This is a genomic window from Micavibrio sp. TMED2 (assembly GCA_002168225.1).
In the GTDB taxonomy this organism is placed as follows: domain Bacteria; phylum Pseudomonadota; class Alphaproteobacteria; order TMED2; family TMED2; genus TMED2.
The window spans coordinates 455,708-513,378 of record NHBH01000001.1 but is presented as its reverse complement, the minus strand read 5'-3'; the positions used below and the strand labels follow the sequence as shown (position 1 = coordinate 513,378).

Genomic DNA, 57,671 nt, shown 5'->3' with positions numbered 1-57,671 from the left:
CCAAATGTTCAATCGCTTCCTGTAATTTGTATAAACACACTACGTCATGTTGACTTTGTCTCAACACTTTATGTCACATCTGCCGCCAAATGACTGATTTTCAAGCAACCCAGCCCCCCTCACAGATCGCACCATCCGTCGCTATCATTATCCCGGCCCGTTATGGCTCATCCCGTTTTCCCGGCAAGCCGATGGCACCGATTGCTGGTGTGCCGATGCTGGAGCGGGTCTGGCGCATCGCCCGTGCCGTGCCCCATGTGGGTCAGGTGATCGTGGCAACCGATGACCAGCGGATTGTCGATCTGGTCACCGGTTTCGGCGGCTATGCGGTGATGACCCCCGAGAGCTGCCGCAATGGCACCGAACGGTCGCTGGCCGCCATCAACCAGATGGCTGACAAGCCGGATATTATTCTGAACCTTCAGGGGGATGCCGTGCTGACCCCGCCCTGGATTCTGGAAGCGCTGGTCAATGCCATGCTGGCCAATCCCGATCTGCCCATGGCCACCCCGGCCACCCGCATGAGCGCGGCGCAGGTCGATGATCTCGTCGCATCGAAAGCCGACGGACAGGTCGGCGGTACCACCGTCACCTTCGATTATACCGGTCGCGCGCTGTATTTCTCGAAACGGGTGATCCCGTTCATCCGGGGTACGCATGATGCACCGCCGGTTTACCGCCATATCGGCCTCTATGCCTATCGCCAGGCGACCCTTGAGCGCCTGTGTCAGTTGCAGCCCGGCCCGCTGGAGACCGTGGAACAGCTGGAACAGCTCCGGGCGCTGGAAAACGGTATTCCGATACAGGTGGTCACCGTGGATTATCGCGGTCGCACCCACTGGTCGGTGGATGCGCCCGATGACGTAACCATGGTTGAGAAACTGATCGCCGAGGAAGGCGAACTGGTTGAAACCACTTGATAGATAAACCGAAAAGCATGGGAGATACCCCGAGATGAACCTGCTGCTTGCCCGTCACGGCAATACATTCGGCCCGGATGACACACCAGTCTGGGTCGGTGCCGATCAGGACCTGCCATTGGTGCCAAAAGGCCGCGAACAGGCCGAGGCCGTGGGACAGGCACTGGCCAGTGCCGGGATCACTCCCGCCGCCATCGTCGCCGGCCCCCTGAAACGCACGGCAGAACATGCCACCATTATCCGCGACATTGCCGGTGGCGGCGAGATCAGCATCGACCACCGCCTGCGCGAGATCGATTACGGCAGCTGGGGCGGCAAGACCACCGAACAGATTGTCGAAACCCATGGCGAAGCGGCGGTTACCGCCTGGAACGAGCGTGGCCAATGGCCGGATCGCGCCGACTGGCAACCCGACCTCAGCACCCTGCGCCGCGACCTGAAACTGCTGGTCAATGACCTGCAGGCGCAGCATGGCGCAGATGACACGGTGTTGCTGGTCTCATCCAACGGTATTCTGCGGTTTTTCCTCGATCTGGTGCCCGGTGCCTTTGCTCTGCGCGCGCGAGATCAGTCGCTCAAGACCGCAACCGGGGCACTGTCCTGCATTCAGCGACAGGGCGGGCTGTATCAGGTCCTGTTCTGGAACAAGCGACCGGATGACATTGATTTGTCAGTACTAAATCAGCAAACCGCCGAGACACCCGCCTAGCTCGCCACGCCTACGGCAAGTTTTTGGTCGCAACCACCAGCCTCAGTTGCTACATAGTCGCGCCATATTCCATTCCTTTCATGAACAAAAGAGAGTCCAGTCATGGAAAATGCTGGTGAAACAATGCAAACCGCCATTGATCAGGCCATTACCCTGATCACCGAATACGGCCTCGATGTGGTCGGTGCCATCGTCATTCTGGTCCTTGGCCTTATCGTCTCAGGCTGGGTCAGCCGCGCTGTCCGCAGCGGCCTCAGCCGGGTCAAGAGCGTCGACAGCATGCTGCGCGGTTTCTTCGCCAGCATGGCAAAATATTTCGTCATCGCCATCACGCTGATCGCGGTACTTGAGCGCTTCGGCGTTGAGACGACCAGCTTCGTTGCCGTCCTCGGTGCTGCCGGCCTCGCCATCGGTCTCGCCCTGCAGGGCACCCTGTCGAATGTGGCCGCCGGCGTGATGCTGCTGCTGTTCCGCCCGTTCAAAGTTGGCGATTACGTCGAAGTAGCTGGCCTGTCAGGTACGGTTGCAGACGTTTCCCTGTTCACCACCGAACTGACCACCCCGGATAATGTCCAGATTGTCACCCCTAACTCCGACATCTGGGGCACCGCCATCAAGAACTTCTCACACCATGCAACCCGCCGGGTTCAACTGATCGTCGGCATCGGCTATGGTGACGACATGGACAAGGCAATCGAGGTGATCAAGGGCGTCATCAGCGCCGAAGAGCGCATCCATGCTGAACCGGCCCCATTCGTTGCGGTCTCCAATCTCGGTGACAGCTCAGTCGATATCACCATTCGGGTCTGGTGTGATGCCGCCAATTTCTGGCCACTGAGCTTCACCCTGCCGAAAGCGGTCAAGGAAGCCTTCGATAAGAACGATATCTCGATCCCGTTCCCACAACGCGATGTGCATATGTATCAGGTCGCAGCATCATAAGGCCGACAGGTTTGAAAGTTACGGAAAGCCGGGGTATCAAGCATATTCCGGCTTTTTTGCTGCTTGTTTTCACCGCCATGGCACCCCACACTAAATCCTGTAATGACCCCTGATATCATCTTCATGTGGGTGCCGCTGATCACCTTCGGCATCTTTGCGCTCCGCTACAGCAAAATGCGGGTCATGCAGCTTGCCGCCTGGTATGCCGGGCTGGCGATTGCGGTACTGGTCTGGCACAGCCTTGAGCTGCCATTTGCCGTGACCGGATCGGTCATTCTCTGGATCGTCTACGGTTTTGTTACCCCGCGCCTGAACGGCATTGCCTATCAGGCCGTGATCAAACGCGACTATGATACAGCACAGCGTTACGAGAACTGGCTCGGCATTCTGATCCCGGTGCCGGAAATGCGCACCCACAGGGCCCTGTCCACGGCCTTTGCCATGATCCAGCAGGGCAATGTGGCAGAAGGGCTGGCGCTGCTCGACAGCATCGCCGCAACTGACGGCAAAAGTGCCGCCATCGCCCGGTCGCAGGCCGCACTGATGCGCAGCGATTATCAGCAGGTGGCGGATATTGCCGGATCGGCGGCGGGCGAGAAGAACCCTAGCATCCGGCTGCTCGGCATCCGGGCGCTGGCCGAGCTTGGCCGCCTCGATGATGCTATCGAGGCCTATCGTCAGGAAGAACCAAAGTTCCGCGCCATGACCAGCGTACCGGAGCAGGCCCTGACCAAGGCCAGCCTCTATACCCATGCTGGCGATACGGCGGCGGTGCTCAACCTGATCAACGGCCCGCTCGGCAGCTTTCCGGCCGCGGAGCAGGAATTGCTCATGGCCCGCGCGCAATATTTTGCCAGCGGCGACTGGGAGAATTTCAGCGCCGCCCTGCATCGCCTTAAGGACAAGACCGGCGGTGCCATGCTCCATCGGATCGAGCACTGGCTGCAGCGCGGCCCACAGCCACGGCCATCCCTTGGCCCCGAGGGCCGGGAGAAGCTCGACCAGCTGACCCGTGAACAGAGCGATACCCGCGCCTATTTCCGGCACAAAGTCGACAAGCCGCGCGTAGCCATCGGCCTGATCGTGATCAACCTGATCGTGTTTCTGCTGACCACCGGCATGCATGGCACCTTCGCCTTCTATGGCCACGAAACCGCGATCCACCAGCTGTTTGCCGATTATGTCGATGCGAACAGCGACTGGTGGCAGTATTTCACCAATCTCGGCCCGCTCGGCATCTTCATCTGGCCCTATACCGCCGAGCAGGGCGAATGGTGGCGACTGCTCTCGGCGACCTTCCTGCACTACAATTACCTGCATGTGGGCTTCAACATGCTGGCCCTGACATGGTTCGGGATCGGCATCGAGCGCCGGGTCGGTCACTGGCGGTTCCTGACCATTTACCTGTTGAGCGGCATCGGCTCGATGGTGGCCGCCCTGATCAATTATCAGTTCGGTGACCAGTCACAACCGGTGCTGGCATTGGGCGCTTCCGGTTCGATCTTCGGCGTGCTGGGTGCGGTGCTGGCGCTGGCGATCCTGACATATCGCCGGACCCGGCTGTTTCAGGCCCGGCAGGACATCAACGGCATACTGATCATCCTGCTGATCCAGACCGGTTTTGACTGGATGTATCTCGATGGCTCATCGCCGCTGCATATCTCGGGTCTGGTCAGCGGCTTTATCATCACCCTGATCATCGCCCCACGCAGTGCCACAATGCCCAGCATCGGCGGCAAACCGGCAGAGAATGTCATTCAATCAGACGTGCAGCCATCAGACAGTCATTGAGCGCCGCCTCGGCATTGATGACCGCCTGACGGTCGCCCAACCGTCGGTCGAGCACCAGCCCGATAAAGGCGTTGATCGCCCCGACCACATGGATGCTCTCGTCACTGACCGCCAAACCCCCATGGTCGCGGTAACTGGCCAGCAATGTCTCATCAAGCCAGCCCAATGTGCGCCAATGGGCGAAATCGACCGCTGGCAGGTCCCAGCCGTTTTCGGCAAAATCCACCAGACCGATCCCGCCGCCGGGCAAGCGGATGACGTTGCTCGGATTAACATCGCCATGGGCCCAGACCGGTTGCGGGCAATCGAGCAATAACTGGCGGTAACGCTCACGCAGCCGCTTTGCGCGTATCCGCTCCATTTCCGGCAGATCGTCCATGATGGCCCCGAATATCCAGTCCCGGCGGCTCAGGCTAACCAGATCATCACCGACCGGGGCCTGATCGCGATGCCGGTCGCTCAACCGGTGAAATATTGCCAGCGCCGCACCCAGTTGCCGCGCCAGCACTTCACGACCAGCGTTATCAAGCGCCGCATGGGCATCTGAACTGAACACCTGTCCCTCGATACAGCCCATGCGCAGCCAGCAGGCGAAATTGTCATCGGCACCCTGCCGCATCTCCGGCACCGGGCCGTGGCCGAGATAAAGCGGCAGCGCCAGCTGCGGATCGCGATAACCGGTAAAACCGGCAAGCGCCTGTGCCTCGCGCTCGATCAGATCACGGCCATCGCCGATACCGCCATCGGCACGGGCGAGTTTCAGCACTGCCTGATCGTCAAGCCGGAAAGTACGGCCCCACAGCCCCTCACCCAAAGGCTGGCCATAATGTCCCGCCAGACACGCCGCGATAGTGGTTTTCGGATCAAATATCGACACGGGCCAATCGGTCAGTAAATAGTGAACGGGCGAGACACCCCAGCCAGACGCCGGACCATCGGTACATCATGACTAGCGCGCCCCTGCCGGAAGCGAAAGCCGAACAACGCAACCTTGCCAAATATCTGTTTCTGGCACTGCAGGTCGTTGTCTCCCTCGGCCTGTTGATATGGGTCCTGAGCGGTGTTGATTTCACCAATGTGCTGGCCGCCCTGCACGGGGCGAATTACTGGCTGCTGGCACTCGCGGTGCTGATCCTGCCGGTGCATGTTGTGGCCAATGCCTGGCGCTGGCAGTATGTCTGGCCCACCGATCCTGCCTGGCCCGAACAGCAGAAACCGGGCATTGGCACCCTGACCCAGCTGATCTTTATCGGCCTGTTCTTCAACCAGATACTGCCACCGCCGGTCGGCGGCGACGCGGTCCGCACCATCGGTGCCAAACGTCTCGGCCTCGGTTATACCGCCGGGGCGCTCAGCGTGTTTATCGAGCGGGTCTGGGGGCTGATTACGGTGACCCTGTTCATCCTGCCGACCCTGCCATTCCTGCTGGCTGACCTGTTACCGAACGGGATTACCCCAACCGGACTGGCCATCGGCCTGCTGCTGGTTGCCCTTGTCGGTCTGGTTGTCGGTTTCAAACTGCTGCTCTGGCTCTGTCAGCATCTCGAGGGCCGCTTGCAGAAGGAATTGCCGATCAATCTGATCCGGCAGTTGCGCACCACAACGCTGGAGCCGAAATCCGCCCTCTGGCTGCTGCTGCTGTCCATGCTCGGCCAGTTGCCACCACTGCTATCGATCATGCTGATTGGTATTGCCCTGCCTGGCGATATAGGTGCTGGCACTGCCCTGCTCGTGGCACCACTGGCCCTGTTCGCGACGGTCGTACCGATCTCGTTCGCCGGTTGGGGCCTGCGGGAAGGCGTCATGGTCACCGCCCTTGCCAGTCAGGGCATCAACAGCGCGCAGGCACTCGCACTGTCGCTGGCTTTCGGTGTCGGCCTGTTGCTGATCTCGCTGCCCGGCGCGGTACTGTTCCGCCTCAAGCGACGTGAAAACGGCTGATTTCGGCCACTGCCGCCAAATTCTGCCTGAATCCTGAAAAAACTTCATGGTTTCCAACCGGCCATTAAGAGTTCGGTAGGGGCTTCCGTAGCAGCATGTCAGCACTATGGAAGCGAACACATACAAACATCCCAACACCAGCAGGCTCAGCGGCGGGCAGGACCCGTTCAAGAGCTCCTTTGCCGAATGTGTTTATGACTACCAGGCCTGGGTCAACGGCCACTGGAAGGTCATAGCGAGCTTTGACAGTGAAGAACTCGCCATCGGTCAGGCCCAGAAGGACCTGATGGAGGATCACCAGCACCGGGTACGGGTGCTGAAAATCTGGCCCAACCAGCGGGACACCATCCAGCCACGGGTGATCTTCAACCGCGAGTCCGAAGACCCCAACAGCCTTTATGAGAGCGGTCTCGGCTGCCCACCATTCAGCCCACCGATCTGTCACGACCCCCATGACCTTTATGAGCCATCGGCGCGGCTGACCCTGAACCGGCTGTTCCGGGATTACTGTGAGCGCAACCAGCTGCTGGTTGGCCAGATTCTGCACAGCTCCCTGCATATGAACCGCCTGCTCAAGCAAAGCCGGTTGATCGGTCAGGCCATCAACCGGACGGCCAAGCTGCAGGCCAAGAGCGGTGAACTGCTCAAGCGTCGGCGCCAGACGATCATGAAGATGGTCCAGTCACTGCCGGAAATCGTCGAGGCCCTGCCCCATCGTATCCGGCAGTCGGAAGCCGATGATACGCTGGACAACCTGATCCGCACCCTGAGCGACAGCAGCGAGCTGCCCGCCACCGAGCTCGCCAACCAGAAACGCATGCTGGGTGCCGCCGTTTATGCCGCCGGGTTGAGCCGGGAGAGCGTACACAAGCAATTTTGCTGGGCCATGGAGCTGCTGGAGCAGAACCGGCATCCGCTGCTCAACCAGCAACTCGACCTGTTCCTCGCTGATCTCTGTTACGCCACCGAACTGCCTCATGACATGATCGGTCTGGCTGGCAATCTGGGTGAGGTGCTGATCCGTTTGCTGCGGCTGGCGGAAGGCATCGACATGAATGAGGGCAACAAGCCACCGACCAAGGATCAGGAAACCAATATCGCCATCGCACGGCTGCAGAATGCTCTGAAATACCGGATATTACCGGTAACGCGACAGCATCTGGTCGATTGCGTCAGCGATGCCCTTGAATACAGCGGTGCCCTCGAAGCCCGCGACCAGAACCTTGATGACCAGCTCTACCGGATGATTGTCGAGACCGCCGGGCGCTGCTATCGCCTGCTGGCCGAACCGGATTTCATCCTCGCCCTGACCCGCAGGTTCTGCCGTCACAGCGACATTTCCGCGAACGACACCATGGGTGCTATCCGCCATGTAGGGGCAATTCTACAGCAACCCGGACTGGGACTGATATACTGGACAACACTGTACAAGCTCTATGACGATCAGGAGATTCGACGCTATCTGATCAGCAGCATCCGGCAGACGCTGGAACAGAGCATCGACATGATGGTGCTGTTACCCGGCAATATGGGGCACCATGCCCGGGTTGCCCGTATGTCCCTCGCCTATCACTCTATTGCCCGGATGGCGATTGCCCCGGAATGGCGGCGCGGCACCCTGCAGCTGATCGACGAGGCCCTGCTGCTCTATCTGGAGGAACAGGACTTCCTGAAGGAAAAGCCGGGCGATCCTGACAGCTTCCGCGATCAGGCCTTCCGTATGGTCGATTTTGTCCAGTCAGGACTGTTGCCCGACGGTCAGGCACTGCAACGCCTCAGGGTTCGGATCAGCCGGATGATCAAACGTGAAGGGTTCGACAAGATTTTCGTGCGCGGGATCAAGGATCGGACTATGGCCGAGGCTGCGACACGTGCCTTCCAGAACCGGTTGCGCGATGCCGGGTTCAAATGATGCCGTGACCTGACAAACTCTTTGTCACATCAACCACTTGTCGTATTCGCAAAGCGATGCCACCTTAATAGGTGTTAGGATGGCGCAACAACGCCGTCGCAGTTTTTGATGTAGGCTATATGACCGGACTGCTTGCTGATTTTGAAAGCCACCACCAGCAGGTTGGCGATGTGAAGCTGCATTATCGCAAGGGCGGCACCGGCCCGCCGCTGGTCCTGCTCCACGGCTATCCGCAAACCCATCTGATGTGGCACGAGATTGCGCCCTATCTGGCCGCCGATTTCACGGTCTATCTGCCTGACCTCCGCGGCTATGGCGACAGCAGTAAACCGGCGGGCGGGCCACTCCATAATGACCCCAATCACCGTCGCTATTCCAAGCGCCAGATGGCAACAGACATTATTGGGCTGATGACCGCGCTGGAGATCAACACCTTCAACCTCGTCGGCCATGATCGTGGTGCCCGGGTCGCCCATCGCCTGTGCCTCGATCACGGCAATCGGGTCAACCGCGTGGCCTTCCTCGATATTGTGCCGACCCATGCGATCTTTCAGCAGACTGACCAGTCCATCGCCATGCGCTTCTATCACTGGTTCTTCCTGATCCAGCCGGAGCCGTTCCCGGAGACCATCATCGGGCGTGATCCCGGCTGGTGGCTGCGCTCGAAACTGGCCGCATGGTCAATGAATTTTGAAGCCTTCAACCCGGCCGCCATTGAAGAATACGAACGCTGTTTCGCCGATCCCGAGGCAATCCACGCCTCTTGCGAGGATTACCGGGCCGGGGCGACCGCCGATATGATCGACGATACCGTGGATTTCGGCAAAAATCTGGTGACCAATCCGGCACTGGTGCTGTGGGGCAGGGGTTTCCTCGGTCAGCGCTTCGATGTCATGAATATCTGGCAGCAATACGCCACGGATATTCGCGGTCACGAACTGAATTGTGGGCATTTCCTGCCGGAAGAGGCACCGACCGATACGCTACTGGCGCTACGGGCGTTTCTTACCAACCAGTCCCTTTGATCGCCTGACGCGCCGAACCGGTTGCGGGCTGGATCATGCCGGCCTGATAATCGAGTACACCGGGGGTAAATTCGAGGCCTAGCAGCCGTTTACGATCAACCGGGCCGGGCAGGTTCAACCCGTGCATGATATCGCCCACAAAACCGAACTGCCGGTAATACGGCTCGTCACCGACCAGAACCACCGCCGGATAACCGAGCGCACGGGCGCGCATCAGACCGTGGTTGATCAGACGGCGACCATAGCCGAGGCCGCGCAGCACCGGTGAGACGGAGATCGGGCCGAGCAGGGCCACTTCGGTCTGATCGGGCAGAATGGCAGGCCAGAAGCGTAAGGAAGCCACGAGATTGCCCGCTTCATCCTCGATCACAAAACCGAGCTGACGGATCTGGTCAATGCCATCGCGGAACCGGTAAGCGGTCTTGGCAAAACGACCGGGACCGAAGGAAAGATCGGTCAATGCCTCAATCGCGGCATCATGTTCGGGACGTTCTGAAATGACTTCAAGCAAGCTAACCATAGGCTGGGAGCCTAGCAGGCTTCCATGACAGACAAACGACAATTTTCAAACAAACCGTGCATGGCAAGTTTTCAGTATTCGCATGTGTCGTCAGGGTCATATGAGCACTTCACAGACCAACACCGTTGCCCATAGGCAACAATAGTGGCAAATGCGCCACAACATATGCCTACCCCTTAATTTACGCTGGAAACCGCCCCCATTCTGGCCATAGTTGCGGGGAATATAGTGCTGATGGCTGACATTTAGTGTATAGCCATGCACGTATAATTTGACGCGGCGTCAGTTGCCCAGACCGGATGCAGCGTTAGTTAAAGTTCGGAATGATCATCTCGGTCGCACCCACATGCGGTCTTCATTCAGTCCGTACCAGGACCCAACTACTTTTAATCGGGGAAGAACATGCACTTCAAAAATTTCATCGGGGCCATTGCAGCCCTTGCTCTGCTGGGTGGCTGTGCTGCCGCTACCAGTATCAATGACGTTGAGAAACTGAACGACACCGCAGCTGTCGGCAGTGAATTCACACGCGCTCTGGCAACCGAGTATCGCGAACTCGCCAATTTCGAGCAGTTCGAAATGTACGATTACCGCGATGCCAAATACCACGCTGACAAGGGCCTGATGGCTGCTCAGGGTGAAGTCGTTCTTCCGACCGAAATGAGCGAGCGTGATATCGACGACGCCCATGTAGGTGAGCTGCAGGTTGCCCGTGGCCGCCTGATGTCTGCTTTCAACAAAGACGCCCGCAACCTGTTCCCGAACGAGGCTGCCGTTGCCCAGACCCGCTTTGACTGCTGGATGGAGCAACAGGAAGAAGGCTTCCAGCTCGACCACATCCGCGCTTGCCGCGAAGAGTTCCGCGCTGCCATTGCTGCTCTTGAAGGCAAAATGAATGCGCAGCCGGTTGCCGCTGAAGGTGCCGAGCGCTTCATCGTCTTCTTCGGTTTCGACAGCGTTGAAATTCCTGCCAGTGCCGCCAGCATTCTCGCCAATGCCGCCCGCACCATCGAAGGCAAGGACGGCGCAGTTGTCGACATCGTCGGTCACGCTGATACCTCTGGTGATGCAACCTACAACCAGGGCCTGTCCGAGCGTCGCGCAGCTGCCGTTCAACAAGCTCTGAGCGGTCGCGGTATCGCCATCGACAAGATGACCACCTCCGGCCGTGGTGAGCGCGCGCTGCTCATCGAAACCGCTGACGGTGTCCGCGAGCCATCAAACCGCCGCGCAGAAATCATCCTGCGCTAAGCGGTCACCGGACCGGTAAGGTCCGGTCGATGACAGCACCAAGCTTTTGTGAAAGGCCGACATTATGTCGGCCTTTTGCTATTTCAGGATTGATCAGACCGGGAAAATTCCCGTAAAGACCCTTTATGAGCAATTACTCCGCTACCACGCGCGACATCACGGTTCTGGTCGAACCGGAATTTCTGGAAGACCGGTCCTCGCCGATCGAGAACCACTTCGTCTGGGCCTATCACATCCGTATCGAGAATAACGGCAGTGACCGGGTACAGCTGCGCACCCGCTATTGGCGCATTACCGATGCCAATGGCCATGAACAGGAAGTACGCGGCCCCGGTGTTGTCGGCGAGGAACCGATCCTCGATCCGGGCGAGAGCTATGAGTACAGCTCCGGCTGTCCGCTGAGTACGCCGAGCGGCATCATGGCCGGGTCATTCGGCATGGAGAAAGCGGATGGCGAACAGTTCGATGTGGCCGTACCCGCCTTCTCCCTCGACAGTCCGCATCAGGCGGTCAGGCTGAACTAGCCGTTGGTCGAAGCTGGATTTTTGCCTCTCCTTCTGTCAAAACCCTGTTACATGACAGGATAGTTGCTGTTTTTGCTGTATAAAGCGCAGCGGAAAAATTGATCCAAGTGCTCGCAGACCCAAGTATATACAGTCAACAAATCAACCATGGCTTATCTTGCAGAACAGAGATACGGCGCATCATGAACCAGCCACTGACCGACAAACCGGTTGCCCATCTGGGTGACAAGACCCACGCCGAACTCGGCAAGGCATCAAAACCCAGCCGTGCCGAGGCCGAAGAGGCCGTGCGCACCCTGCTGCTCTGGGCGGGCGAGAACCCGGACCGTGAAGGGCTGGTTGATACCCCGTCACGGGTGGTCAAGGCCTATCAGGAGCTGTTTCAGGGCTATGAGCAGGACCCGATCAGCGTACTGGAGACCACTTTCGATGAGGCGGGCGGCTATGACGAGGTGATTGCCCTGACCAATATCGAATTCACCTCTCATTGCGAACACCACATGCTGCCGGTTATCGGTCGCGCCCATATTGCCTATCTGCCGAACAAGCAGATCATCGGCCTGTCCAAGCTCGCCCGTCTGGTCGATATCTATGCCAACCGCCTGCAGATTCAGGAACGGATGACCGCACAGATCGCCGATACCCTGCAGGAAGTGCTGAAACCACGTGGTGTCGCCGTGGTGATCGAGGCCCATCACCAGTGCATGTCCATGCGTGGGATCAAGAAGTCGGGCGGTATGATGAAAACCAGCCGTCTGCTCGGTGCCTTCCGCGATATGCCGGAAACCCGCCGCGAGTTCATGGCGCTGATCGACAAGGCTGGCGCATGCGGCTAGGCACCGCATACCCGAAACAATCCCGGTTTTTGCGGTTGCCGATGCAATCAATGCTGGACACCGCCGCCGGTTTGGCGTTGGTTCAGCAACGATTTTTCCGGTCCCGACCGATCAACCCGATGCTGTCCCCGTAGATGCTGCCCCGTGTTTGACCTTCGTCTCGTCCTCTACATCGTTGGTATTATGGTAGTAACGCTGGGCGGCACCATGCTGTTGCCGGCACTGGTCGACCTTGTGCTGGGCAATCAGGACTGGCAGGTCTTCACCATCTCCGCCACCGTGACGGTATTTATCGGCGGCTCACTGATGCTGACCAACCGTACCTCGAATGGCGGGCAATGGCGGGCACGGGAAGCGGTCCTGATGACCAACCTCGCCTGGCTGATGCTGTCCATATTCGGCGCACTGCCACTGCATCTCTCCGAACTCGATCTCAGCTATACCGACGCCTTCTTCGAGGCGGTGTCCGGACTGACCACCACCGGTTCCACGGTCATGGTCGGGCTCGATGACGCACCACCGGGCATCCTGCTCTGGCGCTCGATCCTGCAATGGCTGGGCGGCATCGGTATCATCGTCATGGCGATCTCGGTCCTGCCCATGCTGGCCATCGGCGGGATGCAGCTGTTCCAGATGGAAGCCTTCGAGAGTGACAAGGTACTGCCGCGCACCGCCCAGCTCGCCTCCTCGATCGGCCTGCTCTATATTGCCCTGACCCTGCTCTGCATCATTTGTTACGGCCTCGCCGGGATGGGCACATTCGATGCGGTGACCCATGCCCTGACCACCATCTCGACCGGCGGGTTTGCCACATCCGACAACTCCATGGGCATCTTTGACAGCGCCATCATCGATGCCATCACCATCACCTTCATGATCCTCGGCTGCCTGCCTTTTGTGCTGATGATAGTCGCCATTCGCGGCGGCTGGATGAAGCTGATCATGGATCGTCAGGTCCAATGGTTCATCGGCATCCTGTTCAGCGCCATCGGCACCATGACCCTCTATACCTGGGTCTATGTCTACCAGGATCTGGGCAAGGCGCTGCGCTACTCCGCCTTCAATGTCACCTCGGTCATGACCGGTACCGGTTATGCCTCGGCGGATTACGGCACATGGGGCGCATTTCCGCTGACCGTGTTCTTCTTCCTGATGTTTATCGGTGGCTGTGCCGGATCGACCACCTGTGCGATCAAGGTGTTCCGGTTCCAGATCCTCTATGCGGTTACCAAGACCCAGCTGCAGAAATTGCTGCAACCCCACGGCGTCTTTATTCCCTACTACAACCGCCGCCCGGTTCCCGAGGACGTGCCGCTCGCCGTCATGAGCTTCTTTGCCATGTTCGGCCTCAGCTTTGGCATCCTCGCCATTGCCCTCGGCCTGATGGGTCTCGACTTCCTGACGGCGATTTCCGGGGCAGCCACGGCAATTTCCAATGTCGGCCCCGGCCTCGGCAATATCATTGGCCCGGCCGGCAACTTCAAACCGCTGCCGGACGCCGCCAAATGGGTGCTGTCATTCGGCATGCTGCTGGGACGCCTCGAGCTGTTCACCGTACTGGTGCTGCTGCTGCCGCAATTCTGGCGCCGTTAAGCGCCACCGCTAGCGTGAGATCAGGGCACCGAGATTGCGCTGAAGCTGGCTGACGAACTCGCGGTCCAGATCATTGATCGTGCGCTCAACCAGATCGAACAAGGCCCGGTCGCGCTGATCCAGCGTGCTCTGGTCATCGAGCACCAGACGCCCCTCGGCGCGCGCTTCTGCAAAACCGTTGATATCCCAATAGGGCGAGACCGCATCAAGGCGCACGGCGAAATTCGCCACATATTCAAATGTCGGCTGGGACATGGTGAAGGGGCCGAGCTTCTTCGCCGCCTCAAGCTGACGCTCGACTATGCTGGCATTATGGATCACCAGCAGTGCCTCGCCATTATTGGCCGCAGGCTCGATCCGCCGCCGTGCCCAGTCCTGCAGGGCGATATAGGGCGGCTGGGCCAGCTTGTGCTCCACATTCGGCGGAAAGAATTTCGGCTGATAATTGTTCCGCACCTCAAGCCGCGCCACATCAAAGCGGATCGGCTGGAACTGCTGGAACGTCATGCGCGGCACATCGAGCGGCGGCGGCGATGAGGTACAGGCGGAGATAAACGGCAGGGCACTCAGACCCAGACCACCAAGCAGGAGTGTACGGCGCGATGTCATGCCAGACCCTTGTTCAGTCATTTTATTGTTCTCGGTTTTTCATAACTTCAGGGACACCAACGCTATAAACGGTGCTGCAAAATTCGCAAGTCACCTCGAGCGCATTATCAACCGCCATATCCTCGATCGCCTCGGTCGGCAGACCGTTGAGCATGTTCATGATGCGCTCGCGGCTGCAGCGACAGTCACGGGAAACACCGTGACGCTCGAACACCCGCACACCATCCTCGTTGAACAGGCGATACAACAGATCATTGGCCGGGAGTGCCGGATCGACCATCTCATGGGTGGTCAGTGACCCGAGCATGACCATGGCCCGCCGCCAGCCGTCTTCTTCGTCATTGCCCAGACGCTTGTTGATGATCTGCTCCTGGTCCTCGGGCATGCGCTGGAGCATCAACCCACCGGCGCGCCAATGGCCGTCATGCTGCTCCACCTTGATCGAGACACCGGTATCGAGCTGCTCCGACTGCTTGAAGTAATTGACCACGCAATCGGCCATATTGCTGCCGGTCAGCTCGACAATGCCCTGATACCGCTCGGTATGGGCACCCTGGTCGACGGTAAAGGCCAGATAGCCACCGCCAAGGATGGTGGAGAGGCCCGCCTGATGGGAAGGCCGGTCGATACCGGCGAGATCGCCGAGATCTTCCTGCACCGCCGCCAGCTTTTCCTCATCGAATTTGGCATAACCACGGATCGCCCCGCTGCTGGTCATATCGATGACCACCATGGAGATCGGCCCGTCACTGCGGGTCTGGAGCGTGAAGATGCCGTCATATTTTAGCGCGGAGGCGAGGATCACCGTCAGGGTCAGGGCCTCAGCCAGCAGATCGGCGACCACAACCGGATAGTCGTGGCGGCTCAGAATGTCGTCAACAACATCATCCATACGCACGAGGCGACCGCGCAAATTGGTCGCCTCGAGCTGGAATGGCTGGATGATATCGGTATCGCGGTCAAAGGATGCCTGTAACCGCTCAGAACTGGGATGTGATTCCATCGTGTATATCAACAGCGTCAGATAGATCGGATTGAAACTGATAACAGCCTATCAGGCATCACCGAGAATGCACCAGTGCAAGATGCCTTTCTGTGCGTGCAACCGGTTTTCGGCTTCGTCAAAGACCACTGAATGTCGCCCCTCGATTACCGCATCGGTGACTTCCTCACCGCGGTGTGCGGGCAGGCAATGCATGAACAGCGCATTATCATCCGCCTTGGCCATCAGAGCCTCATCCACTTGAAATGGCGCGAAAATCTTGTGGCGCGGGATGCCGTCATTCTCCTGATGCATCGAGGTCCAGGTATCGGTGATGACGCAATCCGCCCCCGCAACCGCCACTGCCGCATCATGACCGAAGCTGACCTTGCCACCGCTGGCGGCCTTGTCCTGCTCCATGGCGAGCCAATCGAGCAGCCAGGGTGCGGGCGGCAATTCCGCCGGGTGGGCAATGCGAAACTCGAAGCCGAGTCTGATGGCTGCCTCGGCAATGCTGGCGGCCACATTATTGGCATCGCCGACCCAGGCCAGCACCTTGCCGGCAATCGGTCCGCGATGCTCCTCGAAGGTCATGATATCGGCGATAATCTGGCAGGGATGGGTGTCATCGGTCAGGCCGTTGATCACCGGCACCGTGGCATGGGCTGCCAACTCATGCATCTTGGCCGCCGCATCGGTGCGCAGCATGATCGCATCCACATAGCGGGACAGCACCCGCGCGGTGTCAGGGATGGTCTCGCCGCGCCCCAGCTGCATGTCATGGGGTGATAGGGTAACCGCATGGCCGCCCATCTGGGACATACCCACATCAAAAGATACGCGAGTTCTGGTCGATGGCTTCTCGAAAATCAGGCCGAGGCTGCGCCCGGCGAGGCTGGTGCTTTGCTTGCCGGATTTCAGGTCGCGCTTATAGGCAACGGCCAGATCGAGGATGCGGCGCAGTTGGGCACCGGTCAGATCCTTGAGGTCGAGAAAATGCCGTCCGGTCATCTGTGTTGCTTGTGCGGTCATTGGCCCATTCCTTCCGTCACCATGGCGGCGAATACCGCATCCAGCGCGGCAATGGCTTCATCGATATGCTGTTGTTCAATAATCAGCGGCGGCAGCAGACGCACGGTATTATCGCTGGCCGGTACCGTCAGCAGGTTATGCTCACGCAAACGGGCCACAACATCGCCCGCTGCCACAGCGTCAACAAGGCGCAAGCCAAGCATCAGCCCCATGCCGCGCACTTGCTGCACCAGACCCGGATAGCGCGATTGCAGCGCCACCAGCGCCGCACCCAGCGCCTTGCCCTGCTGTTCCACATGCGACAGGAAGCCGGGCTCCAGAATGACGTCGAGCACGGCATTGCCGATGGCGGTGGCCAGCGGGTTGCCGCCATAGGTGGAGCCATGGGTGCCCGCCACCATCCCGGCAGCGGCCTTGGCCGTTGCCATACAGGCACCGAGCGGGAAACCACCGCCAATACCCTTGGCAACACTCATCACGTCCGGGGTGATCCCGGCCCATTCATGGGCAAACAGCTTGCCGGTGCGGCCCATGCCACATTGAATTTCATCGAGATAGAGCAGCAAGCCGTTTTGGTCACAGAGCGCCCGGACCGCGCGCAGGAACTCGGCATCAACCGCGCGGATACCGCCCTCGCCCTGGATCGGCTCCAGATGAATGGCAGCGGTCCGCGGCCCGATTGCCGCCTCGATCGCCGCCAGATCACCGAACGGCACCACGTCAAAGCCATCGAGTAGTGGCCCGAAGCCGCCGATCATCTTCGGCTGACGGGTGGCAGAGATACCACCCAGCGTCCGGCCATGAAACGCACCGTCGAGGCAGATGATCCGATAGCGATCAGGCTGACCGATATGATCGAAATACTTGCGGATCAGCTTGACCCCGCATTCCCATGCCTCGGCACCGGAATTGGTGAAGAACATGGTGTCGGCAAAACTGTGCTCCACCAGCCGTGCCGCCAGTCGCTCCGCTTCCGGCACCCGGTACAGATTGGAGATATGCCAGAGCTTACCGCCCTGATCCTGCAGGGTTTCGACCAGATGCGGATGGCTGTGGCCAAGGGCATTGACGGCAATACCGGCGGCAAAATCGAGATAGCGGTGGCCATCACCGCTGAACAGGTAAACCCCCTCGCCATGGCTGAATGACAGGTTGGCGCGGGCATAGGTGGGCATGACGGGTGGGATCGCAGGGGAGATCATGGTGTCATTCGCGGTGTTCGATTGACCGGCATCGGCCGGGGCTTGCGATACAGAGGACTGGATGCTCATCGGTAAATACTACTTTCTGATACAGGAACGAATACCGGTTTTGTTGGTTCGCGCGATCGTTCGACTGAAAAAACAAAACAGCCGGTTCAGGTTTGCTGACCGGCTGTCGGATCAAATGGAAAATCTGGTATCAGGATCGTCGTCGTCGCAGTGCAACGGCACAGCGCAATCCAGCCAGCCCCAAACCCAAGGCAGCCACAGCCATACGTCGGCGTCGATTGCGGTGTCTGGTCAGGATGCCCATGATGGCCTTGATACCTGTTTATAATCTAGAAATGGCACCAGCGTTTCCAGATGCGGTAACGCTGTCTGATTTGACAATCGCCCCTAGGAGGTCAGCTTGTCAATCAATTCCACCATGATTTCGGGTGCCTTGTCGTTGTCGATCTGACAGGTACCCGCCGCTTCATGGCCGCCGCCGCCATATTCGAGCATCAGCTTGCCGACATTGACCTTGCTGTCGCGATTGATGATCGACTTGCCAACGGCAAAGACCGTGTTCTGTTTCTGGCGACCCCACATCACATGCATGGACATATCGCAGTCAGGGAACAGGGCGTAGATCATGAACCGGTTGCCAGCATAGAGGATATCCTCCTCCCGCAGATCGAGCACGATCAGGTTGTCATATTTCTCGGAACAGGCATGGACCTGATTGATATATGGCTCCACATGCTCCTCATAGAGGGCGACACGCTCGGCCACATCGGGCAGTGCCAGAATGTCGTTTACGTCCTTGTACTCGCGGCAGATGTCCACGAGGTTCAGCATCAGCTGGTAGTTGGAAACACTGAAATTGCGGAACCGGCCGAGGCCCGTGCGGGCATCCATGATAAAGCTGAGCAGCACCCAGCCCTGCGGGTCGAGGATTTCCTCCTCGGTGAACTGGGCGCTGTCCGCCTTGTCCACCGCCAGCATCATGTCGTCGGAGATATTCCGGAACCGGGTGCGACCACCGTAATATTCATAGACCACCCGCGCCGCGCTGTCGGCATGGGGATCGAGGATGTGGTTGTTCCGGTCCTCGTTACGGTAGAACTCGCTCAGATGGTGATCGAAGCAGAGATGCACACCTTCCTGATAGGGCAGGTTGCAAGTGATGTCGTGGCGGGTAACCGGGATCTTGCCGTCCTGCATGTCCTTGGGGTGCACGAACAGCACCTCCTCGATCATATCCATTTCACGGAGCAGGACCGCACAGACCAGACCGTCAAAATCGCTTCGGGTGATCAGGCGGAATTTCTGCTGGCTCATGATCCGGCCATCAGGGGCCTTGCCAGCGGGATTTTTGGCGGACAGGTCGGACATGTTCGGCGTTATCCCCTTAACTTGTTGGTCTGCGTTTCTCAGACCCTTGAATGACAGACCGGTATCGCCAAGTGCCGCGCGCTACAGGTTCCCACAACGGGTTGCGGGCTGCCATGTTTTTGCCGCAATTAAGGTAACCTGTTTTGCAGCGCTTGCGAAGACCAAGACGCTCGAAATAGCGCATTATTTGCCGTGAAGACACAATATCATCGTGGTTTGCGGGTGGTAATGATGATGCCTGTGACAATCAGAACAGCCCCGACGGCGTGATACCAGCGCAGCGGCTCGGCAAACAGCAGCACGGCAAAGATCGTGCCGATCACCGGCATCAGGTGGAAATAGAGCGAGGCCCGGTTCGCACCGATCAGCTCAATCCCCCGGTTATAGCAGAGATAGGCGGCAAAGGACGGGAAGATGCCAACATAGGCGAGCGCCACCGCTGTCTTCGCCGTGATCTGGACCTGTGCCACATAGAGGTGTTCCCAGATATAGACCGGCACCAGAAACAGCATACCGACCGTAAAGGTGGCGAACAGCATGGTCATCGGATGCACCACCGGCTTGAGGCGCAGACAGACCGAATAGATGGCATAGCTGATCATGGCAAACACGATCAGCAGATCGCCATTATTGACGGCAAGACCGGTCAGGACGGAAATATCGCCACCGCTGATAATGGTCACCGCCCCGGTCAGGGCGAGCACAATCGAGGCCAGCTGCACTCTGGTAACCCGGTCCCGGAAAAACAGGAAGGAAAAGGCCGGGATCAGCAGTGGCAGCGTGGCGTTGAGCAGGAACAGGTTGACCGCCGAGGTGAAATACTGGCTCCAGTAGATCAGCGTGTTGAACATGGTAATGCCGAAAAACGACATGATCAGCACCACCCGCCATTTCTGCTTCAGGGCAGGCCAGTCGCGTTTCAGATGGGGCCAGGCAAAGGGCAGGATCAGGCACAGCGCAATGATCCAGCGCCAGAACGCCAGCGCCACCGGCGGCAACTCATCGCTGAGCGCCACCCATTTGCCGAGCACACCATTGCCGGCCCAGAAGGTCATGGTCAGGATCAGCAGCAACGGTGCGTTGTCGAAGATACGCAGCGCCGCCGGAACGGTGCTGTCCGATGCGCCCTGCGGTTCGGCACTCATGGTCGCAGCCTGTACCCGGTCTGCAGCATGCGGATCGCCAGCGCGAGCAGTGCGGCATTGGTCACCACGCCGACAACCAGCCCGATCATGATGTCACCATCGGCATGGCCGATGAACCCGGCCCGGAAGCCGTCAATCATGTAGAAGAACGGATTGAGATGCGCCATGAACAGCCAGTTCTCCGGCAGCCGCTCAACGGAATAGAAGGTGCCGGACAGAAAGGTCAGCGGCGTGACGACAAAATTCGTTACGGCAGCGATATGATCGAACTTTTCCGACCAGATACCGCCGACGACCCCGAGGGTTGAGAGCAGCATCGAGCCGCTGATCGCATGGAACAGGATCAGCCCGGGACTATGCACCGGGATATCGACGAACATCACCAGCACCAGCCACGTGAAGAAACCGACTACAATTCCGCGGGTAACCCCACCCAGCACCCAGCCGAGGGCCAATTCGACGGAATTGAGCGGTGGTAGGAGGATATCAACGATATTGCCCTGAACCTTGGCAATCACCACCGAGGAGGAGGTATTGGCGAAGGCGTTCTGGGTGATCACCATCATGATCAAGCCGGGGGCGAGGAATGCCAGATAGGGCACATCACCGACCGACCGGCTGCCCGCATCAAGGGCGAGAGCAAATACCATATAGAACAGCAGGGTGGTGATGATCGGTGCCAGAATGGTCTGGGAATAGACCTTGATGAACCGCTTTACCTCTTTGTTGTAAAGGGTCCAGAAACCGATCCAGTTGACCCGACCGAGCGGACGCGGGGCAAGGCTGCCCAGCTCAACGCCGCTGCCTTGACCGAGGGTGCTGTCTTGAGTGGTGGTATCAGGCGACAAATTCTGTGCCGCATCATCAGGCGCCATCATAAAAAATCCGGTATTTGCAAATCTTTGGGGAAGAATAAGTCTTCTCATATTGAGTTGCGTCCCCGCTTTCGCAACCCCTGACGCCGCTAAATACAGATTGCGACACTGAATTGCAAAGCCCTGACGCCGCGCCGCTACGCTGCACAGAGGCCACATCACCCGACAGAAAAGCTGAAATTACCGGCGTTTGATCATCCGGGAATTGAACTGTCATGCGTTTGAGCGCACGATATTTTGCATGGACACGCCCGTTCCGACAGATAAACCCGCAGCAACCGGTGCCGAGGGCATGACCCGGCGCACATGCCTGACCTGTGCCGGTGCCATGGGTGCTGCCGCCCTGCTGCCGGGCATGGCACAGGCACAGGAACTGGCCGCAAACATTGCTCCACCGCAATCTGCAGTACCGACCCAAGGCTATGTGCACCCATGGCTTGGGGACAGCATCGTTGAGGCGGTTTCCTCGGGTCACCCACCGGATCGGGTTGAGCTGACACCGCGCGGACTGACCGCCGGTCTGTGCGGCGCGATCCAGCATTACCGCGCCATTGTCGAGGCCGGAGGCTGGCCGGTCATTCCCGAGCCGGGCGAGATGCTTGAGCGCGACACGCGCAATGACGCCGTCTATGTATTGCGCCGCCGTCTGCGCATGACCGGCGACATCGCCAGCGTCGAGGACAACGGCTCCGATCACTACACACAAGCGGTCATGGACGCCGTGGCGCGGTTTCAGGCCCGGCACGGGCTGGAAGCGGACGGCGTGGTTGGCCCGGCCACCTTGCGGGAACTCAATGTCCCGGCCAATATCCGGCTGGCGACACTGGTCATCAATATCGAGCGCACCCGCCAATGGGCCGATGATTACGGCGACCGCTTTATCGCTGTGAATATTGCCGCCAGCCGCCTGCACCTGATCGACAAGGGCAAGACGGTTTTCGATACACGGGTCATTGTCGGGCGGATCGACCGCACCACGCCGATCATCCATTCCAAGATCACCCGCATCGATTACAACCCGCACTGGTATGCCCCCGACAGCATCGGTCGCCGCGACCTGCTGCCCGCGATCCAGACCGACCCGGATTATTTCTGGCAGAACGGCATCCGCGTATTCTCCGACTTCAGCAGCAGCGGCACCGAAATTCAGCCGGAAGAAATCGACTGGTACCAGTTCGATGGTCAGGAAAACCTGCCCTACAAATTCCGTCAGGACCCCGGCCCATGGAATGTGCTCGGCCCGGTCCGGTTCGTGTTCGAGAACAGCCATTCGGTCTATCTGCATGGCACCTCGAACGAGGCGCTGTTCGAACAGGCCAACCGCACCTTCAGCTCCGGCTGTGTCCGGGTTGATGGCGCACTCGACATTTCCGCCTATCTGGCACAGGAACAGGAAGGCTGGGACGTGGAGCGGGTGCAATCGCTGGTCGAGCATTACAAGAGCCGCAGCGTCAAGCTCGACAACCCGATCCCGGTACACCTGATCTATCGCACGGCATGGGTCGATCCCGATGGCACTGTGCAATTCAGGCATGACGTTTATGACTGGGATGCCGTGCTGGACATTACATGGGGTCATGTGGCAAGTGTGCCTTGTGTTTACGGCACGCGCGAAACCGCGAGCCAGCACGTTGTGACCGCCAGCCATACCGGCCAGGGCGGCTGACGGCAGCAAACCGATAACCACCTGATAAACTGTCATAAAACCGGACAATACTGCCCATGTATTTCCGTGCCAGGCCGCAGAGACGCTCTATGCAATCGCCCGAAAGCAATCGCTGATGATTAGTGATCTGCGCGCCCTGATGCTGTCGATCGCCCCGCTGCTCCTGACCATGATGCTGATCACGGTCGGGCACAGTCTGGTCGGTACCGGCACGGCAATCCGCCTCGACCTCGATGGCTTCTCACCCAATGTCATCGGTCTGGTCGGTGCCGCCTATGCGGTCGGCTTCATGGCTGGAACGCTGGTCGTGCCACGCATGATCGGTCGGGTCGGCCATATCCGGGTCTTTGCCGCCTTTGCCTCACTGCTGATGATCAGCGTACTGGTGCAGAGCATCTATGTCGGCCCCATCGGCTGGGCTTTCCTGCGCATGGTCGCCGGGTTCTCGATCGCTGGCGTGTTTATCATGACCGAAGGCTGGATCAACGAGAGCACCAGCAATGCGGTACGCGGGCAAGTGCTCAGTATCTATATCAGCGTGAACTATTTCGGCATTACCATGGGGCAGGGGCTGATTGCCGCGATTGACCCGGCCGATGCCCTGTTGTTCATCGTTGCCGCCATCCTGATCAGCGTCTCGGTCGTGCCGCTGACACTGGCCAATGTGCAGGCCCCGGCACCGGTTGAAACCGCGCGGTTCCCGATCCGCAAGCTGTTCCGGATTTCACCGCTCGGTTTCTGTGCGGTGTTTTCCAGCGGTGTTCTGAACTCGCTGCTGTCGAACTTCCTGCCGATCCTCGGACGTGAGGTAGAGCCGGACAATACCTTCATCGCAACGATAATGCTCTCCTTTATCCTGAGCGGCTTCCTGTTCCAGATGCCAGCCGGTCGCCTCTCGGACAAGATCGACCGTCGCTATGTCATTATCGGCAGTGCCTCATTGCTGGCTATAGCCTCCTTGGCCGCCCTGCTGATGTCGGTCGACACGCAAGGCAAGCTGCTATGCATCATCCTGCTGATCGGCGCACTGGTGCCGATTTTCTATTCGGTCGGTATTGCCCATACTTCAGACTTCATTGACTTCAATGACATGGTCGCGGCGAGTGCTGGATTGCTGATGATCTATGGTATCGGCACAGTTATCGGCCCGATTATCGGCGGTCAGTTGCTCAACCTGATCGGCACCGGACCGGGCATTTTTGTCGTGGTCTTGCTGATCGGCATCGCGCTCGGCGGCTTCGGTCTGTACCGGAGCATCGTCGGCGATACAGTGCATGAGGATGACAAGGCCGACTTCCAGATCATGCGCCCGACCACCACGCTGGCCTTCACCTTCGATCCGCGGGTTGAGGAAGACCAGTATGACCTCGATCTCGGCGATGCTGCCGGTGTCTATCTGACCGCCAGTGCCGCCGGGCTGGAATCACCGGCCTATCTCGACGACTCGCTTACCGGCGAGGTGATCGGGCCAATGGAAACCGACACCACAACTGCCGTCAAATAGCGGTTAAAGGTCGGGATAGCGACCCCGGCGCATCACTGCCATCGGTCGCTGACCCCGGATTTGGCGGGTTCTGATATTCCCCCTTGAAGTATCGTTCCGGGAGCGGAAGGATTATCGGGAAGCATATGCGCCCCCTTAACCGACTGCACAGATCATGTCACCCGCCCCGCACCCATTGCCAAACGCCCTTAACGCCCTCACCTGCGACCTGCCATTCCGTCAGGCCACCAATGGTGATGAAACCAGAATTCATTTCTTCACCGATGAAGCCGCCTTCGAGAGCTGGATCACGGACCAGCCGGACAGCCTGAAGAACTGGGTCAACACCCATAAATTCCAGATCGCGCCGAACCATGCGCTGATCGTCCCGGCCAGCGATGGCACGCCGGAATGCGTGCTCGCCGCCTATATCGGTATGCCCACCCTCTATTCCAGCGCCTATCTGGCCCGGAAGCTGCCCGCCGGTGACTATCGCCTCGCCGATATGGATGGCGCGCGGATCGATGCCATGACGGCCACCGACATCGCTATTGCCTGGGGTCTCGCCAGCTACAACTTCGATGCGTTGAAGAGCGAGAAGGAACCGGCTGAAACCTTCCTGTCGCTACCGGATAATGTGGATGCCGAAGCGATCACCAATCAGATCCGCGCGGTCTGGCTGACCCGCGATCTGGTCAATTTGCCGACCAACCACATGGGCCCGGCCGATCTCGCCGCCGCCGCCAGCGGTCTTGCCGAACAGTTCGATGCCGCGATTACCGTCACCGACGATCAGGCCGTAGTTGCCGCCGAGTACCCGGCGATCTATGCCGTCGGCAAGGGCAGTGAGAACAACCCGCGCCTCATCGATATGAGCTGGGGCAAGGAAGACGCGCCGAAGATCACCCTCGTCGGCAAGGGCGTCTGTTTCGATACCGGCGGTCTCGACCTGAAGCCGAGCAGCGCCATGCTGAACATGAAGAAGGATATGGGCGGCAGTGCACAGGCGCTGGGCCTTGCCTATCTGATCATGGCCAATGAATTGCCGGTACGGCTGCGTGTGCTGATCCCGGCGGTCGAGAACTCGGTTTCCGGGCGCGCCTTCCGGCCCAAGGACATCATCCAGACCCGCGCCGGGCTGTCGGTCGAGATCGGCAATACCGATGCCGAGGGTCGGCTGGTGCTCGCCGATGCCCTCGATGTGGCGGACAAGGAAAATCCCGAACTGCTGGTCGATTTCGCCACCCTGACCGGGGCTGCACGGGTTGCCCTTGGCCCCGATCTGCCCGCGATGATGACCAATGACGATACCCTTGCCGATGCGCTCGCGACCAGTGGCCTCGCCTGCGGTGATCCGGTCTGGCGTCTGCCACTCTGGGAGCCCTATGCTAGCGGTCTCGACAGCAAGATCGCCGATACCAGCAACGTGACCACTGGTGGTTTTGCCGGTTCGATCACCGCCGGGCTGTTCCTGCAGAAATTTGTGCCCAACACCCTTGCCTGGGTGCATTTCGACGTCTTCGCCTGGAACCCGGCAAGCAAGCCCGGCAAACCGGAAGGCGGTGAGGCGCAGGCCATGCGCGCTGTCTTCCATTATCTCGACCAGCGTTACGGAGAGACGGGAACATGAGTGAAACGGTAAGCCTGTCCGGTACCGGCATGAGCATGGCCCAGCGGCTTGAGCCGCTGGAGCTGTGGCGGCGGGTGCATCAGGAGATCGTCCGATCGGACGCCCCGGACCTGACAATCCGGCAATATTCGATCCTGCTGACGATCTATATGAGCGATCCGCCCCATACCGTGCGCGGGCTTGCCACCAGCCTCGATATCTCCAAACCCGCCGTGGTACGTGCCCTCGACACACTGTCCGGCCTCGGCTTCATCAAGCGCAAGGTCGATCCCGATGACCGGCGCTCGGTACTGATCCAGCGCACGGTGCCCGGTTCTGTATTCCTCAGCGAATTCGCCGATCTGATGCAGCGGGTCAACTGGGACTATGCCGCCGAGCGGGGCGATCCATTCCGACGGAGCGGGTAACCCCATGGCTCTCGCCCCGCACCTGAATGCCTACCGCGACGACCTTGCCGATATTGCCCTGAAGGACAAGGTCAAGGCTGATCGTTACGCATCCGGCACAACCTATTTCGTCCAGACAGCCACCGCCCCGATGCAGCAGAAACCCGGCACCGGCAGCCGCTGGGGCAGCGAGCTGATCCATGGTGAGCGGGTTAGCGTGTTCGAGATCGCCGACGGCTTTGCCTGGTGCCAGAATATGGCCGACCGCTATGTCGGCTATGTCCCGGCAAGCTGCCTGACACCGGAGAAGGCAGGAGAACAACAGCCGGGGCACAAGGTCACCGCGATCCGGGCGCCACTGTTTCCGGAAGGCGATCTGAAAACCCCGATCATCGGCTATCGCAGCTTCGGCAGCACGCTTGACCTGACCGGGGCAGAGAAGAACCGGTTTGTCGAGACCACCACCGGCGCATGGATATACAGCCGCCATGTCGCCCCGGTCGATACCCGCGTTGCGGATTATGTCGAGACCGCGCGGCGGTTTCTGGAACTGCCCTATATCTGGGGTGGGCGGAGTTGTGACGGGCTTGACTGCTCGGCACTGGTTCAGCTTGCGCTCAACCTCGCCGGGATCGCTGATTGCCCGCGCGATACGCCGGACCAGAAGGCAGGACTGGGGGCAGCCCTGCCGCCGGATACGGCCCGCAAACGCGGCGATCTCGCCTTCTTTCCCGGCCATATCGGCATCATGCTCGACGAGACCCTGATGATCCATGCCAATGCCACCCATATGGCGGTGACCATCAACCCGGCGGATGACGTTGCCCAATGGACGCTGAAGAGCGATGGTGCCGGTATTACCGGGATCAACCGGCTGGATTGACAAAACTGGCACCTGAAACACCAATGCCGGTTCTCATTAGCGACGACAGGGGTTATAGTCTTACCCGACCATGTAATCGACTCACGGAATTCCCGGTTGTCAGATATCGAAAACCTGGCCAGAACGGCGAAAATCACCAAACCGGATACCAATAAAGGCATCGGCAAGGGTGGCGGCAGCCTGCATCTGGAGACTCCGCCCGAGCATCTGCTCGCCGATGAGTATTACAGCATCATCTTTCACAGCGCACCGACACCATGGTGCATGAACATGCCTGACGGCACGCTGATCCGTGCCAATCAGGCATGGGCCGATTTCATCGGCTATGACATTGAGGAACTGGGCACGATCCACTGGCGTCAGATCACCCATCCCGACGATGTGGAAGCTGACAGCGCGATGGTGCAAGACATCCTCGACGGCAAGACCTCGGTCGGCCATCTGGAGAAACGCTATTTCCGGAAAGACGGGCGCATGGTCTGGGGCATGCTGAAAACCCATCTGATCCGCGATGATGACGGTGTACCGGTCTATTTCATCTCCCAGATCATCGATATCACCGATATGAAGGAAGCGCAGGAAGCGCTGCAGGAGGCCCGTGACGAACAGGCCCGGCAGGCCGATCGCCTCGCGATCCTCAATACCGAACTGGAAGCGGCCAAGCTTGCCGCCGAGGCAGCCAACCTCAACAAATCCGAGTTTCTGGCCCAGATGAGCCACGAGCTGCGTACGCCACTGAACAGCATTGTGGGCTTCAACGAACTGATCCGGGAAGAAATGCACGGCCCGCTCGGCGCAGAAATTTACAAGGAATATGCCGGCTATATCAGCCAGAGTTCCCAGCACCTGCTGTCGATGATCAATGACCTGCTCGACCTGTCGAAGATCGAGGCGGGCAAGATGCAGATCGCGCCCGAATGGCAGTCGCTCAAGCCGCTGCTGGATGCGGTCGTGACCCTGACCAGAGGCTATGCCAAGGAATACAAGATGCAGGTCGATGTGAGCATCGCCGACGGTCTCGACGGGATCTACAGTGATGTACGGGCCGCCAAGCAGATTCTGGTCAACCTCGTCTCGAACGCGATCAAATATTCCGAGGAAGGTCGCCTCGTCACCATTACCGCCGAACCCGCCGGTGAGATCACCGATGGCAAGGGCAGTATTCAGGTGACGGTCACCGATAACGGTATCGGCATGACCGAGAAGGAAGTCGAGCAGGCCATGCAACCGTTCCAGCAGGTTGACAGCGATCTCTCCACACGCCGCGAGGGCACCGGCCTCGGTCTGCCACTGGCGCGGGAGTTGATGCAGTTGCATGGTGGCTCATTCGATATCACCAGCACGCCCGGTGAAGGCACCAGCATCACCGTGACCTTCCCGGCTCCCGGCATCTAATAAACCACGCTCCAGGCGCGGCATCTCAAGCTCAAAAACAGACAAACCGGCCCGAAACTGCCTGACTTGGGGGAGAGGGAATGGCAGTTCCGTGACCGGCTTGTGTGGCGACGGGTTATAAGGGAGAGCCCATCGAAAACGCGTTGATAAATCGCGTGCTGTTTAGAACAGGAAATCCTCGGCGCTCAGCTGGCTGACATCGATACCGTCGAGGGTAAAGGACGCATTGCCGAAATCGACAACCGCGTTACCGGCACCGTCATCATGCAGGTTCAGGCCGTCGAAACCGTCACGAACCCGGAAATTGCTGACATCCATAACGTCGTTGCCATTACCGAAATCGGTGATGATGTCGAAGCCGCCATTGCGGGTCAGGATAAAGACATCGCTGCCATTGCCGCCCTCGAGCAGATCATTGCCGGTTTCACCGTTGAGGGTGTCAGAACCGCTGCTGCCCTGGAGGGTATCGTCATCACGACCGCCGAGCAGCAGGTCGTCACCGGTACCACCGCGAACGGTATCGAAGCCACGACCACCGATAACGGTATCGTTATCGCCATTGCCGTTGAGGCTGTCATTGCCATCACCGCCATGGACATAGTCATTGCCGTCATTGCCATCGAGGCGATCATCGCCGGTCTGGCCATAGAGGGTATCCGCACCGGTCTGACCTTCAACGAAGTCGTTACCGGCTCCGGCACGCACCAGATCATTATCGGTCTCGTCAATCAGGCTGGCCAGATCGTCGGTCCCGACACCGGCGATGATGGTGTCATCGCCATAACCGCCAACGACCGTATCATCGCCGCTGAAGCTGCGGATCAGGTCATCGCCATTGCCGCCAAGAACACTGTCAGCACCGGTACCGGCCGCAATCTGGTCATTGCCATTGCCGCCGAACAGGACGTCATTGTCCTCACCGCCATCGATGGTGTCGTCGTCGTTGCCACCATGAATGGTATCGGCACCAACATAACCGGCGATGTAGTCATCACCATTGCCACCGATCAGGCTGTCATTGTCGCTCTCGGTCGGATCAAAGGCATCCGCGGCGCGATCAACACCACCGAAAATGCGGTCATCGCCATTGCCACCATGGATCGTGTCATCGCCGTGGAAGCCGCGCAGACTATCATTGCCATTGCCGCCGCGTACCAGATCGTTGCCGTCATCAGCAAAGACGGTGTCGTCGCCGTCGCCACCATTGATGGTATCGGCACCGTCACCGGCATCGAGGAAGTCATTGCCATTGCCGCCATTCAGCAGATCATCGCCATCACCGGCATAGAGGCTGTCGGCACCGGAACCACCGGTCAGCACATCATCACCGCCATTGGCCTGCACCAGATCATCGCCGTTACCGGCATGAATGGTATCGGCACCGGCCTCGGCATAAATCACGTCATTGCCATTACCACCAGTCAGCAGGTGGTCACCGGTGCCGGTCTCGATATAGTCATCGCCATTGCCACCACGGGCGGTATCGTCGCCATCACGGGTATAGATGGTATCAGCATCATTGCCACCGGCGAGGCTGTCAGTACCGGCACCGCCATCAATGAGGTCGCTGCCATTGCCGCCATGAACGGTGTCGTCACCGGTCTGACCGTACAGCGTATCGCTGCCGTCACCACCGTGCAGGCGATCATTGCCTTCACCGCCGTTGACATAGTCATCGCCGTGACCGGCATGAACCGTATCGGCACCGGCTGCTGCCAGAATGGTGTCGCGGCCCTCGCCCCCATGGAGACGGTCATCACCAGTACCGCCATCGAGTGAGTCATTGCCGGCACCACCGGAAATGGTATCGGCCTTGCCGCCGCCGAGGATGGTGTCATTGCCATAGCCGCCATGCAGGGTATCGCTGCCGGTGTCATAGCCCGGAGTTTCGGTACCGCGCTCATTATCGCCGGTGATAAAGTCATCGCCGTCACCGCCGGTGATCTTGTCATCATGACCATCGCCATAGAGCGTGTCATTGCCGTCGCCACCGTTGAGGGTGTCATTCTGCTGGCCGCCGACCAGAGTGTCACGCCCGGCACCACCGGAAATCAGGTCATTGCCATGACCGCCATGACCGGAATCATTGCCGTCGCCAAGAGCGATCACGTCATCGCCATTGCCGGTGGTAACCGTGTCATTACCAGAGAGCGCTGCCACCCGGTCATTGCCATTGCTGCCGGACAGGCGGTCGTTGCAACCGGTACCGCGAATGTTGTTGGTCTGGGATGAATGGCTGGACATGGCACTAACTCACTGTTGTCGGTTTCAGGTCGCGCACTGTGTTCCGGCCATCGGCATCTGTCCAAATTCCAGATGCGTTAACCATATTTAATAACCACAGCGCGGTTGTTTCGCTTCCTAGGCACGATTATTGAAAGTGCAGATCAATCGATCACCGGAGACCGCTCACATCAGCCATGCAAAATCTGCGGGCTGAAACCTGACAAACTTTCTATCGTTATGCGTATTACAGGGTTCTTACGCAGAAGAAAGATCGCCTTCCGCGTTGACGGGGTATGTAGTCCGATCGATATAAAAAATGTAGTTCAAATTTTAGCAAATTTGAAAATAGCTGCCATCGACTGTGCGCATAGGTACGCCAAAGGAGTAACCAGATGCTGGGTTTCAAAAACATTAAAAATAGCGGCAACAAGGCTCTAACGACCAAAACCGGTCGTAACGAAGCTGTGTCCGGTATTACCCCGCGTACGGTCGTGAAGCCGATCCGTGACTGGCGTATCTGTGTTATCGGCGGCGCACCCGATGCACTGCCTGCCATGCCGAATGTGACCTTTGAAAAAGGCGTGAATATCGCCACCATGGCAGTGCTCGCCCTGCCCGGCACCAATCCGGCGCGCCTCTATCGCGGTCTCTGGGCCAATGATCAGGCTCTGCTGCCGATCATCGATGCCGGTTGCGACCTGCCCCGCGCCGATGCCGTTATCAATGCTGCCACCGCCGACCAGATCAAACAGGCACTGACCAAAATCACCCCGATCTGCCACCGCCTCGACGATGTTCCGGGTGTGCCAGAGGAACAGCGCGAACAGTTTCTGGCGCTGGCCATGGCCTTCACCCGCGATACGGCAATTAATGCCCGCTTCGCACCGAACCGGGCACAGGTTGCCGCCTATCCGGGCCTTACCGGCATTCCGGTCAATAATGACGTACTGCGCAATCTGGCGACCGACGGTTTTCTCGGCACCCGGTTCTTCCAGCGGGTCCATGAATGCAGCCATTGCCAGTCTGCCCGCCTGTTGGCGCAGGAAGAATGCGAAAGCTGCCATTCAAGCCATATCGAGCCGGTGCCACTGGTCCATCACTACAGCTGCGGTTTTCAGGGCCTGCGCCCACAATTCGTGCAGGGCGAGCGGCTGGTCTGCCCGAAATGTAATGAGCGCCTGCGCCATTATGGCGTCGATTACGATATTTCAGGTGAGCTGACCCATTGCCATGATTGCGGCCATCAGTCCGGCGATGTGGAAGTAGGCTTTACCTGCATGGATTGCGGCCAGCATACCGAGGCCAAGGATTGCAGCACCCGCGATATTCACCATTACGACCTGACCGTTGATGGGCGTCAGGCCGTGCTGTCCGGTGCCATGCCCGGCCTGCTCAACAATGACGGCGAACCGGCCCGCATCATCAGCGTTGAGGAGTTCGACCGTCTGGTGGTGATCGAGCGTCGCCGCACCAAACGCAGCAACCGCCCCCATGTGGTCATGCGCATGACCCTGCAGGCCAATGGTGACAAGGTCGATCAGCTCGGCCTCGCCTCCCTCAACAGCCTGTATCGTCAGGCATCGACCATTGCCGCTGAACGCCTGCGCGACAGTGATCTCGTCGCCTGGCGCGGGCCGCGTGTCTATATGCTGATGCCGGACACCCCGACCGAGAATGCGGTGATCGTCGCCGACAAGCTCGGCCGGGCGATTGCCGATATCTTCGGCATCCTGCCCGACTTCAACATCCTCAATACCGAAGACAACCGCAGTGCAACGGTCGAGGCCAGCTGGCTTGATCTGCGCGAAGCAGCGTAATCGCGGCAACTCTTATCAGGACCATCTTTCATGTTCTCTGACTGGCTCAAGGAAGGCTTTTTGCTGGCGGCTCAGCTCGATCTGAAGTCGGCATTCAACCTGTTCTGGCCCCTGTTCCTGTTCGATCTGCCGCGTTTCTTCCTGTCGACACTGGCGGTCGGGCTGACCTGGGCGCTGGTGCCGCAGAAACCGGCCCCGAGCCGGATCAATGAGCCGGTCAGCGTGCTGCTTGTCGGCCATAACGAGGGCGACCGGCTGGCCGAGAGCATCCACACCCTGCACCGCCAGACCCAGAACAACCTGCAGATCGTTGTCGTCGATGACGGCTCGACCGACAACATGCGCGCCGTCGCCCGCGAGCTGAAGCGCAACGGCCTGATCCATGACTATATCTCCACCGATCTGCGCGGTGGCAAGGCAGCGGCCCTCAATCTCGGGTTCAGCCTGTGCCGTCATGAGGTTGTGGTCTCCTGCGACATCGATACCAGCTTCGATGATGACGCGATCGAGCGGATCGTTGCCCGGCTGCTGTCCGATCCGGATATCGGTGCGGTTTCCGGCAATATCGCCGCCCGCAACGCGCGCGAAAACCTGATCACCCGGTTTCAGGCGATCGAGTATTTCGACAATATCAGCCTCGGTCGCCAGTTCCTCGACTACATGGGCTGGCTGATGATCGTTTCCGGTGCCTTCGGTGCGTTCCGCCGCAGTGCCATCCAGCGCGTTGGTGGCTGGGATGTGGGTCCGGGCGATGACAGCAACCTGACCATCAAGCTGCGCCGGGCCGGTTGGAAGGTGGCCTTTGCCGAGGATGCCTGGTGCCTGACCAATGTGCCCAATTCCGATCAGGGCCTGATCCGCCAGCGAATTCGCTGGGACCGCAGCCTGATCCGCAACCGGTTCCGCAAGTTCCGCACTGTGTTTGACCCGACCTCCCGGCAATTCCGCTGGCGCGATATCATGGCCAGCGTCAATGCCCTGTTCTTCAATGTTTTGCTGCCGTTCAGCTATGCGGTCTATCTGCCTTACGTGATCATCTTCTTCCCAAGCCTGGTCGTGCCGGTGTTCCTGTTCCTGTGGTGCGTCTACACGATCCTGTCGGCTTTCACCATGTTCACCTGTGTGCTGGTGACACCACGGCGCGGCATGCATCGGCTCTGGATCTATCTGCCCGGCTACAGCCTCTATGCCAGCTATTTCCTGCGCGGCATCCGGATTGTCGCCTGTTTTACCGAGCTCGCCTTCCGCAGCTCCTACAATGACAGTTTTTACCCCACTAAAGTCCGACGGAGCGTCGAGCAATGGTAATGCACCGCATCAAACCCCGTACCCGCGTTGATAATCTGGTCAGCGAAAAGCGGAAACCGAAGAAGAGCTATGGCCGGATTATCTATCTCGGTCTGCTGGCCGTGATCGTGCTCGCGATTGCCGACCTTGCCTTCGGTCATCTGGTCTATCTCGATGCCGACGGACAGGTGATGCAGCGCAATTATGACGTCGCCACCGAACATCGCGGCACGGTAACCGACTTACTGGTCGAGGAAGGCTCGGCGGTTCAGGCCGGGCAGCTGATTGCTGTGGTCCGCTCGCGCGATGTGCTGGAGCAGGTGGCAACCTTACGTGCCCGCAAGCTGGAAATGGAGCGCGATCTGAATGACATGGTTGCCAGACGCGAGTTCCTGCTCGCCACCCGCGATGCTGCCAATGAGCGTGCCAAAATCCTGCAGGATACGCTCAACACCACCCGCGCCGCCCGCGCCAAGGGGCTGGTTCGCTCCGAGCGTATGTCGGAAGCGGTTGATGAAGCATTCAAGGGCATGCAAGAGGCACAAAAGGTCATTGCCGACGCCAGCGTGATTGATGAAACCATCCGTCTGATGACGGTCAGCCTGGCGGAACTGGATTCAACCCTTATTCAACTCGAAGAGGCCTATAACGAGGGCCGGATATATGCCGCTGAGGATGGCCTCGTTGCCAATCTCGATGTGGTTGAGGGTGCCGTGGTTGAACCCGGCGACAGCCTGATGAAGCTGTATTATGACGAGCGCTTTGTGCTGGCGCAGGTACCGACCGGTACCGCCTATGACCTTGAGCCGGGCGAGGAAGTGGCGATCAAATCCGGGGTTGAAACCTTTGACGGTCGGATTACCCGGGTTTACCCGGTTGCCTCCCGGCTGGCCGAGGAATTCCAGCGCAGTTTCGAGCCGACCCACCGCCGTCAGTTGGTCCGCATCGAGTTCATGGATCAGGCACCGAATTTGCCGCTATTTACCACGGTACAGATCACCTCGACCGCACTCGGTCGCCCGCTGGAACGGATTGCCCAGGCCGTCTTTGCGCCCAAGGCCTATGCCGACCGCGAAATGGGCAGTAGCAGCAGCAATTAAGGCAGCGCCTGACCCAATATCCAGCCCTCGATGGTCCTGAAGATCGGCTCACCCGGCACCGGGGCCGGGCGCTTGCAACTATGGACCGCATAGAGGCCAAGCGCACCGACAAAGCTGTCGAACCGGTCATCGCCGCGGGCATCATTCCCGAACCCGGTTTCCAGCGCGGTGCGGGCTGACGGGGTCATGACAATGCCCAGATCGGCAATGGTATCGGAGAGTTGCGGTATGACCTTTAACCGCTCGGCCTGTCTGGTTTTCGAGATCGGCTTGCACTCAAACCAGCCGTAAATCTCACCCGGATAGGTTTCTGCAATCACCAGCCTTTTCGTGGCACAAAGTTCGGCAAAATCCCCATCAAAAGGCCAGATGCCAAGAGCCGTGCCGTGGAGTGCCATCAGGGGTTTGATCACCTCGCCCCAACCGCCAAGCGCTGCTTTGCCAACCTGATTGGCACCCTTGGTCCAGAACAGGCTCGCTGCTGATTCCCGGTGCGGGGTTTCGCTATCACACAGGCGATAAACCGCTGACTTGGTCAATCCCAGCTTTTTGAGCCAGGCCTGTTGTGGCGTGAGACCATGCAACGCTGTCTGATCAACAAGGTGATAGGGGAAGAATGGCCGCTCTAGCGAAACCTCGGTCAGTGATCGGCAGACCGTGGAAAATTTAATCCAGTCAGGCCCTTGCGCACCAGACAGAAATTGTGGGAAGTCGGTAATGCCGACACGGACCGCATAATGTGTAGGCAGGCCAATCGGCAGATCAAGCCCCAGTATTATCTGCGTGTCAGCGAGATAATCCGGCGTCAGCAGACGTTCATGCCAAGGCTCGAACAGTTCGGGCGCCTGCATAACAGGCGAAGCACTGCCGTCGATCAGGATGCGGGTCAGCCAGCGCTTGTCTTGGCGTGTACCCCAGTCCACATGCCAGATTTCCGCCTTACCCGACATGGGCAAAGGTATGGTTTGCATTATTCATATTGAAAAAGAGCCGCGTATTGATCCGGTCAGGTTGCCAGATCGCCAACCAGATTGCCGTTGTTACGCTTGCGGCGCATGGCTTCGACCGCCTTGCGACCGATCGGAATACCGGCCTTCTTGGCGGGTGGCGCCCCGGATTCACTGATCTCGGATTGAGCTGCATTGCCGTCATAACCGGCCTTGGCATCGGCCAGACATTGCTGCACCAGACCACCCTTGCTCTCGGCAATCTCGGCAGCGGTTTTGTGATCACCGGATGGCAGGTTCACATCGGCACCAGCCTCGACCAGCGGGCCGATCGCCTGTGTGCGGGCATGCATGACCGCAATATGCAGTGGCGTGCGGCCCGTATCATCAAAAGCGTCCACATTCTCGGATTTGGACACAATCGAGTACAGCACCTTGACGTCTTCAGTCAGGATAGCACGCACCATCTTTGCATAATTGGTCATAAATCCCCCCGTTCATCATCCTGACGGTCCCCACAGACCATGGCACAGGATGATACAGGCCATACATACAATCGCATCCCCCACAGATGCGTTTGATATACACTTTACCATGCCATCACGCGCAAGATACCACAATGCAAAATATCCAAATGCCGCATCTTTGTTGGGAACAAAACAGTTTACGCGACAATCAATTACCCTGGTTATTCACCCGGGTAACACGCGGTCGGAGATCAGGTGGCAGGGTCCAGTGAGTGTGGCCAATGGAACGGATCGGTGAAATATCCCTCGAGTTGCTGCAAGGGTGTCAGCTGTGGTGCCTGAGGATAGGAAAAGCTGTCCGGCCGCTCACCATAGATATAGGTCGGCTGGGTTGAGACATTGGTGCAACCGGTCATGACCAGCGCTGCCAGAAGCACCAGTGAGATCATTAGCCATTGGCCAATCCACTGGCGTCTTTTTGCGAAACTTGTCTGCATTCTGCATCACTCCGATTCTGTCGACTTCGCGTTCTGATGACAGCTAACTATATCCCCCGGATTTGGGCTATTGCTTTCCACCAGTCGCGCAAATCCGCGTCCGACCAGTGTTCAGACCGCATCATATGGTCGTCCATAGTTGGGCAATTCAGTTGGGCAGCCGGGCAGTAATGCTTCACCGCAGCATTTTTTCGTCAACTTGGCGTACCAGACCTGCTAAACGCTCTGCGTTTTCAAACCTGTTCGCTAGAGTGACGCAGTCGGAAACCCAAGCAAATCCGGCAGAAATATTAAAGATATGTGAACGCGCTGCGCTTTCACCGCTATCGGCTAAAAAGAATATGACACAATTTTGCCTTAATTCAGGCTGAGGGACGAACAAGCGTGCTGACAACCCTTATAGGTTTTGCACCGGTTATGCTGGTCATCATTTTACTGCTCGGTCTCGGGCGGTGTGGTGCCATGCTGTTCGTCGACTGGGAACGCCAGCAGATGGCCCAAGCCTTCATCACCAAGCTCGACCTGCTGATCGCCGAGGAAGGCCGGAACCGCAAGACCTTTGAATGGCTTAACCGCCACGCCCGACGGATGCAGCGGGACATGGGTCGCCTCGGCATCGTCAAGTACAAGCCGCGCGGTGCCAAATACCTGTTCTCCAAATATCATCTGGTCATCAATCTGGTCGCCGATATCGGCAAGAACCGGTTGAACGGCCATAGCCATCTGGTGATCAAGGACGCCAATTATGTCCGCGATACCGTGGAGCAATATGCCGGCGGCCTCGCTGTTGAGCTGCGCCGGACCATGGGCGCGCTGACCAACCCGCTGACCTGGCTGGCGCTCGGGGCCGGTGCCTTCACCACCTTCCCCCTGCGGATCATGCGGAAATTCGGCTTCTGGCGACAGATCGAGCCGATCAAGATCGAGCGCGGCCCGATGGCGCGCGCCGTCAATCTCGTGATTGCGGTCACGATCATGGCCATGACCATGATCCAGCTCGCCTGGCCACAGGAAACCGCCCTGTTCGCCATGGCCTATCTACCATAGGCTTCAAGCTGACCAGCGATGCGCGGCTTCCGTGCAATCCCCTGAAACACATGATTGTTTCACTTGCATGGACCCGCTATCCGTAGAATAGTTGTAGGCCAGTTCACTGGGGATCAGCGGTAGCGGGATACAGGATGGCCATACTAAAAACGCCATACCGGAATATGGCGAATATCAAGGATCGTCCGTCATCCGCACGCATCCTGAACCTGCTCTACAAAACACCAAGAATTATCGAAGGCCTTGAGAAAGGTGAAGAATTTTCACCGTTCTTCAATAACGAGATATTGAATGAAGGCATCTTCCTGAAACACCGGTTGCGTCAGGAGGAGATGGAGGTTTTCGACGGCACCCGGTCGGTCGGCACGAAGATTTTTGTCGCCTTCAACAGCAAGCGTCTGGAAGAGGGCGGCAAGTTTATCTTTGTCGATGAACGCGGGGCCGATGAGGTCTTCCATGAACATTTCGGCATGGACCGGCACGAAGACCCGGAGGAAGTCATCCGGGATATACTGCTGCTGCGGATACTCGACAGCCTGCCATCGCTCGATCCGTTCCTGATCCGCGAACGCATGCGGCTTGAGGGGTATCAGCCCCATGTCTCCTATTTCGATCTCGACCGTGCGGAATACATGCAGATCCGCAATTTCGTCCAACGGGAGTTCACGCCGCTGGCCGAGCTCGCCTATGGCGATGGTGCGACCAGCAGCCAGCAGATCGACCGTCTGGTCGATAAAATGTGGGACAGCCGGGACATTGAGGCCATCCGCCCCCTGATCAACAGCCTGCAGTTGAAACCCGAGGAAGCGCCGGAAGTACTGTTCGCGTGGAAGGGCTTCATCTATTACAAGAGCAATCTCGGTCTGGTGAAACAGCAGTTCGAGGGGTTCCAGAACCGGGTAAAGAACCTGAAGGTCATCCATTTCCCGAACCGGGACATTGAAATCCAGATCGAGGATATGCGCCAGACCACCCTGCTGGGGATGAAGCGTGAACTGGTGGAAATCCAGAAGACCATTTCGAAATACGATATCGCCTATAAAACCGGCCTGCTGCGTGATCGTAACCCGCAGCGGTTCCGCAGCTTCCTCGATGAAGCCCCGCAGATTTTCTATGATCTTGGCGCCTCGATCGCGGCGATCAAACATGCGGTATCATTCTGGGATTACCGGTTCAGCATTCGCAAGAACAAGGAATGCGATGCCGAGGAATTTCTCGACATCATGAACGATTTCCGCAAGGGGCTACGCCCGAGCTTCCTCGAGGAAGAACCCGAAAAAGCCGAAGCGGGTTGAACCGGGTCTATACCAGACACAAACTGCCAATCTCTTTTGCACCAACAGCTTGCCCGATCTGATCCGGGTTTGGGCAACACTTCTTTGCGAGTATTTTCCAATAGTCGTTTGCACACCTATAGAGTTGCCCTGTCAATTTTTTGCAGGCGCGCCGGAACCAAACAAAATTTGAGAGTGTTTTAGATATAACGAATGAAGAATATTGCGGGGCTATTCTTATAAGTAGAAATAAGGAGGCTTTTACTATGGGCAGCTTTGCAAGGAACAAATATCAAAACTCTGAAGCGATGGTTGTCAGTCCACAACCGATGATCACCGATGCTGTCACATCAACCTTGAGAGAGCAGAGCTTCAAACAGGTTGTAGCGCTCAATAACGGCCTTGATGCCATGGAACGCGCGCGAAACATCTCCCCATCCCTCATTTTTATTGATGAATCACTGCCCTATCTGGCCGGACTGGATTTTATCGCCGCCATTCGCGCCGATATCACAACCCTGCGCCCAAACATCCCGGTTGTATTCCTGAGTTCGAATATAACCGACCAGTGCAGGCGGGTTGCGACCTGGTTTCAGGTTTATGAACTGATCGAGAAACCGTTCTCGAAGGCAACCGTGCTGGCCCATACGCAAAGCGCATTACAGCGTGAACAGGCGGCGCCGGACCTGTGTATCGATAAGAAAATAGTTCGGCAGAAACTTGATCAGGCACGTCGCGAACAACAAAAGGACGAGGCAATGCCACGGTTGACGCTCAGCGCCGATGAACTGAAACGAACCGTGGATATGATGCTGGACGACAGCCCGAAGACGCTGAAAAACCCGGTAACCGTACCGGGCAATCATCTGGTGGTCGGTGATGTGCTGAACCGCGATCTGTTCGCCCAGGATGGTCGCCTGATCATCCGCAAGGGCGTAACCGTAACGCGCAAGCTGCTGAAAAAGCTGATCAACTTGCACCAGCACAAGATCATCCGGGACATTGAGGTACTCCCTTCAACCCTGAACAAAGCGCCACTGCAAGCACAACGGCCGCATTAGATAGCGGATCAGGGACGTGCAGCGGGGCGCATTGTCGGCTGATCGGACAGATCAGCATCAACCTCGCTCCGCAAGGGCCGGAATTTGCGAGTCAGGGACTGGCGCACCTGTTTCAGGTCATCGGCAATATCGGTAGCACCACTGTCCCGGCGATAGCCTTCAATGCCCTGCATGACAGAAGCCAGATTGCGCACCTTGGTATGTACCGCATCGCGCGGTGAGGCACTGTCGCTGAGCAGAGTCAGCAATTCCGATGACCAGCGCATCGCCCGGCGGGCGTTGTCGCGGTATGATCTCGGCAGGTCATCGGCATTGACGGCATCGGTCAGCACCCGCTCAACCGGGGCCAGCATCCGTTGATCGCCGGTCAGTTTTACCTCTGGGCCGCTGGGGAGCGCAGTTGCCATGGCTGTCATCCTTCTTTTTTCTCTGGTCACGACAATCGACACGTCAGAAACGCGAATGGGCGCAGTTAGCGCCCATCACGTGAAAACAGCAATAACAGTTGCCATGTAAATCAGACAGAACAGCCAGCGCCTTGCGTCATGACTGGCCAGAACCCGGAACCTATCCCTTGTTCATCCGGTGATCGACCAGATCATCAACCACGGCAGGATCGGCAAGGGTTGAGGTATCGCCCAGCGCGTCATGCTCATTGGCGGCAATCTTGCGCAGGATACGGCGCATGATCTTGCCCGAGCGGGTTTTCGGCAGGCCCGGTGCCCATTGCACCAGATCCGGCGTGGCGATCGGACCGATCTCCTTGCGCACCCATTTCACCAGTTCCATGCGCAGCTCCTCGGTCGGTTCCTCACCGGCGATCAGGGTGACATAGGCATAGATGCCCTGCCCCTTGATGTCGTGCGGATAACCGACCACTGCCGCCTCGGCGACCTTTTCATGGGCGACGAGAGCGCTCTCGACCTCGGCGGTACCCATCCGGTGACCGGAGACGTTGATCACGTCATCGACCCGACCGGTGATCCAGTAATAGCCGTCGGCATCACGGCGACAGCCATCACCGGTGAAGTACTTGCCCTTGAAGGTCGAGAAATAGGTCTGGATGAAGCGCTCGTGATCCCGGAATACGGTACGGGCCTGACCCGGCCAGCTGTCGCGCATACAGAGATTGCCCTCGGTCGCCCCTTCCAGCTCATTGCCCTCATTGTCGACAATTACCGGCTGAACCCCGAAAAACGGCTTGGTTGCCGAGCCGGGCTTGGTCGGAATGGCACCGATCAACGGTGTGATCAGGATACCGCCGGTCTCGGTCTGCCACCAGGTATCGACAATGGTGCAGCGTTTCTCACCGACCACCTCGTAATACCACATCCAGGCTTCCGGGTTGATCGGCTCACCCACCGAACCCAGCACGCGCAGGCTTGACCGGTCGGTCTTCTTCACCGGGCCATCGCCGTCGCGCATCAGTGCCCGCAGGGCCGTTGGCGCAGTGTAGAAGCTGTTGACCTGGTGCTTGTCCACGACATCCCAGAACCGCGAGGTGTCGGGATAGTTCGGCACGCCCTCGAACAGCAGCGTGGTCGCCCGGTTGGCGAGCGGGCCATAGATCATATAGGAGTGACCAGTAACCCAGCCCACATCAGCGGTGCACCAGTAAACCTCGCCCGGCCGGTAGTCGAAGACATATTCATGGCTCATCGAAGTATGAACCAGATAGCCACCGGTGGTATGCAGCACACCCTTAGGCTTACCGGTTGAACCGGAGGTATAGAGTATGAACAGCGGGTCTTCCGAGCTCATTTCTTCCGGCTCGCAATGATCGTCAACGGATTTGACGGCCTCGTGATACCAGACGTCACGGCCCTCGGTCATCGCGACACCGGCACCGGTACGCTCAACCACAATCACCGACTTCACCATCGGTGCCTTTTCCAGCGCCTCGTCGAGATTGACCTTCAGCGGCACCTTGCGACCACCGCGCAGACCCTCGTCAGCGGTAATGACGCAGTTGCTGTCGCAATCGACTATCCGGTCGCGCAGGCTGTCCGGCGAAAAACCGCCAAAGACGATGGAGTGAATGGCCCCGATCCGGGTACAGGCGAGCATGGCATAGGCCGCTTCCGGGATCATCGGCATATAGAGAGTAACCCGGTCGCCCCGTTTCACCCCTTGCGCCTTCAGCACATTGGCGAAACGCATGACATGTTTCTGCAGCTCGGCATAGGTGATGTGGAGGGCGGCCTCATTCGGATCATCCGGTTCCCAGATGATCGCGGTGGTGGAGCCGTGCTCGGCCACATGGCGGTCGACACAATTGGCCGAGACATTCAGCGTGCCATCCTCGAACCATTTGATATCCACCGGATCGAATGATGTGTTCTTGACCTTGGTATAGGGCTTGATCCAGTCGAGCCGTTTGCCGTGCTCGCCCCAGAATCCGTCCGGGTCCTCGATCGATCGCTTGTACCATGCGTCATAGGTTGCCTGATCGATCAGGGCGGTTTCAGCCACCTTCTCATTTACCGGAAAAATTGATGCGCCGTCGGGCATGTCTCTTGTCCTCTGCTGGTTCTTCTTCAACAACGCGATGTCGTTGTTTTTGTTTGGAAGCAGATTGCAACGACTGATGGCGGCGGGCAAGTGTCATTCTCGACCAACCAAGATTTCGATAACCGCAAGACCAAGCGTTTACCTTTTGGCAATCGCTTGGTGGGACAGTGTTGGCACAGCACGAAGACAACAACCAACGAGAACTGGACCCATATCATGGCACAGCCCAAATCGACCGCCCCGACGATAAGCACCGGCCAATCAGCAAACCAGTCAACCGGTCAGAAACCCGCCGGCGACAAGGTGGATATGGTCAATGCCGCCCTGAATGCCGCCTGCCGCGAGGCCTCACAGGCCGGATGGGAAACCACCATCGAGGCAATCAACCTCGTGCTGGCAGCGGCAGAGCCGAACGGCCCGACCTCCGTCAGTGTCGATACCATCATGCTGGCCGAGGCCAAGATCGCCGCCGCTCTGGCCGAGATTACCCATATGGTCGACCTCACCGACAAGATGCGCACGGCATCGCCATCCGGCCTGTCTCACTGAATAAGATCAAAAGCTTAAGCAGTTTCATCAAACTGCTCTAGACAGGGATCAGTCGTCACCGCCAACCGCCGGACCGCCTGATCCTTGTACTCCCGCTCCCCATCCCCTCGCAAACAGCCCGCCGATAGCGCCAGTACAGCGCCGGTAAGGATCGTTCCGGAGGCGACACGATATGAGGACGGGCCGGACAAGATGCCCAATCTGGCCCTGTTCGAGGCCGAGTTCTTTGCGGTTTTCAAGCATCTGCGCCCCAAGACCATGGTGCTCGACCGGGTCCATACCACCAGCCTCGGCGATGCCATGTCGGAAGTCCTGACCCGCCCGGAAAAATTCCGCCCAAACGGCAAATATACGGCTGAAACCCTGGAACATATCTCAATCGAGATGCTTGAGGAGGTGGATGCCGATTTCGCCGATGGTCAGGCCTTTGCCCAGACCTTCTCCGCCGAGGGCGAGCCGGTATATTTCTTTGTCCAGCCGATCTCGGTTGATGGCGGTATGATGAACCCGGTGTCATGGCTGCCCGGTTCGATGCCATGGCACAAGGAGCTGTTCAGGTTCAGTGAGGCCGACCAACTTGACGGTGCCAGCCTCGCCGCCTGGCATGAATTCGGCCATGTGCTGTTCGAGGATCAGAATTTCGAGGAACATACCACCGAGCGCATTCACCAGACCCGCGCGCCATCGATCCTGCGTGAGGATATGTTGAGCAATGCCGAGGAAACCTTTTCCGACAGCTATGCCATCGGCCTGATCATGCGCCCGGAACAGGACCGGCCCAAGGGCTCACCGCCGCTCCATACCCCGACCACCGACATTCTGCGCAATTTCATCCATCTGCGGGTTATCCATGCGATCAGCCACATCACCATCGGCAGCGGCGGGCTGAAGCATGTACCGAACCCGCATTGGCGCAATCTGGCCCGCAATTTCGCCAAAGCGGACGCCCCGCGTGACCATATCGGCATCGGCGAGATGGCCATGGAGCATGTGATCGACCGCCAGCCATCGGACAAGGGCTATCGGCGGATCGTACAGGATTTCTGGGACCTCAACCCGGATGGTTTCGAGCAGAAGGGGCTGAGCGGGCCTGCGTTTCTGGCCAAGATCGGCAAGGTCGGTAAAAACGCCGATCATGCCAATTCCTATGTTCTGGCCCGCGATTATCTCGAGGTACTCGACCAGCGGCTGCCGGCACAGGACCCGATCCGCAAGAATGTGGAGAAAGCCCGCGAAACCCTGCAGCAGAACCCGAAAAGCGCCCTGTGGGATCGCCGCTTTCCCGGCATCGAAGCCACCCTGTCAGCCATCAGCCTGACCCGGAAACGCACCGCGACAGCGCAACCAAAACCGGGCCGTGATGCCCGACCACCCGGTCCATAAGCCCCAAATCGCCAATGTCTGAACTCTCCCCCTCAGAAAAAGCCATTGCCGTCATGCGCGCACGCTGTCCGGAGCTGGACGGCCATGTGCTGCTGATCAACCGCTTCAAGCATGATGACGTTCAGGATGCTATCGCCGATGCTCTGAAAACCGCGCCACCGGCGCTGGCCGACGCCATCGCCCGACAAATGGCGGAACTGAACCCGGAAGAGCTGGAGATGCTCGACCAGCATTACGGTGCCGGGGGCGGTTTCAACCTGCCGCTTGATCTGAAGCCCGGTGAAGTGCCAGCGGTTGCCATTCTGAGCCCGCTCCAGCTTGCCCGCGACCTGTTCGGCCCGGACGCCAATCTGGCGGAGATCATGTCATGGCACGGCGATCTCGGTCGTGATCTCGATGACGATCAGATTGCTGAGCTGGACTTCCGCTATATGCGCTTTGCCGCCTGGCACGAGGTTGGCCATGCAGTTGCTGACCTCCGCGGCCATGACAGGGATTTCGAGCCTTTGCCCCCGCCCGACGATCTCGATGAGGATACATGGCCGAAGCCGGTGGACCAGATGGCGCGACAGAATGCGGACGAGCAATATGCTGACGGCTTCTCGCTCCGTCAGATCGGCAGCGATGATCCGGGTGAGGCGCTGGAGGCAGCCATTCTCGCCAACCGCTGGCGGGTCATCAATGTGATGTGCGCGGTGATGATCGGTAAACCGGATGTGAGCATCTACAGCACCCAGAATGCCTTTACCGCCGCCCTCAACAGCATCCCGGATTACGTCGCCGATGGTGGCCGGATCATCGATCCCGGTACCGATGGCATTGCCGAGCAGACCCGCCGGTCGGTGGTGAAGGGCAAGCATGACCCGGAAGACCTCGCCGAATTGCAGGTCACCTCGGCGCAGCTGCGGGAAGCGCTCAAAAACAGTGACACGGATTTTGCCCGTGAGCTGGGCACTCTGGGCCGTGAAGCAACGGGCAGCCCGACCTATTATTTTGTCCGTGACTATCTGAAGGCCATGGACGCGCTGCTGCCATCAACGCACCCGATGCGCGAACCCTTCGCTGCAGCGACACGGGAAACCGCCCGCAACCCCGATGCCGAACTATGGGACAGCCATAACCCGCCAGTGGAAGCGAGCACCACGGCAGCGCGGCTCAAAATGCAGCGGGCGGCACGCCGGAAACCGGCTGTTGACGCCACCGCACGGCCCGCACCCGGCGGGCGCTAGCCGAATGGCGCGCTAAGCGCTACGGGTCGATCCCGCCCAGTTTGCAGATATACTGCCATTCATCCGGCTTTATCGGACAAACCGACAAACGCGACTGTTTTATCAGTGCAATATCAGCAAGTTCCGGGTCAGCCTTTATTTGAGCCAGGGTCACCGGTGTCTTCAGCGGGTGCAGCGCCTTGACGTCGACCATCCCGAACCGGCCCTTGGGATCGGTGTGGTCCGGGTAGTATTCCCTGACCACCTCAACCACGCCGACGATCTCTTTTCCCTCATTCGAGTGATAGAAGAAGCCGCGATCGCCAAGCTTCATCGCCTTCATATTGTTCGAGGCCTGATAATTGCGCACCCCATCCCAGTGATCGACGCTTGCCGCGACCTGCTGGTCCCATGACCACTTGAACGGTTCGGATTTGAATAGCCAGTACTGCATGCCTGCCGCCCCTTAACCCTTTGGATAGACCTGTTTCCAGAGGCCGATCTCGACCGCGGCAAACAGACCTGCCTTGGCATAGGGATCATTGGCGGCGAAGGCTTCGGCCTCGTCTTTGCTGGCAAAGTCGATGATCAGCAGGCTGCCGATCATGCCGCTGGCATCCTCGGTCTGCAGCGGGCCACCGGCGATGATCTTGTCTTCGTGCTCGGCGAGATAGGCCAGATGCGCTTCACGATTGGCCATGCGGATATCGCTGGCGCCGGGTTTGTCCTTGCAGAGGAAATAGAAAGCCATGGGTGTTTGCCTCGGGAAATCTTGGTAAATACTGAGCAGAAATGCTGGATAGCCTGAATGATGCGGCGACAGTAGCGCCGGTGACCGGCCACAGGCAAGCACGAGGCCGTACAGGCAAAAGCGTTTGCCGCAATTATTCCCAATCCGTGCCTTGCTGACAGCACAGTTTCCCCCACATTTGCTGTCATGACCTCTATCCAGCCGATCCCCGTGAGCAAACAACCGGACAGCAAGAGAACCGCACAGCGTATAGGCTGGCTCGGCCCGATCCTGCTGGCGACGGTGATCATTCTGCTCGCCCTGCCGCTTTCGGCGCTGCTCTGGGTCGCTACGCTCGACTGGCAGGACCCTATTGCCGCCCTGCCGCGCCCGGCGGGCAGCGGCACCGTCGAACGCCTGTTCGAGACGACAGATAATGGTCGCATCGTGACCGACTGGCAGTTGATGGATGAGGCGGTCGGCAAGGTGACCTTCGTTGTCGATCGCCCGCAACCGCCTGACACCGGCCTCTCGGCAGCAGGCAACACGCCCGTCCCGACCATCATCCTGCTCGGCGGCGCGCCGAAGGGCCGACAGGCACTGGCCTTCATGCCTGCGGTTGGTGAGAACGCCGTGGTCTCGCTCGACTGGCCGATGCCGATACCGGATGAAATGCCGAGAAGCTGGGGATTGCTGCCCGAGGCACCGGCCCTGCGCCGGGATATTCTGAGCGCGCCCGGCCAGATTGCCGCGGTTTATGACTGGCTGAGTGCACAGGACTGGGTGGACAGGGATCGTATCAGCCTGGTCGGCGTCTCCCTCGGTGCCATGATCGCCCCTTCGGCGCAGTTTCTGATCGAGGAGGCATCAGCCGCCGACAAGCCGCTGGCGGCAAGTCTGCTGGCCTTTGGCGGCGTTGATATTCCAGCGATGATCGAGGCCAATCCGGCCCTCGGCAACAGCCCATGGCTGCGCGATAACCCGTCACGGCTGGCATGGCTCGGCTGGCTGGCTGGCAAGATGCTTGCCCCGATTGAGCCTGCCCATTACCTGCCCCGGCTGAACGGGCAGTTTCTGGTGGTCACCGCATCGCGCGACGGCGTGATCCCGAAAGCATCGGCGGAGCGGATGATTGCGCTGACGCCGGAGCCAAAGGATATGGTCGCCATCACCGGAGGCCATATCGGCCCGGACCCGGAAACGCCACGCATCCTGCGCACCCTGAGCGGTATTGCGACCGGCTGGATGCTCGGGCTGGATGTGGTCAATCCGCCCTAGACTCTACTGACGATCAGTTTGGCGCTACAACCGGCTGTTGCAGCAGGGCCCAGGCAGCGGCGCGGGCATATTCGGTCGCCTCATTGGCACCGAACAGCCGAGCCTCGGCAATCGTGCCCTCGACCAGCAGGAACAGCTGGCGGCCCAGCACCTGCGCATTCTCGGGATCATGGCTGGCGGCACGGGTACAGAGATCGCCGAGCAGCTTCTGCTTGTGTTCGCGGGCGAGGGACACCAGCGCCGGCTCGGTATCGGCAAATTCGCCCAGCGCCTTCAGGAACATGCAGCCATGGGCGGTCACCCCGGTCAGCCAGTCGCCGATTGCATCAATCGCCGCCAGCACATAATCGCCATGGGCCGCATGGTGCATGGCTGCGGTTTCGGCATAAAATTTCCAGAACCGCTGGTCGCGATGCTGAAGCACCGCTTCGACCAGCACGGTTTTCGAGGCAAAATGGCGATAGAGCGTGCGCGGGCTGACCCCGGCCTTCTCGATCACGGCATCAATGCCGACCGCATGAAACCCGCGTTCGTCAAAAAGCGCCTCGGCGGCGTTGAGAATGTCTTCCTGCTTGCTCATGACCAAACGGTATAAGAAGCGTTATCGCATCGTGCAAGATTATTTGCGCAACCAGTTGCTCAGGCTGCGGTCATTTCCTGCAGCGGCCAGCGTGGACGTGGCTTGAAATCCAGCGCATCGATCATTCCGGCAGCGTAACGCTCAAGCCCTGCCCATGCGATCATCGCGGCATTATCGGTGCAGAGCGCCAGTGGCGGGGCGGCAAAACCGAAGCCCTGCTCCACCGCCAGCGCCTGCAGGGATGCCCGCAGATACTGGTTCGCCGCCACCCCGCCCGCGACCACAAAGCTGTGCCCGGTGCCAAACTCGCCGACAAACCGCTCCATCGCCCGGCGGCTGCGGCTGACCAGCACATCGGCGACAGCAGCCTGAAAACTGGCGCAAAGGTCGCTCAGCCGCTGGCGATCCTGTGCCCCCGCCGGCCAGCTCTCCACCACATTGCGCACAGCGGTTTTCATGCCGGAGAAGGAGAAATCACACCCCGGCTTGTGCAGCATCGGGCGCGGCAGGTCATAGGCTTCGGGATCGCCGTCCCGCGCCAATACCTCAACGGCAGGCCCGCCGGGATAGCCGAGGCCGATCAGCTTGGCCGATTTGTCGAACGCCTCACCGACCGCATCATCCTGCGTGCTGCCGAGCAGGGTATAGCGGCCAACGCCCTCGACGCTCAGCAACTGGCAATGGCCGCCAGAGACCAGCAAAAGCAGGAACGGAAAGCTGACCCCGTCGGTGAGGCGTGCGGTCAGCGCATGGCCTTCCAGATGATTGACCGCGACAAACGGCTTGTTATGGGCAAGGGCGATGGATTTCGCCATGGTCACGCCGACCATGACCCCCCCGATCAGACCCGGCCCACCGGTCGCGGCAATGGCATCGAGGTCCGACCAGTCAAGCCCGGTCTCTTCCATCGCGGCCCGGATCAACCCGTCGAGATAGGCAAGGTGGCTGCGGGCGGCGATTTCCGGCACCACGCCCTTATACAGGGCATGGGCATCAATCTGGCTCAGCAACTGCTGGGACAGCAGCCTGCCCGGCACGCGCAGGTGACCGGCATCGTCACGATCGGTCTCAACGATCGCGGCGGCGGTTTCATCACAGCTGGTTTCAATACCGAGAATACGCATGGGGCATGGATGCCGGGGTCAATCTGTCCTATACAGGCCAACCGGATAATGCGGCTGGCAATTTAGTGCTTCCAATCGCCCGTTCGCTCTGCTTTGTCAAATGCCGCAGGCACATTGCCGATTATCCCGCCCGATTTCACGACTTGCCCCGGCCAGATAAATCCCATGCCCTCACTGCCCGATATTATCTATCTCAGCACCCGCGCCTCCCCCCTCGCCGTGGCCCAGGCGGAGATGGTGCGCGATGCCTTGCTTCACGCCCATCCGACGATCGAGCCGGACCGTATTCAGCTGCTGACCATGACCACCACTGGCGACCAGATACAGGATCGCACCCTGATGGAAGCGGGCGGCAAGGGCCTGTTTACCAAGGAAATCGAGGATGCGCTGATTGATAGCCGGGCCAGCCTCGCCATTCATTCCATGAAGGATGTACCGACCGAATTGCCGCCGGGGCTGGTCATCGACTGCCTGCTGCCGCGCGCCGATGCCCGCGATGCCTTTATCTCACCCGAGGCGACCTCAATCGACGACTTGCCACAGGGCGCGGTGCTCGGCACCGCCAGCATCCGCAGGCAGGCGCTGGTCAAGCGACTGCGGCCCGATCTTGAGGTCATCCCGTTCCGCGGCAATGTCCAGACCCGCCTGCGCAAATTGCGGCAGGGCGAGGCAGCCGCCACCTTCCTCGCGGTGGCCGGTCTCGACCGCCTCGGCAATACGGAAGTGATCACCAACGTCATGGACCCTGAACAGATGCTGCCAGCGGTTGCGCAAGGTGCCATCGGTATCCAGCGCCGCACGGATGATGCGGCGATGGCCGAGTTGCTGGCACCGCTCAACTGCAGCACTACAACTGCCTGTGTCAGCGCCGAGCGCGCCATGCTGGCCGTGCTCGACGGCTCCTGCCGGACACCGATTGCCGGTTATGCGCTGCCGGACGTCACCAGCGGTTCGCTCTGGCTGCGTGGCTCGATCACCCGGCCCGATGGCGGCTATCACCGGGAGGCGGATATTCGCGGACCAATGGAAAACGCCCGGGAACTGGGCTACGAGCTGGGCCAAATTCTGCGCCCGGACCTGCCGCTGGTTCAGCCCTGATCGACCTGTACGGGTAAGAAAATTACCTTTGTCCCATATTTGACTGGTGCGATGTGACCAAGCCTCGTTATGATCGCGTCCCGGATCAACAGCCTGTCTCCAGAGTCACCAGTATCAGATGGCAAAAGTCCTACTGACCCGTCCGCATGACCAGTCCCAGTCATTGACCCAGAAACTCGCGGTTCATGACCTTGAGACACTCATCGCCCCCATGCTGGAAATTGAATCCATGGTGGCCTCGATCCCGCCATTGCAGCATGCCCAGGGCCTGATCTTCTGTAGCCCCAGCGCGGTCACCATGTTTGATAAACGGTGCAGCGAAAATGGCGTTGAAGCATCAGAGGTACCGGCCTTCTGTGTTGGTCAGGGCACCAAGACCATGGCGGAAAATTGCGGTTTCAAGACCGTTATCAGCGCCGATGGCGATGCCAAGGATCTGATGCGTCTGATCCTGACCCAGACCCGCCCGGATCGCGGCGTTATGGTGCATGTGCGCGGCGCCGATGTGACCAAGGATTTCGCCAAGCTGCTGCTGAAATACGGTTACCAGACCGAAAGTACGGTTATCTATAATGCACGTACGGCTGATTCCGTTGAAACAGCGGCTATGAATGCCATGTATGCCGGTGAGATCGGCTATGTGATGTTCTTCTCCACCCGCACGGCACAGGCCTTCGTCACCCTTGCCAAAAGCCAGGGTTTTGCCGCCGCCGCACCCCAGATGACCGCGATCTGCATGTCAGATCAGGTTGCCGAGGCGGCGCGGATCGGCGTGGCGTGGCGCTCCGTACGTGTTGCGCATGAACCGAATGAAAATGCCATGATCGAGACCCTGCGCGATGCTGTCAGCGCGCTCGGCGGCTGATATCAACCGGTACGCATTCCGATCCCGCTGCAAATACTTGTACCCTGTTGCAGTGCGTGTATGCTGCGACAGGTACACACGAATAATGGCCGGCCCGTCCTGATCCGCGCCATGACAGAAATTTCCGCCAGCCTGCGCGCCGGATCACGCCCCGCGACATATCCGGTCGGCACAATATCTGGCAAAACATAAAGAGTGCCTGCCCATGAGCGCCGATACGTCTTCCGCCGATCCCAAGCAAACAGCAACCGAGGAACTGATCGCTGCCTTCTCCGGCATCCGTCCCATGGCGAAAAAGCTGGATATCCCGGTAACCACGGTTCAGGGCTGGAAGAAACGACAGGCAATCCCGACAAACCGTCATGAGGAAATCGCCGAGGGTGCCAAAAAGCATGGCATTACCCTGCGTGACGGCCTGCTCGCCGAAACCGCACCCGATGAAACCGGCAGCAAACCCGACAGCACTGCGCCAAAAGCCGATACGATCAAGGCTGAGTCGGCAACCACCATGCCCGCAGCCGACAATGAGACGACAGCCAGTGAGCCACCAGCCACCGGCAAGGATGAGGCGCTGACCCGGGAACAGGCAGACGAGGCCTCACCAACCGCCACCGACAAGGCGCGGCAGGTGAAAAACCATATTGCCGAACAGCGCGGCGAGAAACCGAAGGAACCAGCCGATGGTTCTGGCAGCCTGAAAGCCCCGGAAGAGGTGAAGGCCACCACCCCGCTGGCCGATGCCGCAGTCGACACCACTACCCCGCACCATAAATCGAGTGGCGGAGCCGGTGGCATTGCCGTTGCGGTGGCCGTCCTGTCGCTGGCCGCCGTGCTGACGGCACCATATTGGCAATATCCGCTCTATGGCAGCCTCGGCCTGCCCTTGCCCGCTGATCCGAATGCCGAAAGACTGGAGAACCTGTCATCCCGGCTGGAGGAATTGCGCGACGACTTCCGTGTGGTCAGCCAGCGTCCACAGGGGATCAGCCAGCAGCGCTTTACTGCAGCCTTGCAGCAAATCGACACCCGGCTGGAAGAGCTGGAGAGCAGCATTGCCTATGGCCTCGCCGAGAACAATGGCGGGGGCGTTTCCCCACAGGCGTTTGAACGCCTGCGCCGAGATATCGGTCGTGATCTGGCACCGATTGCCGAAACCGTTGACGAGTTGGAAAGCGCGCTGGTCGCACTGCAATCCGAACAGCGCAACGCCATGCCGGCCCGCGCCGCCAGCTTTGTTCTCGCCAGCGGCAATCTGGTCACCGCCGCGCGCAGCAGCAAACCTTTCGGCACCGAAATGAATGCGGTGCAAGCTTTGGCCCCTACCGGTCCAGAGGCCAAGGATATCCTCAACCGCCTCGCTCAGTATGCCGAGCGCGGCGCACCGACCGCCAGCGAACTGGCGGCACAGCTCGGCCATCAGGCCGGTGACGCCTTGGCCGCCATTCGGATGAATGAAGAGCAATCGACGCTTGAACAGACAATCGGTCGGTTGCAGTCGCTGATTACGGTCCGTCAGGCACCGGGCGAGGTCGAAGGCGATACCCCACCGGCCCTGTTGGCCCGCGCCGAATATCGTCTGCAGAACGGCGATGTGGAAGCGGCTTATGCCCTGACCGACCGGTTGCCAGAACCGGCGATCGAGGCGCTGGCCGACTGGCGCGAGCAAGCCCTGCGCCGGATCAGTGTCGATGAGGCCCTGAGCCAACTGATCGCACTCTCCGCCAGCACTGCGGAGGCCGAACAATGATCAAAATTATCGGCTATGCCCTCAAAATCGCGGTTGTTGTCGCCATCGGCTACTGGCTGGTGGAGCATCCCGGCGACCTGACGCTCGAATGGCAGGGACAGGTGATCGAGACCACGACCCCGGTTGTCGCCCTGATCCTGCTGGTACTGATCATTCTCACATCGCTCATCTATCACGGCTACAAGCGCCTCGCTGCCGCCCCCGGACGATTCGGATCATGGCGTCATGGTAAGAAGCGCAGCCAGGGCTATGAGGCCCTGACCAAGGGGCTGATCTCGGTTGCGGCCGGTGATGGCAACATGGCCGGACGGCAGGCCAACAAGGCCCGCAAGCTGCTGAAGGATGCCCCGCTGACCCTGCTGCTCTCGGCACAGGCGGCGCAGATCAGCGGCGATGTCAAGGCAGCGCAGGACAGTTACCGCGCCATGGTCGAGCACCCCGATCTGGCATTTTTTGGCCTGCGCGGCCTGCTCAATCAGGAACTGAAAACCAATGGCCGCCGGGATGTGACCGGGGCGGTCAACCGCAATGCCCTGAAACTGGCGCGCGATGCCTTCCGGCTTGAGCCGACCAGCACATGGGTGGTGGAAACGCTCTACGATCTTGAAACCATTGCCGAGAATTATGATCGCGCCCTCGGTCTGGTCGACCAGATGCGCCGGATCGGCATGATCGACAAGGTGGAATCGAAGCACAAGCGCGGCATCATCATGATGGCCCGCAGCCTCGCCGCCGAAACCTATAATCGCCACCGCGATGCGCTCAACTTCGTCGCCAAGGCGGTGAAGCTGGCACCCACCTTCGCCCCGGCGGCGGCACGCTATGCCCGGCTGCTGGCCAAAGAAGGTAAGCTGCGCAAGGCCCGTGCGGTGATTGACAGCGCATGGCAAATCAATCCGCATCCGGAACTGATTGCAGTCTGGAAGGAATTTTCGCCCTATGAGGATGCCGAGGGCAGGCTCCGCTGGATGCGGCGGCTCTGTACCGGCAAGACCAATGAGGACCGGTTGGGGATCGCGCCCCTGCTGCTGGAAAATGCCCAGTGGAACGAGGCCCGCACCCTGCTGACCGAAGCACTCGAGAACAAGGGCGGCATTCGCGTCCTGCGCCTGCTGGCGGATCTGGAGATCAAGGAAGCCAATGATTCATTTGCGGCCGGGCAGTGGTTGAGCATGGCCGAAGAACGGCCACCGGCACCCTGCTGGGTCTCTCTTGAAACGGGTGCCACGCAATCGGTCTGGACGCCGTTCAGCGTCGATACCGGTCGCTTTGACATCCTGCACTGGCTGGTACCGGCCCCGGCAGGCACCAATGTGAAGGCACTGGCCAGCCCGGATGCCGCCCCGGCCAAACCGGCCCCGCCCCCGGCGACCCAGACCATCGATGCGCAGTATCAGGAGGTCGAGGACCAATCGACCGCTACGGCGGCCAGCCAGTAACCGCCGGGCTAGCTAACAGACTAACTACCGGGCCGGAATCACCGAAACACCGGGCCTGATGCAAACAAGCAATTGATCCGGGCGAATTGAGCGGTTATGTTCCGCGACCGTTGCCCGGATCGACATCCCGACCCCCGCAACACGCCGCAGTAGCTCAGTTGGTAGAGCACGTCATTCGTAATGATGGGGTCGGAGGTTCAAGTCCTCTCTGCGGCACCATTTCTTCTGCCCGGCAGAGGCAACCCGCCCATGTCCCAGCATCCCGAGATTACCGTGCGCCAGATTGCATCCGACGATGAGTTGTCGGCTTGCCTCGATATCCGCCGTGTCGTGTTCATTGATGAACAGGGCGTGAGTGAGGTGGAGGAAATGGATGGCAAGGAGCATATCTGCGACCACCTGATTGCCCTCGACGGCGACGAGGCTGTCGCCACCAGCCGCCTGAACTGGCTCGACGGCACAAAGCTGAAAATCCAGCGTGTTGCGGTGCTGAAGCCCTATCGCGGCTCCGGCATCGGCCTGAAAATGATCCGTGAGGCGATCCGTATCGGCAGTGAGCGCCCGGGCATCGGCATGGTGATCCTTGAGGCGCAGGTCAGCGCCATCGGCTTTTATGAAAAGATCGGTTTTGTCGCCGAAGGCCCGGTTTTCATGGATGCCGGGATCGAACACCGCCTGATGACCCTGCCGCTCGACTGATTTTTTACACGATATGTCCTGATTGCGGGAACCGAATGCCAGCCTGCGCGGTTACCTGATCAGCAATGCCTGTGGACCGTGGGCATGGGATTTGCCAAGTGCCGCAAGCTCGGGCTGTACGCTCCAGAAACTGCTGCAAGCGACTGCACCCTGTACAGCCGGATCTATGGCTACCCGGACTTCCCGAATGACTGAACCCTGATGGTATCAAAACCATCAGGGTTCAGCATTTATGGGGAAATTCAGGTCGCGCGTTTGGTCAGGGCGAGCCAGATGCCACCACCGAACAACGCCGTACCACCGATCACATCGAGAATGCCCCGGCGTTTGGCCGTCAGCAGCCCACCTGCCTTGCCCGCCGCAATGGCATAGGCGCTGTCGAGCACAGTGGCGACCAGCATGAAGGTCCCGCCGAGCAGCAGGGTCTGCGTGATAACCGCGCCGCCTGGCACCACGAATTGCGGGATGAAGGCACCGAAGAACAGCAGCGCCTTCGGGTTCGACCAGATTACCAGCACACCTTGCCAGAAATACTTCTGCCAGCGAAAAGACGCGGCATCGCGCGTGGCGGCAATCTCGGTATCTTCGTGTTTGTTCCGGTTCCGGATCATATTATAGCCGAGATAGATCAGATAGGCGGCACCGATCAGTTTGACGTAGACGAAGAGGGTGCCCATCGCCTCGATCACCAGTTGCAGCCCGGTAGCCAGTATCACCAGCATGACCGCCAGTCCGAGCTGGGTTCCTGCCACATTGGCCAGCCCGGCGCGTGAGCCGTGGCGCAGGGAATTGGCGATAATCACGGTAACCGTCGGACCGGGCACGATAACCACGGCAACACAGGCCAGCAGGAAGGTGAGATAGGTCGCAAGATCAAACATGACGGTAACATCCCAAAGAAAGGCCCAAAACCTGACATCGCAGAAGCAGGACATAAACTAAGCCATGAATGTTTTCCGGCGACAAGCATTGCCGAACGCCAGCGGGCAAACTATGTATTGGCACATATCGAGACGATATATCGAGACAGGGGCGCCGGGTGACCGGCTGAGATGTACCCTTTGAACCTGAACCGGATAATGCCGGCGGAGGGAGTCTGTCGATCACCCGCCCCCATCCGCATATGGCGCATTGATTGACGGTCCCTTCGGAACAGCCTGAGGGACCGAGACATGGCCAGCAACAGCATCAATCCGGGCGCGCATCTCGCCGCCATGCGCGATGCCACGCCGCTTGTGCAGAACATCACCAATTTCGTCGCCATGAATACCATGGCCAATATACAGCTCGCGGCCGGTGCCTCACCCGCCATGGTGCATGCGTTCGAGGAAGCGCCGGAATTTGTCGCCATCGCCCATGCGCTGACCATCAATATCGGCACCCTGTCCCCGGACTGGAGCAAGTCGATGCTGGCAACCGCCGCTGCGGCCAACAAGCACGGCAAGCCCTGGGTATTCGATCCGGTGGCAGCGGGTGCCACCACCTATCGCTGGGAAATCTCGACCCGGCTGATCGCCGAGAAACCAACCGTAACGCGCGGCAATGCCTCGGAGATCATGGCCCTGACCGGCCATGACAGCGCGGGCAAGGGTGCCGACAGCACCGATGCCGTCACCGATGCCCTGCAGGCAGCGACAGAGCTGACCGGCGTTACCGATGGCATTGTGGCAGTGAGCGGCGAGGCCGACTTCATCACCGATGGCAAGCGGCAAGCCGTGATCCGCAACGGCCATCGCCTGATGCCCAAGGTCACGGCGCTGGGCTGCGCGCTGAACGGCATCATCGGGGCCTTTGTCGCCACCGGTGACGACCCCTTCGCCGCCACGGTCTCGGCCATGGCCTATTACGGTCTGGCCGGTGAGCTCGCCGCCAAGGGAGCCAACGGACCGGGCAGCTTTGCCGTCAATTTCATCGATGCACTCGCCATCATTGATGATGAACACCTGAACCGTCACGCCCGGATTGAACTGTCATGAGCAAGTTTGACCTCACCCTCTATCTGGTCACCGATCCCTCGGCCCGGTCTGGCGTTATCGAAACGGCGGTTGCCGCCGCCAAAGCCGGGGCAACCGTCATTCAGCTGCGGGACAAGCATGCGAGTGATGCGG

General features: G+C 59.2%; 54 protein-coding genes, 1 tRNA gene and 1 riboswitch (1 of these 56 cut by a window edge). Of the genes, 35 read left to right on the top strand and 20 right to left on the bottom strand.

The window, feature by feature from the left end; genetic code table 11:
- Positions 1 to 89: 89 nt before the first annotated feature.
- The 4 genes from CBB62_02500 (at position 90) to CBB62_02485 (ending at position 4,362) form a co-directional block, all read left to right on the top strand.
- Positions 90 to 920: a 3-deoxy-D-manno-octulosonate cytidylyltransferase gene (locus CBB62_02500; GenBank protein OUT41244.1), complete on the top strand. Its 831-nt coding sequence runs from the start codon at positions 90 to 92 to the stop codon at positions 918 to 920.
- 34 nt (positions 921 to 954) lie between these two features.
- Positions 955 to 1,629, top strand: coding sequence for a hypothetical protein (locus CBB62_02495; protein OUT41243.1), 675 nt, complete (start codon positions 955 to 957; stop codon positions 1,627 to 1,629).
- 123 nt (positions 1,630 to 1,752) lie between these two features.
- A complete protein-coding gene (locus tag CBB62_02490) occupies positions 1,753 to 2,571 on the top strand; it encodes a mechanosensitive ion channel protein MscS (GenBank protein OUT42602.1) in 819 nt (272 codons plus the stop codon).
- Between the two features lie 102 nt (positions 2,572 to 2,673).
- Entirely contained in the window at positions 2,674 to 4,362 is a 1,689-nt protein-coding gene (locus tag CBB62_02485; protein ID OUT41242.1) for a hypothetical protein, read from the top strand.
- On the opposite strand, the gene CBB62_02480 is transcribed toward CBB62_02485, so the two are convergent.
- The gene (locus CBB62_02480; GenBank protein ID OUT41241.1) at positions 4,325 to 5,128 is read right to left on the bottom strand and encodes a hypothetical protein; all 804 of its coding nucleotides are present in this window, start codon (positions 5,126 to 5,128) and stop codon (positions 4,325 to 4,327) included. The genes CBB62_02485 and CBB62_02480 overlap by 38 nt on opposite strands.
- 179 nt (positions 5,129 to 5,307) lie before the next feature.
- On the opposite strand from CBB62_02480, the gene CBB62_02475 reads away from it, so the two are divergent.
- The 3 genes from CBB62_02475 (at position 5,308) to CBB62_02465 (ending at position 9,240) form a co-directional block, all read left to right on the top strand.
- Positions 5,308 to 6,303, top strand: a complete 996-nt coding sequence (locus CBB62_02475) for a hypothetical protein (protein OUT41240.1) — start codon at positions 5,308 to 5,310, stop codon at positions 6,301 to 6,303.
- 106 nt (positions 6,304 to 6,409) lie between these two features.
- Positions 6,410 to 8,215, top strand: coding sequence for a hypothetical protein (locus CBB62_02470; GenBank protein OUT41239.1), 1,806 nt, complete (start codon positions 6,410 to 6,412; stop codon positions 8,213 to 8,215).
- A 119-nt stretch (positions 8,216 to 8,334) separates the two neighbouring features.
- On the top strand, positions 8,335 to 9,240 hold the full coding sequence (locus CBB62_02465; GenBank protein OUT41238.1) for an alpha/beta hydrolase: 906 nt from the start codon (positions 8,335 to 8,337) through the stop codon (positions 9,238 to 9,240).
- On the opposite strand, the gene CBB62_02460 is transcribed toward CBB62_02465, so the two are convergent.
- On the bottom strand, positions 9,221 to 9,760 hold the full coding sequence (locus CBB62_02460; GenBank protein ID OUT41237.1) for a hypothetical protein: 540 nt from the start codon (positions 9,758 to 9,760) through the stop codon (positions 9,221 to 9,223). The two genes, CBB62_02465 and CBB62_02460, sit on opposite strands and share 20 nt — an antisense overlap.
- 402 nt (positions 9,761 to 10,162) lie before the next feature.
- Here CBB62_02460 and CBB62_02455 point away from each other — a divergent pair, with 402 nt between their 5' ends.
- The 4 genes from CBB62_02455 (at position 10,163) to CBB62_02440 (ending at position 13,964) form a co-directional block, all read left to right on the top strand.
- Positions 10,163 to 11,011, top strand: coding sequence for a hypothetical protein (locus tag CBB62_02455; protein OUT41236.1), 849 nt, complete (start codon positions 10,163 to 10,165; stop codon positions 11,009 to 11,011).
- Positions 11,012 to 11,136: 125 nt separating this feature from the next.
- Positions 11,137 to 11,535, top strand: a complete 399-nt coding sequence (locus tag CBB62_02450) for a Co2+/Mg2+ efflux protein ApaG (GenBank protein ID OUT41235.1) — start codon at positions 11,137 to 11,139, stop codon at positions 11,533 to 11,535.
- Positions 11,536 to 11,717: 182 nt separating this feature from the next.
- A complete protein-coding gene (locus CBB62_02445) occupies positions 11,718 to 12,371 on the top strand; it encodes a GTP cyclohydrolase I FolE (protein ID OUT41234.1) in 654 nt (217 codons plus the stop codon).
- A gap of 183 nt (positions 12,372 to 12,554) precedes the next feature.
- Positions 12,555 to 13,964 (top strand): potassium transporter TrkH, encoded by a 1,410-nt coding sequence (locus tag CBB62_02440; GenBank protein OUT42601.1) that lies wholly within the window; start codon positions 12,555 to 12,557, stop codon positions 13,962 to 13,964.
- A 9-nt stretch (positions 13,965 to 13,973) separates the two neighbouring features.
- Here the strand turns inward: CBB62_02440 and CBB62_02435 are convergent, their stop codons facing one another.
- The 7 genes from CBB62_02435 to CBB62_02405 form a co-directional block, all read right to left on the bottom strand.
- A complete protein-coding gene (locus CBB62_02435) occupies positions 13,974 to 14,573 on the bottom strand; it encodes a hypothetical protein (GenBank protein OUT41233.1) in 600 nt (199 codons plus the stop codon).
- 22 nt (positions 14,574 to 14,595) lie between these two features.
- Positions 14,596 to 15,576, bottom strand: coding sequence for a hypothetical protein (locus CBB62_02430; protein OUT41232.1), 981 nt, complete (start codon positions 15,574 to 15,576; stop codon positions 14,596 to 14,598).
- A 51-nt stretch (positions 15,577 to 15,627) separates the two neighbouring features.
- Complete coding sequence (locus CBB62_02425) at positions 15,628 to 16,566, bottom strand: ornithine carbamoyltransferase (protein OUT42600.1); 939 nt, start codon at positions 16,564 to 16,566, stop codon at positions 15,628 to 15,630.
- Positions 16,567 to 16,583: 17 nt separating this feature from the next.
- Positions 16,584 to 17,762, bottom strand: a complete 1,179-nt coding sequence (locus CBB62_02420) for an acetylornithine transaminase (protein OUT42599.1) — start codon at positions 17,760 to 17,762, stop codon at positions 16,584 to 16,586.
- 423 nt (positions 17,763 to 18,185) lie between these two features.
- Entirely contained in the window at positions 18,186 to 19,112 is a 927-nt protein-coding gene (locus CBB62_02415) for an exopolyphosphatase (GenBank protein ID OUT42598.1), read from the bottom strand.
- A 260-nt stretch (positions 19,113 to 19,372) separates the two neighbouring features.
- Positions 19,373 to 20,311 (bottom strand): hypothetical protein, encoded by a 939-nt coding sequence (locus CBB62_02410; GenBank protein OUT41231.1) that lies wholly within the window; start codon positions 20,309 to 20,311, stop codon positions 19,373 to 19,375.
- Positions 20,308 to 21,186, bottom strand: coding sequence for a multidrug ABC transporter permease (locus tag CBB62_02405; protein OUT42597.1), 879 nt, complete (start codon positions 21,184 to 21,186; stop codon positions 20,308 to 20,310). Before CBB62_02405 ends, CBB62_02410 begins: the two co-directional genes overlap by 4 nt.
- Before the next feature lie 241 nt (positions 21,187 to 21,427).
- Between CBB62_02405 and CBB62_02400 the strand changes: the two genes are divergently transcribed.
- The 6 genes from CBB62_02400 (at position 21,428) to CBB62_02375 (ending at position 28,629) form a co-directional block, all read left to right on the top strand.
- Positions 21,428 to 22,852: a hypothetical protein gene (locus CBB62_02400; GenBank protein OUT41230.1), complete on the top strand. Its 1,425-nt coding sequence runs from the start codon at positions 21,428 to 21,430 to the stop codon at positions 22,850 to 22,852.
- 115 nt (positions 22,853 to 22,967) lie between these two features.
- Complete coding sequence (locus CBB62_02395) at positions 22,968 to 24,356, top strand: hypothetical protein (protein OUT41229.1); 1,389 nt, start codon at positions 22,968 to 22,970, stop codon at positions 24,354 to 24,356.
- 154 nt (positions 24,357 to 24,510) lie between these two features.
- Positions 24,511 to 25,965 carry a hypothetical protein gene (locus CBB62_02390; protein ID OUT41228.1) on the top strand — a complete coding sequence of 485 codons (1,455 nt, stop codon included), beginning with the start codon at positions 24,511 to 24,513 and terminating at the stop codon, positions 25,963 to 25,965.
- A 29-nt stretch (positions 25,966 to 25,994) separates the two neighbouring features.
- Positions 25,995 to 26,372, top strand: a complete 378-nt coding sequence (locus CBB62_02385) for a MarR family transcriptional regulator (GenBank protein OUT42596.1) — start codon at positions 25,995 to 25,997, stop codon at positions 26,370 to 26,372.
- A complete protein-coding gene (locus tag CBB62_02380; protein OUT41227.1) occupies positions 26,332 to 27,234 on the top strand; it encodes a hypothetical protein in 903 nt (300 codons plus the stop codon). Before CBB62_02385 ends, CBB62_02380 begins: the two co-directional genes overlap by 41 nt.
- A gap of 96 nt (positions 27,235 to 27,330) precedes the next feature.
- Complete coding sequence (locus CBB62_02375; protein OUT41226.1) at positions 27,331 to 28,629, top strand: hypothetical protein; 1,299 nt, start codon at positions 27,331 to 27,333, stop codon at positions 28,627 to 28,629.
- 162 nt (positions 28,630 to 28,791) lie between these two features.
- Here CBB62_02375 and CBB62_02370 read toward each other — a convergent pair whose 3' ends face one another.
- Positions 28,792 to 30,873 (bottom strand): hypothetical protein, encoded by a 2,082-nt coding sequence (locus tag CBB62_02370; protein ID OUT41225.1) that lies wholly within the window; start codon positions 30,871 to 30,873, stop codon positions 28,792 to 28,794.
- Positions 30,874 to 31,247: 374 nt separating this feature from the next.
- Between CBB62_02370 and CBB62_02365 the strand changes: the two genes are divergently transcribed.
- From CBB62_02365 to CBB62_02355, 3 genes are read left to right on the top strand one after another with little or no spacing between them, the layout of a single operon-like run.
- Entirely contained in the window at positions 31,248 to 32,672 is a 1,425-nt protein-coding gene (locus CBB62_02365) for a hypothetical protein (GenBank protein ID OUT41224.1), read from the top strand.
- A gap of 30 nt (positions 32,673 to 32,702) precedes the next feature.
- A complete protein-coding gene (locus tag CBB62_02360) occupies positions 32,703 to 33,980 on the top strand; it encodes a hypothetical protein (GenBank protein ID OUT41223.1) in 1,278 nt (425 codons plus the stop codon).
- Complete coding sequence (locus CBB62_02355) at positions 33,974 to 35,059, top strand: hypothetical protein (protein OUT41222.1); 1,086 nt, start codon at positions 33,974 to 33,976, stop codon at positions 35,057 to 35,059. The genes CBB62_02360 and CBB62_02355 overlap by 7 nt, the downstream gene beginning before the upstream one ends.
- Here CBB62_02355 and CBB62_02350 read toward each other — a convergent pair.
- The 3 genes from CBB62_02350 to CBB62_02340 all read right to left on the bottom strand — a co-directional run bounded on the left by CBB62_02350 (position 35,056) and on the right by CBB62_02340 (position 36,922).
- Entirely contained in the window at positions 35,056 to 36,009 is a 954-nt protein-coding gene (locus tag CBB62_02350; GenBank protein ID OUT41221.1) for a hypothetical protein, read from the bottom strand. The two genes, CBB62_02355 and CBB62_02350, sit on opposite strands and share 4 nt — an antisense overlap.
- A gap of 56 nt (positions 36,010 to 36,065) precedes the next feature.
- Positions 36,066 to 36,491, bottom strand: coding sequence for a hypothetical protein (locus tag CBB62_02345; protein ID OUT41220.1), 426 nt, complete (start codon positions 36,489 to 36,491; stop codon positions 36,066 to 36,068).
- A 233-nt stretch (positions 36,492 to 36,724) separates the two neighbouring features.
- Positions 36,725 to 36,922 carry a hypothetical protein gene (locus CBB62_02340; protein ID OUT41219.1) on the bottom strand — a complete coding sequence of 66 codons (198 nt, stop codon included), beginning with the start codon at positions 36,920 to 36,922 and terminating at the stop codon, positions 36,725 to 36,727.
- 465 nt (positions 36,923 to 37,387) lie between these two features.
- On the opposite strand from CBB62_02340, the gene CBB62_02335 reads away from it, so the two are divergent.
- From CBB62_02335 to CBB62_02325, 3 genes are all read left to right on the top strand, one after another.
- Positions 37,388 to 38,017 carry a hypothetical protein gene (locus tag CBB62_02335; GenBank protein OUT41218.1) on the top strand — a complete coding sequence of 210 codons (630 nt, stop codon included), beginning with the start codon at positions 37,388 to 37,390 and terminating at the stop codon, positions 38,015 to 38,017.
- 164 nt (positions 38,018 to 38,181) lie between these two features.
- Positions 38,182 to 39,312: a hypothetical protein gene (locus tag CBB62_02330; GenBank protein OUT41217.1), complete on the top strand. Its 1,131-nt coding sequence runs from the start codon at positions 38,182 to 38,184 to the stop codon at positions 39,310 to 39,312.
- Between the two features lie 245 nt (positions 39,313 to 39,557).
- A complete protein-coding gene (locus CBB62_02325; GenBank protein OUT41216.1) occupies positions 39,558 to 40,352 on the top strand; it encodes a hypothetical protein in 795 nt (264 codons plus the stop codon).
- Positions 40,353 to 40,360: 8 nt separating this feature from the next.
- Here CBB62_02325 and CBB62_02320 read toward each other — a convergent pair whose 3' ends face one another.
- On the bottom strand, positions 40,361 to 40,759 hold the full coding sequence (locus CBB62_02320; GenBank protein ID OUT41215.1) for a hypothetical protein: 399 nt from the start codon (positions 40,757 to 40,759) through the stop codon (positions 40,361 to 40,363).
- A 160-nt stretch (positions 40,760 to 40,919) separates the two neighbouring features.
- Complete coding sequence (locus tag CBB62_02315) at positions 40,920 to 42,863, bottom strand: acetate--CoA ligase (protein OUT41214.1); 1,944 nt, start codon at positions 42,861 to 42,863, stop codon at positions 40,920 to 40,922.
- Positions 42,864 to 42,953: 90 nt separating this feature from the next.
- On the opposite strand from CBB62_02315, the gene CBB62_02310 reads away from it, so the two are divergent.
- The 3 genes from CBB62_02310 to CBB62_02300 all read left to right on the top strand — a co-directional run bounded on the left by CBB62_02310 (position 42,954) and on the right by CBB62_02300 (position 46,024).
- Positions 42,954 to 43,412, top strand: coding sequence for a hypothetical protein (locus CBB62_02310; protein OUT41213.1), 459 nt, complete (start codon positions 42,954 to 42,956; stop codon positions 43,410 to 43,412).
- A 192-nt stretch (positions 43,413 to 43,604) separates the two neighbouring features.
- A complete protein-coding gene (locus tag CBB62_02305; GenBank protein ID OUT41212.1) occupies positions 43,605 to 44,795 on the top strand; it encodes a hypothetical protein in 1,191 nt (396 codons plus the stop codon).
- 14 nt (positions 44,796 to 44,809) lie between these two features.
- Positions 44,810 to 46,024, top strand: a complete 1,215-nt coding sequence (locus CBB62_02300; protein OUT41211.1) for a hypothetical protein — start codon at positions 44,810 to 44,812, stop codon at positions 46,022 to 46,024.
- A 19-nt stretch (positions 46,025 to 46,043) separates the two neighbouring features.
- Here CBB62_02300 and CBB62_02295 read toward each other — a convergent pair whose 3' ends face one another.
- Entirely contained in the window at positions 46,044 to 46,457 is a 414-nt protein-coding gene (locus CBB62_02295; protein OUT41210.1) for a ubiquinol-cytochrome C reductase, read from the bottom strand.
- A 12-nt stretch (positions 46,458 to 46,469) separates the two neighbouring features.
- Entirely contained in the window at positions 46,470 to 46,754 is a 285-nt protein-coding gene (locus CBB62_02290; GenBank protein ID OUT41209.1) for a hypothetical protein, read from the bottom strand.
- Between the two features lie 186 nt (positions 46,755 to 46,940).
- Between CBB62_02290 and CBB62_02285 the strand changes: the two genes are divergently transcribed.
- A complete protein-coding gene (locus CBB62_02285) occupies positions 46,941 to 48,011 on the top strand; it encodes a hypothetical protein (protein OUT41208.1) in 1,071 nt (356 codons plus the stop codon).
- 13 nt (positions 48,012 to 48,024) lie between these two features.
- On the opposite strand, the gene CBB62_02280 is transcribed toward CBB62_02285, so the two are convergent.
- Together CBB62_02280 and CBB62_02275 are read right to left on the bottom strand one after the other, a co-directional pair.
- Positions 48,025 to 48,591, bottom strand: coding sequence for a hypothetical protein (locus tag CBB62_02280; GenBank protein OUT41207.1), 567 nt, complete (start codon positions 48,589 to 48,591; stop codon positions 48,025 to 48,027).
- 59 nt (positions 48,592 to 48,650) lie between these two features.
- A complete protein-coding gene (locus CBB62_02275) occupies positions 48,651 to 49,715 on the bottom strand; it encodes a tRNA (adenosine(37)-N6)-threonylcarbamoyltransferase complex transferase subunit TsaD (GenBank protein ID OUT41206.1) in 1,065 nt (354 codons plus the stop codon).
- Between the two features lie 165 nt (positions 49,716 to 49,880).
- Between CBB62_02275 and CBB62_02270 the strand changes: the two genes are divergently transcribed.
- The 6 genes from CBB62_02270 (at position 49,881) to CBB62_02245 (ending at position 55,563) form a co-directional block, all read left to right on the top strand.
- Entirely contained in the window at positions 49,881 to 50,813 is a 933-nt protein-coding gene (locus CBB62_02270) for a hydroxymethylbilane synthase (protein OUT41205.1), read from the top strand.
- A 118-nt stretch (positions 50,814 to 50,931) separates the two neighbouring features.
- Complete coding sequence (locus CBB62_02265; GenBank protein OUT41204.1) at positions 50,932 to 51,678, top strand: hypothetical protein; 747 nt, start codon at positions 50,932 to 50,934, stop codon at positions 51,676 to 51,678.
- A 205-nt stretch (positions 51,679 to 51,883) separates the two neighbouring features.
- A complete protein-coding gene (locus tag CBB62_02260; protein OUT41203.1) occupies positions 51,884 to 53,425 on the top strand; it encodes a hypothetical protein in 1,542 nt (513 codons plus the stop codon).
- Positions 53,422 to 54,864, top strand: coding sequence for a hypothetical protein (locus CBB62_02255; protein OUT41202.1), 1,443 nt, complete (start codon positions 53,422 to 53,424; stop codon positions 54,862 to 54,864). Before CBB62_02260 ends, CBB62_02255 begins: the two co-directional genes overlap by 4 nt.
- Positions 54,865 to 55,007: 143 nt before the next feature.
- Positions 55,008 to 55,083 (top strand) — tRNA-Thr (locus CBB62_02250).
- A gap of 30 nt (positions 55,084 to 55,113) precedes the next feature.
- Entirely contained in the window at positions 55,114 to 55,563 is a 450-nt protein-coding gene (locus CBB62_02245; protein OUT41201.1) for a hypothetical protein, read from the top strand.
- A gap of 242 nt (positions 55,564 to 55,805) precedes the next feature.
- Here CBB62_02245 and CBB62_02240 read toward each other — a convergent pair whose 3' ends face one another.
- A complete protein-coding gene (locus tag CBB62_02240; GenBank protein ID OUT41200.1) occupies positions 55,806 to 56,444 on the bottom strand; it encodes a transporter in 639 nt (212 codons plus the stop codon).
- 137 nt (positions 56,445 to 56,581) lie between these two features.
- Positions 56,582 to 56,674: riboswitch (TPP riboswitch) on the top strand.
- Positions 56,675 to 56,735: 61 nt separating this feature from the next.
- Here CBB62_02240 and CBB62_02235 point away from each other — a divergent pair.
- Complete coding sequence (locus CBB62_02235; GenBank protein ID OUT41199.1) at positions 56,736 to 57,539, top strand: hydroxyethylthiazole kinase; 804 nt, start codon at positions 56,736 to 56,738, stop codon at positions 57,537 to 57,539.
- Positions 57,536 to 57,671: the 5' end (the start) of a thiamine-phosphate diphosphorylase gene (locus CBB62_02230; GenBank protein OUT41198.1), read on the top strand. It continues 488 nt past the right edge of the window; 136 of the gene's 624 nt are visible here — the first part of the coding sequence; its start codon is at positions 57,536 to 57,538; its stop codon lies beyond the right edge, outside the window. The genes CBB62_02235 and CBB62_02230 overlap by 4 nt, the downstream gene beginning before the upstream one ends.

Coding starts and splice junctions, on each gene's coding strand:
- CBB62_02500 (OUT41244.1), top strand. CDS start 90: ATGACTGATTTTCAAGCAACCCAGCCCCCCTCACAGATCGCACCATCC.
- CBB62_02495 (OUT41243.1), top strand. CDS start 955: ATGAACCTGCTGCTTGCCCGTCACGGCAATACATTCGGCCCGGATGAC.
- CBB62_02490 (OUT42602.1), top strand. CDS start 1,753: ATGCAAACCGCCATTGATCAGGCCATTACCCTGATCACCGAATACGGC.
- CBB62_02485 (OUT41242.1), top strand. CDS start 2,674: ATGACCCCTGATATCATCTTCATGTGGGTGCCGCTGATCACCTTCGGC.
- CBB62_02475 (OUT41240.1), top strand. CDS start 5,308: ATGACTAGCGCGCCCCTGCCGGAAGCGAAAGCCGAACAACGCAACCTT.
- CBB62_02470 (OUT41239.1), top strand. CDS start 6,410: ATGGAAGCGAACACATACAAACATCCCAACACCAGCAGGCTCAGCGGC.
- CBB62_02465 (OUT41238.1), top strand. CDS start 8,335: ATGACCGGACTGCTTGCTGATTTTGAAAGCCACCACCAGCAGGTTGGC.
- CBB62_02460 (OUT41237.1), bottom strand. CDS start 9,760: ATGGTTAGCTTGCTTGAAGTCATTTCAGAACGTCCCGAACATGATGCC.
- CBB62_02455 (OUT41236.1), top strand. CDS start 10,163: ATGCACTTCAAAAATTTCATCGGGGCCATTGCAGCCCTTGCTCTGCTG.
- CBB62_02450 (OUT41235.1), top strand. CDS start 11,137: ATGAGCAATTACTCCGCTACCACGCGCGACATCACGGTTCTGGTCGAA.
- CBB62_02445 (OUT41234.1), top strand. CDS start 11,718: ATGAACCAGCCACTGACCGACAAACCGGTTGCCCATCTGGGTGACAAG.
- CBB62_02440 (OUT42601.1), top strand. CDS start 12,555: ATGGTAGTAACGCTGGGCGGCACCATGCTGTTGCCGGCACTGGTCGAC.
- CBB62_02435 (OUT41233.1), bottom strand. CDS start 14,573: ATGACATCGCGCCGTACACTCCTGCTTGGTGGTCTGGGTCTGAGTGCC.
- CBB62_02430 (OUT41232.1), bottom strand. CDS start 15,576: ATGGAATCACATCCCAGTTCTGAGCGGTTACAGGCATCCTTTGACCGC.
- CBB62_02425 (OUT42600.1), bottom strand. CDS start 16,566: ATGACCGGACGGCATTTTCTCGACCTCAAGGATCTGACCGGTGCCCAA.
- CBB62_02420 (OUT42599.1), bottom strand. CDS start 17,762: ATGCCCACCTATGCCCGCGCCAACCTGTCATTCAGCCATGGCGAGGGG.
- CBB62_02415 (OUT42598.1), bottom strand. CDS start 19,112: ATGAGCCAGCAGAAATTCCGCCTGATCACCCGAAGCGATTTTGACGGT.
- CBB62_02410 (OUT41231.1), bottom strand. CDS start 20,311: ATGAGTGCCGAACCGCAGGGCGCATCGGACAGCACCGTTCCGGCGGCG.
- CBB62_02405 (OUT42597.1), bottom strand. CDS start 21,186: ATGGCGCCTGATGATGCGGCACAGAATTTGTCGCCTGATACCACCACT.
- CBB62_02400 (OUT41230.1), top strand. CDS start 21,428: ATGGACACGCCCGTTCCGACAGATAAACCCGCAGCAACCGGTGCCGAG.
- CBB62_02395 (OUT41229.1), top strand. CDS start 22,968: ATGATTAGTGATCTGCGCGCCCTGATGCTGTCGATCGCCCCGCTGCTC.
- CBB62_02390 (OUT41228.1), top strand. CDS start 24,511: ATGTCACCCGCCCCGCACCCATTGCCAAACGCCCTTAACGCCCTCACC.
- CBB62_02385 (OUT42596.1), top strand. CDS start 25,995: ATGAGCATGGCCCAGCGGCTTGAGCCGCTGGAGCTGTGGCGGCGGGTG.
- CBB62_02380 (OUT41227.1), top strand. CDS start 26,332: ATGCCGCCGAGCGGGGCGATCCATTCCGACGGAGCGGGTAACCCCATG.
- CBB62_02370 (OUT41225.1), bottom strand. CDS start 30,873: ATGTCCAGCCATTCATCCCAGACCAACAACATTCGCGGTACCGGTTGC.
- CBB62_02365 (OUT41224.1), top strand. CDS start 31,248: ATGCTGGGTTTCAAAAACATTAAAAATAGCGGCAACAAGGCTCTAACG.
- CBB62_02360 (OUT41223.1), top strand. CDS start 32,703: ATGTTCTCTGACTGGCTCAAGGAAGGCTTTTTGCTGGCGGCTCAGCTC.
- CBB62_02355 (OUT41222.1), top strand. CDS start 33,974: ATGGTAATGCACCGCATCAAACCCCGTACCCGCGTTGATAATCTGGTC.
- CBB62_02350 (OUT41221.1), bottom strand. CDS start 36,009: ATGTCGGGTAAGGCGGAAATCTGGCATGTGGACTGGGGTACACGCCAA.
- CBB62_02345 (OUT41220.1), bottom strand. CDS start 36,491: ATGACCAATTATGCAAAGATGGTGCGTGCTATCCTGACTGAAGACGTC.
- CBB62_02340 (OUT41219.1), bottom strand. CDS start 36,922: ATGATCTCACTGGTGCTTCTGGCAGCGCTGGTCATGACCGGTTGCACC.
- CBB62_02335 (OUT41218.1), top strand. CDS start 37,388: ATGCTGGTCATCATTTTACTGCTCGGTCTCGGGCGGTGTGGTGCCATG.
- CBB62_02330 (OUT41217.1), top strand. CDS start 38,182: ATGGCGAATATCAAGGATCGTCCGTCATCCGCACGCATCCTGAACCTG.
- CBB62_02325 (OUT41216.1), top strand. CDS start 39,558: ATGGGCAGCTTTGCAAGGAACAAATATCAAAACTCTGAAGCGATGGTT.
- CBB62_02320 (OUT41215.1), bottom strand. CDS start 40,759: ATGGCAACTGCGCTCCCCAGCGGCCCAGAGGTAAAACTGACCGGCGAT.
- CBB62_02315 (OUT41214.1), bottom strand. CDS start 42,863: ATGCCCGACGGCGCATCAATTTTTCCGGTAAATGAGAAGGTGGCTGAA.
- CBB62_02305 (OUT41212.1), top strand. CDS start 43,605: ATGCCCAATCTGGCCCTGTTCGAGGCCGAGTTCTTTGCGGTTTTCAAG.
- CBB62_02300 (OUT41211.1), top strand. CDS start 44,810: ATGTCTGAACTCTCCCCCTCAGAAAAAGCCATTGCCGTCATGCGCGCA.
- CBB62_02295 (OUT41210.1), bottom strand. CDS start 46,457: ATGCAGTACTGGCTATTCAAATCCGAACCGTTCAAGTGGTCATGGGAC.
- CBB62_02290 (OUT41209.1), bottom strand. CDS start 46,754: ATGGCTTTCTATTTCCTCTGCAAGGACAAACCCGGCGCCAGCGATATC.
- CBB62_02285 (OUT41208.1), top strand. CDS start 46,941: ATGACCTCTATCCAGCCGATCCCCGTGAGCAAACAACCGGACAGCAAG.
- CBB62_02280 (OUT41207.1), bottom strand. CDS start 48,591: ATGAGCAAGCAGGAAGACATTCTCAACGCCGCCGAGGCGCTTTTTGAC.
- CBB62_02275 (OUT41206.1), bottom strand. CDS start 49,715: ATGCGTATTCTCGGTATTGAAACCAGCTGTGATGAAACCGCCGCCGCG.
- CBB62_02270 (OUT41205.1), top strand. CDS start 49,881: ATGCCCTCACTGCCCGATATTATCTATCTCAGCACCCGCGCCTCCCCC.
- CBB62_02265 (OUT41204.1), top strand. CDS start 50,932: ATGGCAAAAGTCCTACTGACCCGTCCGCATGACCAGTCCCAGTCATTG.
- CBB62_02260 (OUT41203.1), top strand. CDS start 51,884: ATGAGCGCCGATACGTCTTCCGCCGATCCCAAGCAAACAGCAACCGAG.
- CBB62_02255 (OUT41202.1), top strand. CDS start 53,422: ATGATCAAAATTATCGGCTATGCCCTCAAAATCGCGGTTGTTGTCGCC.
- CBB62_02245 (OUT41201.1), top strand. CDS start 55,114: ATGTCCCAGCATCCCGAGATTACCGTGCGCCAGATTGCATCCGACGAT.
- CBB62_02240 (OUT41200.1), bottom strand. CDS start 56,444: ATGTTTGATCTTGCGACCTATCTCACCTTCCTGCTGGCCTGTGTTGCC.
- CBB62_02235 (OUT41199.1), top strand. CDS start 56,736: ATGGCCAGCAACAGCATCAATCCGGGCGCGCATCTCGCCGCCATGCGC.